The sequence below is a fragment of the Pseudomonas sp. S2_F07 genome, assembly GCF_054668325.1.
Genome location: NZ_CP162758.1, coordinates 5,414,250 through 5,471,920 on the forward strand (window position 1 = coordinate 5,414,250; position 57,671 = coordinate 5,471,920).

The following is a 57,671-nucleotide window of genomic DNA, read 5'->3' on the forward strand; positions in this document are numbered from 1 at the left end:
GGCTAACTCTGTGCCAGCAGCCGCGGTAATACAGAGGGTGCAAGCGTTAATCGGAATTACTGGGCGTAAAGCGCGCGTAGGTGGTTTGTTAAGTTGGATGTGAAAGCCCCGGGCTCAACCTGGGAACTGCATTCAAAACTGACAAGCTAGAGTATGGTAGAGGGTGGTGGAATTTCCTGTGTAGCGGTGAAATGCGTAGATATAGGAAGGAACACCAGTGGCGAAGGCGACCACCTGGACTGATACTGACACTGAGGTGCGAAAGCGTGGGGAGCAAACAGGATTAGATACCCTGGTAGTCCACGCCGTAAACGATGTCAACTAGCCGTTGGGAGCCTTGAGCTCTTAGTGGCGCAGCTAACGCATTAAGTTGACCGCCTGGGGAGTACGGCCGCAAGGTTAAAACTCAAATGAATTGACGGGGGCCCGCACAAGCGGTGGAGCATGTGGTTTAATTCGAAGCAACGCGAAGAACCTTACCAGGCCTTGACATCCAATGAACTTTCCAGAGATGGATTGGTGCCTTCGGGAACATTGAGACAGGTGCTGCATGGCTGTCGTCAGCTCGTGTCGTGAGATGTTGGGTTAAGTCCCGTAACGAGCGCAACCCTTGTCCTTAGTTACCAGCACGTAATGGTGGGCACTCTAAGGAGACTGCCGGTGACAAACCGGAGGAAGGTGGGGATGACGTCAAGTCATCATGGCCCTTACGGCCTGGGCTACACACGTGCTACAATGGTCGGTACAGAGGGTTGCCAAGCCGCGAGGTGGAGCTAATCCCACAAAACCGATCGTAGTCCGGATCGCAGTCTGCAACTCGACTGCGTGAAGTCGGAATCGCTAGTAATCGCGAATCAGAATGTCGCGGTGAATACGTTCCCGGGCCTTGTACACACCGCCCGTCACACCATGGGAGTGGGTTGCACCAGAAGTAGCTAGTCTAACCTTCGGGAGGACGGTTACCACGGTGTGATTCATGACTGGGGTGAAGTCGTAACAAGGTAGCCGTAGGGGAACCTGCGGCTGGATCACCTCCTTAATCGACGACTCAGCTGCTCCATAAGTTCCCACACGAATTGCTTGATTCATTGAAGAAGACGAGAGGCCAGCCTTTAAGGTGGTCTGCTTCGTTAGAGTTTAGAAATGAATATTCCAGTGTGAATGTTGATTTCTAGTCTTTGACTAGTTCGTTCTTTAAAAATTTGGGTATGTGATAGAAAGATAGACTGAACGTTACTTTCACTGGTAACGGATCAGGCTAAGGTAAAATTTGTGAGTTGCTCTTAGGAGCTCAATCGAATTTTCGGCGAATGTCGTCTTCATAGTATAACCAGATTGCTTGGGGTTATATGGTCAAGTGAAGAAGCGCATACGGTGGATGCCTTGGCAGTCAGAGGCGATGAAAGACGTGGTAGCCTGCGAAAAGCTTCGGGGAGTCGGCAAACAGACTTTGATCCGGAGATGTCTGAATGGGGGAACCCAGCCATCATAAGATGGTTATCTTGTACTGAATACATAGGTGCAAGAGGCGAACCAGGGGAACTGAAACATCTAAGTACCCTGAGGAAAAGAAATCAACCGAGATTCCCTTAGTAGTGGCGAGCGAACGGGGACCAGCCCTTAAGTGGCTTTGAGATTAGCGGAACGCTCTGGAAAGTGCGGCCATAGTGGGTGATAGCCCTGTACGCGAAAATCTCTTGGTCATGAAATCGAGTAGGACGGAGCACGAGAAACTTTGTCTGAATATGGGGGGACCATCCTCCAAGGCTAAATACTACTGACTGACCGATAGTGAACTAGTACCGTGAGGGAAAGGCGAAAAGAACCCCGGAGAGGGGAGTGAAATAGATCCTGAAACCGTATGCGTACAAGCAGTGGGAGCCCACTTTGTTGGGTGACTGCGTACCTTTTGTATAATGGGTCAGCGACTTATTTTCAGTGGCGAGCTTAACCGAATAGGGGAGGCGTAGCGAAAGCGAGTCTTAATAGGGCGTCTAGTCGCTGGGAATAGACCCGAAACCGGGCGATCTATCCATGGGCAGGTTGAAGGTTAGGTAACACTGACTGGAGGACCGAACCGACTACCGTTGAAAAGTTAGCGGATGACCTGTGGATCGGAGTGAAAGGCTAATCAAGCTCGGAGATAGCTGGTTCTCCTCGAAAGCTATTTAGGTAGCGCCTCATGTATCACTGTAGGGGGTAGAGCACTGTTTCGGCTAGGGGGTCATCCCGACTTACCAAACCGATGCAAACTCCGAATACCTACAAGTGCCGAGCATGGGAGACACACGGCGGGTGCTAACGTCCGTCGTGAAAAGGGAAACAACCCAGACCGTCAGCTAAGGTCCCAAAGTTATGGTTAAGTGGGAAACGATGTGGGAAGGCTTAGACAGCTAGGAGGTTGGCTTAGAAGCAGCCACCCTTTAAAGAAAGCGTAATAGCTCACTAGTCGAGTCGGCCTGCGCGGAAGATGTAACGGGGCTCAAACCATACACCGAAGCTACGGGTATCACTTAGGTGATGCGGTAGAGGAGCGTTCTGTAAGCCTGTGAAGGTGAGTTGAGAAGCTTGCTGGAGGTATCAGAAGTGCGAATGCTGACATGAGTAACGACAATGGGTGTGAAAAACACCCACGCCGAAAGACCAAGGTTTCCTGCGCAACGTTAATCGACGCAGGGTTAGTCGGTCCCTAAGGCGAGGCTGAAAAGCGTAGTCGATGGAAAACAGGTTAATATTCCTGTACTTCTGGTTATTGCGATGGAGGGACGGAGAAGGCTAGGCCAGCTTGGCGTTGGTTGTCCAAGTTTAAGGTGGTAGGCTGGAATCTTAGGTAAATCCGGGATTCTAAGGCCGAGAGCTGATGACGAGTGTTCTTTTAGAACACGAAGTGGTTGATGCCATGCTTCCAAGAAAAGCTTCTAAGCTTCAGGTAACCAGGAACCGTACCCCAAACCGACACAGGTGGTTGGGTAGAGAATACCAAGGCGCTTGAGAGAACTCGGGTGAAGGAACTAGGCAAAATGGCACCGTAACTTCGGGAGAAGGTGCGCCGGTGAGGGTGAAGGACTTGCTCCGTAAGCCCACGCCGGTCGAAGATACCAGGCCGCTGCGACTGTTTATTAAAAACACAGCACTCTGCAAACACGAAAGTGGACGTATAGGGTGTGACGCCTGCCCGGTGCCGGAAGGTTAATTGATGGGGTTAGCTAACGCGAAGCTCTTGATCGAAGCCCCGGTAAACGGCGGCCGTAACTATAACGGTCCTAAGGTAGCGAAATTCCTTGTCGGGTAAGTTCCGACCTGCACGAATGGCGTAACGATGGCGGCGCTGTCTCCACCCGAGACTCAGTGAAATTGAAATCGCTGTGAAGATGCAGTGTATCCGCGGCTAGACGGAAAGACCCCGTGAACCTTTACTATAGCTTTGCACTGGACTTTGAATTTGCTTGTGTAGGATAGGTGGGAGGCTTTGAAGCGCGGACGCCAGTTCGCGTGGAGCCAACCTTGAAATACCACCCTGGCAACTTTGAGGTTCTAACTCAGGTCCGTTATCCGGATCGAGGACAGTGTATGGTGGGTAGTTTGACTGGGGCGGTCTCCTCCTAAAGAGTAACGGAGGAGTACGAAGGTGCGCTCAGACCGGTCGGAAATCGGTCGTAGAGTATAAAGGCAAAAGCGCGCTTGACTGCGAGACAGACACGTCGAGCAGGTACGAAAGTAGGTCTTAGTGATCCGGTGGTTCTGTATGGAAGGGCCATCGCTCAACGGATAAAAGGTACTCCGGGGATAACAGGCTGATACCGCCCAAGAGTTCATATCGACGGCGGTGTTTGGCACCTCGATGTCGGCTCATCACATCCTGGGGCTGAAGCCGGTCCCAAGGGTATGGCTGTTCGCCATTTAAAGTGGTACGCGAGCTGGGTTTAGAACGTCGTGAGACAGTTCGGTCCCTATCTGCCGTGGACGTTTGAGATTTGAGAGGGGCTGCTCCTAGTACGAGAGGACCGGAGTGGACGAACCTCTGGTGTTCCGGTTGTCACGCCAGTGGCATTGCCGGGTAGCTATGTTCGGAAAAGATAACCGCTGAAAGCATCTAAGCGGGAAACTTGCCTCAAGATGAGATCTCACTGGGACCTTGAGTCCCCTGAAGGGCCGTCGAAGACTACGACGTTGATAGGTTGGGTGTGTAAGCGCTGTGAGGCGTTGAGCTAACCAATACTAATTGCCCGTGAGGCTTGACCATATAACACCCAAGCAATTTGCTGCTCCTAGTTGAAGAAACGAAAGAGGCCAGATTGCGGTGTGTGAAGACGAAACGAACCGAAAGTTCGAGATACTCACAAAACACCAAACTATCGCATACCCAATTTGCTGAAGCGAGGCCAGCCGGCCACGACTCAGTACCCGAATTTCTTGACGACCATAGAGCGTTGGAACCACCTGATCCCATCCCGAACTCAGCAGTGAAACGATGCATCGCCGATGGTAGTGTGGGGTTTCCCCATGTGAGAGTAGGTCATCGTCAAGATTAAATTCCGAAACCCCAATTGCGAAAGCAGTTGGGGTTTTGTTTTTGTCCGCAGGAAAGTTCGCACGCAGCTGTTCAGGGTCACCTGTGCGAAATATCCCCTGACATTGCAAGTAATCGCCCTGGAAGCGCCTCCTTTACTCTGGTGACCGCAGATCACCGATCTGCGGTCACCAGCAATCGCAAGGAGCGAGCAATGTATTTTGAGATTTACAGACAAATCCGCGGCACTGTCCTGACTGGCAAGGGCCAATGGCGTTGGCGGTTGAGGGCAGGGAATCATGAAACGATTGCCAGCGGGGAGGCGTACGTCAACAAGGCCGATTGCCTGCATGCAATCAGTTTGATCAAGGGGACCTGCGAGCAGACCCCGATCAAGGAAATCTAGTTTGAGGAGGATGAAGCTGCTCGTTCAGGGCAGCTTCGTTTTCAATCTGCGTCAGGCTGTTGGACCTGAGTCGGATAGACGGCAGTCGCATCCGCTACCTAAACTGTCTGCAGATTTAGGGATCGGGGGGCAGTGGATGAATCGCAACGAACTTCGCAAGGCGGATATCAACCTGATGGTGGTATTCGAAACGCTGATGCTCGAGCGCAATGTCACTCGGGTGGCGGAGAAGCTGTTTCTCGGTCAGCCGACCATCAGTTCCGCGCTCAACCGCTTGCGTGCGATGTTCAATGACCCGCTGTTCATACGTGTTGGCCATCGCATGGAGCCGACGGCAAGGGCCGAAGAAATCATCAGGCACCTGTCGCCGGCGCTGGATTCGTTGTCCGTGGCCTTGAGCCTGACCCATGATTTTGACCCGGCCAGCAGCACGATGTCGTTCCGCATCGGGTTGTCCGACGATGTCGAGTTCGGCCTGTTGCCGCCATTGCTGCGAGCGCTGCGCCAGGAAGCGCCCAACGTGGTATTTGTGGTGCAGCATGTCGATTACTGGCGGATTCCCGATTTGCTGGCGTCCGGCGATATCACGGTGGGTATCAGCCAGACCCGTGGCTTGCCGGCCAATGCCAAGCGCAAGTTGCTGCGGCACATCCAGCCCAGCATTTTGCGCGCCGATGCCTCCGACACACCGCTGACCCTCGATGAATATTGCGCCCGGCCGCACGTGCTGGTGTCCCATACCGCCAACGTCAGTGGCTACGCCGACGAGTGGCTGGCGGACATCGGCCGAACGCGCCAGGTGGTGCTCTCGGTCCCGCAATACAGTTCTTTGCCGGCCCTGCTTGCCGGGACAGACCTGATTGCCAGCCTGCCGGACTACACCGCCGAGGCGATGGCTGCATCGGGAGTGCTGTTCAAGGAACCCTTTCCCATCCAGACACCCACCCTGGACCTGTCCATGGTCTGGCTCAGTCATGTCGATACCGACCCTGCCGAACGCTGGTTGCGCTCGCGCCTGGAAGCGTTCATGAGTGAGCGTGCCGTTTTGCCGCTGCCCGAATGAACAGGGCGGCGCTGTGCTATATGTACGACCTTTCCACCCACTTACAGGAACTGACTCATGCCTCACCTGCACATGGAATACACCGCCAACCTGACTGATCTGAATGCCGATGTGGCATTGATGCGGTTGAACAATACGTTGGTGGGTTCCGGTCAGTTTGCTACCGAATTCGACATCAAGAGCCGCGCGGTCAAGGTCGAGACGTTCAAGGTCGGCACGGCACTGGCTGAGCGGGCGTTCGTGCATGTGAAACTGGCGCTGTTGAGTGGTCGTTCCTCAGAGATCAAGAAACAGCTGTCTGAAAGCCTGTTGGCGGTAGTGCAGGGCCTGTGTGAGTGGCCGAGCAGCATTGAGGTCCAGTTGTGCGTGGAAATTCTCGACATCGATCGCGACTCCTACAGCAAGACCGCCATCAACAACTGAGTATCAGGCCGTTTCCTGCTCGACGCAGGCCCGGATCATTTGCGCTCGCAGCCAAATGTTGGCGCTGTCCTGATCGACACTTTGGTTCCACTGCATGTCGAGGCTGAAACCCGGCAAGCCTTCGGGCGCTTCACAGTGATTGAAGGTGTCTGCACTGGCCAGCAATCGCTGGATGCGCCGGGGCAGGGTCAGGGCATAGTCGGTGCCGGTAATCAGCTTCAGCGCTGCACTGTAGCTATTGGCGCGTGCGACGATCTGGCGCTGTTGTGCCTGCTGCGCGAGCCAGCCGTCGACCATGTTGGTGGCGGACGTCCAGGGTGTCGGGAACACATGTCGACGTTCGACATAGGTTTGCAGGCTCAGGCGTGGTTCCGTCGGTGTGGCGTGCTTGTCGAAAACACACACCAGATCATCGTCGAGCAGCGTCTGCGATTTGAAGTCAACGTGACTGCGATGAAAGTTCGGGCCGAAGCACATCACCAGGTCGAGGCTGCCTTCGCGCAACGCTTCGGCTGGGATATCGGCCTGGAGTTTGAACACATTGACCATCACCGGAAGATCGGCGAGGTCGAAGGTTTTCAACAGGCGCGGCAGGATCAGTTGCTCGAAGTATTCCGGTGCGCAGATATTGAAGGTCACGGGTTGCAGGCCCGGATCGAATGTGGGTAAGCCTGCGTGACACAGATTGATGCTTTCGAGGATTTTCAGCACGTGAGGGTACATCGCGCTGGCCTTGCCGGTGGGCTGCATGCCATCGGTACGGGTATTGATGAACAGTTCGTCCTCGAAGCCGGTGCGCATTTTTTTCAGGCAGTAGCTTACCGTGGACTGGCTGACGCAAAGCGTCTCGGATACGGCTGTGACGCTGTTCTGCTCATACACGGCGACGAACACCATGAGGTCCTGCATGTCGAGTTTTCTAAGCGAATTACTGTTCAGCATCCATGGCGTCTCGCTACGTCCCTTGCGCTGACCGTGTGCAAGGTGGGTGAATCATCCTAGCGGAATGAGCGAGCAGGGAAAACGCCTTGCAGGACGTTTCGCCCAAGACCCTGTCAGCCCTGGACCATCGCCGACACGGCGCGGCGGCTGGACATCAACAGCGCGAACATGCCGAGACCCACCAGCACCGCGCCGGCCATTTCCAGCGGCAGCGGCATCTGGCGGCCCCATAGCCAGTGAAACAAGGTGATGAACAGCGTACTCACGTAGATGTAGGAAATTACCGAGGACGGTGCGATCACGCCGATGGCCCGGTGCAGTAGCCAGAACGTCGCCAGAGTGGCGAACACCGCCAGGTACATCAGCCAATAGAAATCGTTGAGCGTCAGTAGTGATGCCGAGCGCCAACCGCCACTCAATCCACAGAACACCAGCAGAAACAGCGCACCGAACAGCATGTTCCAGAACGTCAAGGGCACCGGCCCGCGTCCCTTGAGGCTATCGGCTTTCAGGCGCTGGCTGAGGGGGGCATAGAGCGCCATCGCCAGGCAGCCGATGCCGTACACCGTCAATGCATAGGGCGATGGCAACTCGCTGGGGCCGGTGCCTTTCATGATCAACAAAACTGCCCCAGCGGCGGCGAGCAGCATCGGCACAATCCGTCGTTTCAGACGGCTGTCAGGTGCCAACACGGCTTCGAAACCCAGGGTCATCAGTGGTACCAGCGTGAACATCGTCCCGGTATTGACGGCCGAGGTGTAGCGCAGTGCTTCGAACAGCGAACCGAAGTACAGCGCCAGCAGCAGGCCGAGCACCGCGTGACCGAACAGCGCGCGGGCGGTCATGACGGCATCGCTTTTGAGCAGTAACAGTGGCAGAAACACCAAGGCGCAAAACAGCAGGCGCAAACCGGTCAGCAGGATCGGGTCGATGGCCTGGCTGACTTGCGCCGCCGCGGAAAACGATGCGGCGATCAACAAGGCCCAAAGCAGCATGCTGGCATGAGCGCCGGCAAAACCGGTGGTTTTCATGGCAGGCTCCGGATCAATGGATGTGGCGACTGTAGTGCCTTGGGTTGAAGCGCAAAACCATCAGCATCATCAGCGCCATGACCGCCGTCAGCGACCACCAGGCCCATTCAAAACTGCCGAGCCGGTCGCGGATGATCCCCGCCAGCAACGGCGACAGGCCGGCGATCAAGTAGCCGATGCCTTGCACGAATGCCGTCAGGCCACCGGCACGCACGGGATTGTCCAGGTGATCCAGCGATACGATCAGGCTCATCGGGAACAGGCCGCCAATGCCCAGCCCCAGCAGGCATGGCCATATCAGGCTCAAATGCCGTGGGCTCAGAATCAGTCCGCAGAAACCGGCGATGATCAGTGTCAGCAGCACCATCAGCACGACGCGGCGGTCGCGGCTGCGGTTGGCGATGACGGGCGTCAGCAGGCCCGACAGCACTTCCATGGCAGTCAGAAACCCGAGCAGCAATCCGGCATGCTGTTCGCTCCAGCCCTTTTCCACGTAGTACGGCGCCAGCCAGGCCAGAACACAGGTGTAGGACGCAGTGCCCAGGCCGAAGAAAATAGCGAGTAACCACGCGCGGGAATTGGCGAAGTACGAACCTTTACTGCATGCCCTCGAGTCCAGTGTCGGCATCCCCGCGCTTTGGCTACGCCAGAAGAGCAACGCCAGCACGGCGAGAACGGCCCAGATCGCCAGGCCCATACGCCAGCTGCCGGTACGCTCCATCACCAGCGGCGCAAAGGAAGCACCCATGGCGGCACCGCCCATGATCGACGTGACGTAGAGTCCCATGCGCAGGGCAACGTGGTCGCTGAAGCGGGATTTGATCAGCGCCGGCATCAGGGCCTGGATCAAGGCGATCCCGATACCTGCCAGCACTGCGCTGAGGAGCAACTGCGCGGCTGAATCAAGGAACAACCGCGAAAATGCGGCCGCACCGATGATCAGCAACGAGAACACCACCGTGCGCTGCTCGCCGAATCGCTGGCTGACGCGCAGGCCTACAAACATCGCCAGTCCCATGGCCGTCACCGGCAACATGGTCAGCAGTGAAGCCTGGCTGAAGCTCAGCGCAATGTCGTCGCGAATCGCCGACAGCAGAGGCCCGACAGCCGCCATGGAAGGGCGCAGGTTCAGGGCAACCAGGACAATGCTGAACATGAGCCAGAGGGCAGGGCGGGAAGTGGCTCGGGTGTTTTCCATGATCGGACCTAGAACAATAGGGTTCCGATTAGGCGCGCGTGGCCTGGAGGCGGCAAATCAGAAATTCCGGCGAAGTATTTAGAAATTAAATACATGTCGCAGCCAAATGTTTAGCCAGACGATATCCAAGGTTCTTCAAATCCTGATTTAACGACTTAAGCTGTCGTGTGACGCTGCGGGTCATCTGTTTTCTGCGGTTCTCTCTATGGACGGTTGGCCAGTCGCAATCCACCTCAAGGCATCCATCGACGCTCGGGCGTCGAGCCTTGGTCGTCGATTCACGCCCGCCACCGCGCCAAATCTCTCTGCACTTCCGTCTGAACTGGCTTTCTGGGCGCTGTGGCATTGCCGCCATGCGCGCCCGCCGGATTCCTGCTTTTTCCGCTGATTGTTCCTACATATTCCGCTCGATGGCGGGATTAACGTGCGGGTGCTTTTGGGTGCCCGTCTGACACGGAAAAAGAGAGTTCCCATGAGTTGTGCCACGACCTCGTTTGCCACCCGACAAGAAGCCCTGACCTTTCTGGAGCAGAACCCGGACATTGAAATGTTCGAGCTGTTCATCCTCGACAACAACGGTGTGCCACGGGGCAAGTTGCTCCATCGTGACGAGTTGCTGGCGGTGTATGAAAGCGGGCGGCCATTGCCGAGCACCATCCTCGGCTTGACCATCAACGGCGACGACGTGGAAAACTCCGGGCTGGTCTGGGACGTCGGTGATATCGACTGCCGGGCCTACCCGATCAGCGGCAGCCTCACGCGCATGCCGTGGCGTCTGATACCAACCGCAGCCGTGCAGGTCAGCATGCACCCGACGGAGGGAATGCCCGCCACCATTGCCGATCCCCGTCATTTGCTGGCCAAAGTCATCGAGGGTTTGCAGGCCGACGGTTATTACCCGGTCATGGCAGCGGAACTGGAGTTCTACCTGCTCGATCAGCAACGCGACAGCAATGGCCGACCTCAACCGGCACGGGATGTCGATGGCGGGCGTCCGCACGGTACCCAGGTCTATGGGTTGCGCGAGCTTGAACAGATCGAACCATTCCTGGCCGATCTCTACAGCGCCTGCAAGCTCCAGGGGATTCCGGCGCGCACGGCCATTTCCGAATACGCGCCGGGGCAAGTGGAAATCACCCTTGAGCACCGCTCCGACGCGCTACAGGCGATGGATGAGGCGGTGCGCTACAAGCGTCTGGTCAAGGGGGTGGCGCACAAGCACGGCATGACAGCCTGCTTCATGGCCAAGCCTTTCGATGACCTGGCCGGCACCGGGATGCACATGCACGTGAGCCTGGCGGACAAGGACGGTAACAACCTCTTCGCCAGCCAGGCCCCGGATGGAACGCCACTGCTCAAGCAGGCCGTCGCCGGCATGCTCAGTACCTTGCTCGATTCGCTGTTGCTGTTCTGCCCCAACGCCAACTCATACCGTCGATTCCAGGCCAATAGCTATGCGCCCCTGGCGGCCACCTGGGGCGTGGACAATCGCACCGTGAGCCTGCGCGTACCTGGCGGGCCGGCGTATTCCCGGCACATCGAACACCGAATCTGTGGCGCAGATGCCAATCCCTATCTGGCGGCTGCAGCGATTCTGGCCGGTATTCATCGCGGTATCCGCGAACAGCTCGATCCCGGTGCGCCGGTGGAAGGCAATGGCTATGCCCAGGCTGCGAAACTGTTGCCGACAGACTGGCTGACCACCTTGCGATCGCTGGAGGGTTCAAGTTGGGCCAGGGAAGCCTTCGGCGGCGAATTCCTCGGCGTCTACCTTGCGGTGAAGCGCGCTGAATATCGTCAATTCATGGGGGAGGTCGGTGAGCAGGACTGGCGCTGGTATTTGCACCAGGCCTGAGTCGGATCTGAATCAGGGCTGAACCATTCTCAAATGCTCTGTAAGTGTAAGGCGGGATAAATAAGCCAACTAATTGTTGGCTTATTTTTCACAAAAAATTGATGGTTGGCTACCTAAAATCAGGGCTGTCTCGGTAAATGAAATTTTCACATTTGCCGAAGACACCTTTTTTCAGGACCCGCCGAAACTCATGCTTAAGATTAAATCCGTGCGCCCCGAATGGGTGACGCTGATTGCCAGTGCATTTTTGTTAGTTGGCTTCAATTATGTACTCTGGCAACACCTGTTCGAAATCACCGCGTCCGATGGCAAAGGCATCGTCATGCGCGTGGCCTTCGGGGTGATGATCTTTGCGGCTTTCAACATTGTGCTGACCCTGCTGGCATTCCGGCCGCTGCTCAAGCCGGTCCTGACCCTGCTGTTCATGACCAGCGCTGGCGCGGCGTATTTCATGAGCCAGTATGGTGTTCTGATCGACACCGGCATGTTGCGTAACTTCGCTGAAACCAATGCCACGGAAGTGCGTGACTTACTGTCGCTCAAATTATTTGTTTATATTTTTCTGCTCGGCGTTTTACCGTCCTGGCTGTTGTGGAAGATGCCGATTAATTATCGTCGTTGGCACCGTGAACTACTCAGTAAAGTTCTGGTGGCGTTTGCCTCGGCAGCGGTCATTGGTGGTGTTGCACTGGTTAACTATCAAGGCCTGTCTTCGCTGTTTCGCAATCACCACGAGTTGCGCCTGATGGTGGTGCCAAGCAACTACATTGGTGCCTCGGCTGGTTTCTTGCGTGAGCAGGTCGCGTCTGCACATCAACCTTTTGTGAAGCTCGGTGAAGATGCCCGGCGCAATCCGGTCTGGCAAACTCACGGGCGCAAATCCCTGACGGTGCTTGTCGTGGGTGAAAGTGCCCGGGCGGAAAACTTCGGCATCCTTGGCTACAACCGTGACACCACTCCGAAACTGAGTAAGGAAGATGGCCTGATCGCTTTCACCGACGTGCATTCCTGCGGTACTGAAACCGCCGTATCGGTGCCTTGCATGTTCTCCAACATGGGGCGCAAGGACTACAACGCCAGCAAGGCAAAGAACGAAGAAGGTCTGCTGGACGTGCTCAAGCACGCGGGTATCGACGTGATCTGGCGTGACAACCAGTCTGGCTGCAAAGGTACGTGCGATCGCGTCACCCTTCAGGACGTCAGCAGTCTGAAAGATCCGGCGCTGTGCGCCAACAGTGAATGCCGCGACGAAATCCTGCTGCAAGGGCTGCAGCATTTCATCGATACCCTGGACAAGGACACGGTACTGGTATTGCACCAGATGGGCAGCCACGGTCCGGAGTACTTCAAGCGTTACCCGAAAGAGTTCGAGCGCTTCACCCCGGTTTGCGAGAGTAATGCCCTGAACAATTGCAGTCGCGAAAGTATCGTCAACGGCTACGACAACACCCTGGTCTATACCGACCATGTGCTGTCGACCTTGATTGATCTGCTGCGCAACAACCAGGACAAAGTGGATACCGCGATGCTGTATCTGTCGGACCACGGCGAGTCCCTGGGTGAGTACAACTTGTTCCTCCACGGCACGCCTTACATGCTGGCACCGGAGCAGCAAAAGCATGTAGCCATGTTTGCCTGGTTCTCCGACAGCTATAAAAAATCGTTTGCGGTAGATACCCGCTGCTTGCAACAGAGCCGTGAAAAATCCCTGAGCCAGGACAACCTGTTCCATTCGATGCTTGGGCTGCTGGAGGTCAACAGCAAGGTCTACAACCAGGATCTGGACATGTTTGCAGGATGTCGTGGTCCAGTGACCGACGGCGTGTTGGCCAAGGATTGAGCACTCCCATTCTGTTTCTCGCGGCGGCCGCCGACCTGCGGTCAGTAGAACTTTTACCAAGAGCCATTGCACATGTCCGCTCAGCCCCCATCCGCCATCGAGCTTGAGATCGCCCGGCGCTACGACCAGGAGCACGCGCGCGTCTGCCTCCGGCCGCAAGCACCGGATCTGGGCGGCCGTCTGGCGCTCTGGCGTGAGGAGCGCCTGGTGCACAATGCACTCAAGGTCGCTGGCGAGCCTGGCTTGATCCTTGATGTGGCTTGTGGTGTGGGGCGTTTTTGGCCAGTGCTGGCCGAGCACGCGAATCGGGTGATCCTCGCGACGGATCCGTCCCAGGACATCCTCGATCATGCCCGGACACATCATTCGCAGAGCCTGTTGAAGCGGGTCAAGACCTTCCAAAGCTCCGCGTTCTCGATTGGCTTGTCGGAGAACGCGGTTGACTGCATTTTTTGCATGCAACTGTTCCAGCACCTCCATAACCCGCAACATCGTCTGGCGATGCTGGGCGAGTTTTACCGGGTCAGTCGCGATACGGTGATTGTCGCGGTGCGCCTCGACGGTCTTTTCAAGGGCGCGCGTTCGGGTGTGGAAGGGCCGTTACCGAGCAAGACCGAGGTGGAAAGCGAGTTCAGGCAGGCGGGTTTCCGTTTGCTCAGCCATCAGGACTTTTTCCCCGGATGCGCGCGCATGCGGGTCTACGTGCTGGGTAAGACCAGCTAGCTCGGCTTTGTAGGACTATTCTTTATGTCACGCAGTAATTTTCGCTAACGCTCTTGTTCAGTGGATGCGCGGAAATCGCCGGGGGCGATATATACTGCGCGCCATTCTTCAAGGGAGAGCCGTGTGGCCATCGATATTCACTGGATTCGCGACAACGATAGCCTCGGACGGTTGTGCGCCGAGTGGCAGCAGTTGCCATTCGTTGCCCTCGACACCGAATTCATGCGGGTCGACACCTTCTACCCAATCGCCGGCCTGCTGCAGATCGGTGATGGCGTTCGCGCCTATCTGATCGACCCGCTGACCATCGACAACTGGCAGCCATTGGCCGCGTTGCTGGAAAACCCGGCGGTGCTCAAGGTTGTCCACGCGTGCAGCGAAGACCTCGAAGTCCTGCTACGCCTGACCGGCAGCCTGCCGGCGCCGCTGTTCGATACGCAGCTGGCTGCCGCTTACCTGAACCTCGGTTTTTCCATGGGCTATTCGCGATTGGTGCAGGAGGTGCTCGGCATCGACCTGCCCAAGGGTGAAACCCGTTCCGACTGGCTGCAACGTCCGCTTTCCGAAACCCAGATCAGCTATGCCGCCGAAGACGCCGTGCATTTGGCTGAAGTTTTCGTAAAGCTGCGTCCAAAGTTGTCTGACGAGAAATACGCCTGGGTCCTGGAAGACGGCGCCGAACTGGTGGCCAACCTGCGCCGCGAGATCGACCCGTATGAGGTCTATCGCGATGCCAAGCTGGCCTGGAAGCTGTCCCGCGCCCAACTCGCCGTTTTGCGTGAGCTCTGCGCCTGGCGCGAAAAGGAAGCCCGGGTCCGCGATCTGCCGCGCAACCGGATTATCCGCGAGCATTCGTTGTGGCCGCTGGCGCGTACGCAACCGGATAACCTCGGCGCCCTGGCGAAAATCGAAGACATGCACCCGCGTACCGTGCGTCAGGACGGCGAGTTTCTGCTTGATCTGATCAAGCGCTCTGGCAGTGTGTCGCCTGATCAATGGCCGCCAGCCGTGCCGGAGCCGTTGCCGGTGGATGCTGCTGCGTTGCTCAAACAAATGAAGGCCATAGGCCAGGCCGAAGCCGAGCGCCTGAACATCGCGCCGGAACTGATGCTGCGCAAGAAAACCCTGGAAGCGCTGCTTAAAAGTGGCTTCCCCAATGGTCCCTACCAATTGCCTGATTCGCTGCGTGGCTGGCGCCGCGAATTGATGGGCCAGGCGCTGCTCGACAGCCTGGCCACCGCCGGAGAACAGCCTTGAAACGTATTTGTTCCATCTATCGCAGCTCGAAGAGAAACGAAATGTACCTGTATGTGCTCAAGAGCGATGCTCTGGAGCGCGTGCCGGAGTCCCTGATGGCAGCCTTCGGCAAGGCCATCCACGCGTTCGACCTGGTGCTGAGCCCCGAGCGCAAACTGTCGCGCGAGGACATCACGGTCGTGCTGGATAACCTCGAAAAACAGGGCTATCACCTGCAAATGCCACCTGCCGAAGACGAGTATATCGAGCACCTGCCGGAAGAGTTGTTGCGTCGCAACGATCCGATGTGAGCGGCAGACAGACTCTGTTCAGCGTGGTTATGAAACACTGATTGATTTTAGCGATTGGCAGCATCGGCGGAGCACTTGCTCCGTCGGCGGCCGTCTGCACCGTTTTTGAAAGGTTTGAAGCATGCGCGTCCTGATTGCTGAACACGACCACCCCGTGTACGCCCAACTGTTGCGCGAGGCGGCACCGGATCTGGAGGTGCTGACCAGCGGTGATTCCGCCGAACTGGCCAGCCAGGCCGCCGATTGCCCGGTGTGGCTCGGCCAGCCTGATTTGCTGGCGACCCTGTTGCGCCAGGGCCATCAACCGCAATGGCTGCAATCGACCTGGGCCGGCATCACGCCGCTGCTGGCCGATGGTTTGCCGAGGGACTATCGGCTGACCCGTGCGGTCGGAATCTTCGGCCAGGTCATGGCCGAGTACGTGCTCACGTATATGCTTGGTCACGAACGTGAAGTACTGGCGCGACTGGTCAGCCAGGTCGAGCGCAAGTGGGACAGTCGCCAGGTCCAGAGCCTGGCGGGACGCAAGGTGTTGATCGTCGGCACCGGTGATATCGGTCAAAGTGTCGCGCAGTTCCTCGTGCCGTTCGGCGTCGAGTTGTATGGCGTTGCCAGCACGGCGCGGGAGCAGGCACCGTTTATCGAGGTCGGTTCACTGGCGGATCTGCCGCGGCTGGTCGGCGAAGTCGATTACGTGGTCAATTTGCTGCCGAACACCGTGGAAACCCACGATATCTACGACGCGGCGCTGTTCAAGCAATTCAAACCGACCGGGTTGTTCATCAACGCCGGACGCGGTGTGGCGGTGGTCGATGCGGATCTGGTGGAAGCCTTGAAGGAAGGTCATCTGGCGGGCGCAGTGATCGACGTGTGCCGTCAGGAGCCCTTGCCCCAGCGTCATCCGTTCTGGACGGCCTGGGGCCTGTTGCTGACCGGCCACAGCTCGGCACCGACTTCGCCGTCGATGATGGTGAAGCTGTTTGTCGAAAACCTGCGGGCGTATCAGGCGGGAGAGGCATTGCGCGGGGAAGTGGATTTCGATCGCGGGTACTAAGGCGCAACGAAAAAAGATCGCAGCCTGCGGCAGCTCCTACAGGGTTATGTGTACACCTGTAGGAGCTGCCGCAGGCTGCGATCTTTTGCTGTTAGAGGGTGAAGTCACCTTCAGCCGCCAACTCACTCAACGGACGACGCGGGCTTGGCTCTTCACGGGCTTGCAGGTAATCCGCCAGGCTCGCCTTGTCCCCCAGCTTGCCCACCGCGACGGCCGCGTGCAGGGCGTAGCCTTCAGGAATGTTCAGCTCTTTGCGGGTCAGCTCCTGGTCGAAGCCGGCCATGCCGTGGGTGTGCCAGCCGCTCAGGCTCGCTTGCAAGGCCAGGTGGCCCCAGGCGGAACCGGTGTCGAAGGTGTGCCACAGGGCCGGGGTTTCTTCGGTGGCGCCAGGCGCGGTGAAGGTGGTTTTCGAAATCACGATCACCAGGGCCGACGCATGTTGAGCCCAGCTGCGGTTGAATTCGTTCAGCAGGCCCAGGTAACGCTCCCAGTTCGGCGTGTCGCGACGTGCGTAAAGGAAACGCCAGGGTTGCGAGTTGTAGGCCGAGGGTGCCCAGCGGGCGGCTTCGAAGAAGCTCAGCAGGGTTTGCTCTGGAATCGTTTCGCCAGTGAAGGCACGGGGCGACCAGCGCTCGGTGAACTGAGGGTGAATGGCGTAATCGGCAACGCGTGGGTTGGCACTCATCAAGAGATTCCTGGCTACGTTTGAAAGTGGGAGCAACGCAAAACCCTACTTGGCGGCGCAAAAACTGACAAGCCCGTTCTACCGACAGTCGCCAATGCTTGGCCCAAGGGGCTACGGGCACTAGACTGGCGGCCTTTTCACCACCTGATGTCGATACTCGAACCATGGCCGCCAAAGTAGAACCGTTCTGGATACGCAAGACCCTCGATCAACTCGATCAGGAGGAATGGGAGTCGCTGTGCGACGGCTGTGGATTGTGCTGCCTGCAAAAGCTTGAAGACGAAGACGACAACAGCGTCTATTACACGCGCATCGCCTGCAAGTTGCTGGATCTGAAAACCTGTCAGTGCAAGGACTATCCTAACCGTCGTGACTCCGTGCCGGACTGTATCCAGCTCACGCCGGGCAAGGCCGACGAATTCAAATGGCTGCCGCCGACCTGCGGCTATCGCCTGGTCAGTGAAGGCAAGGACCTGCCGTTGTGGCATCACCTTGTGTGTGGTGATCGCGATGCCGTTCATCACGAGCGGATTTCCCAGTCCGGGCGCATGCTCGCCGAAGGCAGCGTGCCGGAGGATGACTGGGAAGATTACCTGATTTTCCGCGCAGGCTGACTGCCTGAGGTTCAACGTTTCACGAAGGAGTGTGTATGGCTGTGGGATGGCGGCAGGCGTGGGTCGTTGGATTACTGGCCGTGAATTCGCCCGTATGGGCTGCGAACAAGGTCAATCTGGATTACCACGTGCACCTGCTGCCCCAGAGCGATCAGGCCGAAGTGCGCCTGACGCTCGCCCAGGGCACGGCGGTACGCAGCCTGGATTTCAACCTCGGCGATGGCAGCCACTACAGCGATTTCAAGGCTGACGGCCAATGGCAGATGACCCCCGGCAAAGCGGCGCGCGGTGTGTGGCATCCGGCTGCCGACAAGGCCAGCCTGACCTACCGCGTGAACATCAGCCACGGGCGCAAGAACGGCAGCTTTGACACGCGCATGACGCCAAACTGGGCGTTGATGCGCGGCGACGATCTGGTGCCGGCTGCCAGACTCGATCAACAGGACGGCATCGAACTGGTTGCACGCCTGGAGTTCGAGCTGCCCGGTGGCTGGAAAAGCATTGAAACTGCGTGGCCACGAATCGGCCCGAATAAATTCCGTATCGACAACCCCTCCCGACTGTTCGACCGGCCCACGGGCTGGATGCTCGCTGGCCAGCTCGGCAGCCGCCGTACCCGTCTGGGCGAGACCGAGGTCACCGTCGCCTCGCCGCTGGGGCAGGGCATGCGCCGTATGGATGTGCTGACGCTGCTGACCTTCGTCTGGCCGCAAGTGCAGGCGCTGTATCCGCGACACCCGGGCAAACTGCTGATCGTCGGGGCCAATGACCCAATGTGGCGCGGCAGCCAGTCGGCGCACGAGTCGATCTACCTCAACAGCCGTCTGCCATTGGTCAGCGAAAGCGGCACCAGTGCCCTGGTCCGCGAATTGGCCCAGATGTTCGGGCGGATCAAAGGCACCCAGCGCAGTGACTGGATCAGCGAAGGCTTTGCCGAGTATTACGCCATCGAACTGATGCGCCGGGCCGGCGGCATGAGCGATGAGCGCTACGAGAGCCTGCACGGCAAACTGGTCGGGAGCAGCCAGAAAGTCACCACGCTGCGTGGAGATCAGATCACTACTGTTCAGGTGACCAGGGCGGTGGTGTTGCTGCAGGAGCTGGATCGTGAGATTCGCCTGAAAACCCACAACAAGCGGTCGCTGGATGATGTGCTGCGCGGGGCGATGCGGCAGGGGGTTATCGATACCCAGGCGTTTGTTCAGCTCAGCGAGAGCGTGATCGGTGGTTCTTCAAAGGTACTGAATACCGAGTTGATTCAGTGAGTCCGTCATCGCGAGCAAGCTCGCTCCCACAGTGATTGGAGGTGAACACAAATGTTGTGAACGCCACATAATCCTGGGGGAGCGAGCTTGCTCCGGGCGGCGTTCCGACGATAGGGCCATCAGCCCGGCCGGACAAGCCTGATCAAACCCCGGCTTTGGGCGACTTCAACGAATCATTGCCGGTAACGGTGGCGGTTTTGGTCGCCGCCTCGGCATTGGCCTTCAACTGGCTCAGTTCTTCCCCCGCCCGCTGGATTTTCGCCCGCACGTTGTTCATGTCCTGGCGGCCCTTTTCCAGCAGGCTTTTCGCCGAGCTGTGGCCGGTAATGCCACGGGCCAGGGCCACGCCGCCGATGGCTACCTGGATCAGGCCGAAGATCCCGCCACGTCGCAGCCCCTTGCCCACCATCACCACGCCACCGGCCAGGGAACCGATGCGCTCCCAGCCCTGCACATTCTGCTCGGAAGGGCTCTGGAACGGGGTGGATTCGATACGCTCGACGCGTTTGAGTTCGCTCATGGTCTGTCTCCAGGCTTCAGGGATCGATAGTCAAGCTGACAGCCGGGGCGGGCAGCTCGTTCAATCGGATGTGCGGCGATTAGCGGAATTTTGGCCCGGAGCGGGTATTGAGCCCCTTGGACATGCGGTCGTAGAGCACGACGTTGACCGTGGCGGCCAGGTTCATGCAACCGGTGGTCGGAATGTAGACCACGTCTTCGCACCAGTCGCGAATCTCTTTATCCAGCGATCCGTCTTCCGGGCCGAAGATGTAGAGCGCGCGATCCGGGTGGGTATATTCCGGCAACGGGCGGGCGCCTTCGACCAGTTCCACGGCGACGGGCACACAGTTGAGGGGCAGGATTTTCTTCAGGTCGTCGATGCCGATCAGCGGGATGTCGTAGTGCACGCGCTTGGTATCGGTGACGAAGTCGGCCGCGCGCTCATAGCGCTTGCCGGTGTAGAACACCGACGCCACGCCATAACAGCCAGCGGCGCGCATCACCGAACCGACGTTCTCCGGTGATTTGGGGTTATACAAACCAATGCAGCTGTACCGTTTGTCTGCCACGAGCGGGGTGCCTTTGGGGAAAAAGCGCGATTATACGGGGATTGGGGCGGGGGTGTTCGGTTTGAGATTGGTGGCGAGTGGACGTCCGTCTTCGCGAGCAAGCCCGCTCCCACAGTTGACCGAGGTGTCCGGACGGACGCGATTCAATGTGGGAGCGGGCTTGCTCGCGAGGAGGCCAGTTCAGGTACCGAAGAACTTCAGTCTTCTTTCTTCATCAACCCCGCCAACGCCGCAAACGGGTTGTGCGTGGCCTTCGCGATTTTCGGCGTGCTCAGCGAGCCTTCGTCGAAATACTGCTGGTCGGTATAACGCGAGTGCTCGTTATCGTGGCAGTACAGGCACAACAGCTCCCAGTTCGAGCCGTCCTGCGGGTTGTTGTCGTGGTTGTGGTCGCGGTGGTGCACGGTCAGTTCGCTCAGGCGCTTGCCGGAGAATTCACGGGCGCAACGGCCACAGACGTGCGGGTACATCTTCAGGGCCTTGTCGCGGTAGCCCATTTCCTTGTCGCGCTGGTTGTCGGCGAGGATGCGATCCAGCTTCGAAGTGTTGGTCGGGGTGGACGAACTCATGGGTTCACCTTTGTAGAAAGACTAATGACGGTTATAGGGTGAAGTTTAGCCTAGCCCTTGAGCTTCTCGGCAATCCAGATGGTGTGGCGGGTGCCCTTGTTGCCGTGGGCGAAGACCTGTACTTCCTCGGCCTTGAAACCCGCTTTTTTCAGTTTGTCGGAAAATTGCCGGTCAGCGCTGGCCGACCACACGGCCAGCACGCCTTTTGGTCTCAGGGCCTTGGCGCAGGCGCTCAGGCCGCCGGCGGAGTACAGCCAGCTGTTGGCTTTCTGGGTCAGGCCTTCGGGGCCGTTGTCGACATCGAGCATAATGGCATCGAAGCCTTGGGGCTCGGCCTGCAGGACTTTGGCCACGTCCTCCATGCGAATAACGGTCCGCGGGTCTTGAAGCGGGTTTCCGGCTTTCTCGCCGAGTGGCCCGCGATTCCATTCCACGACGCCAGGCACTAATTCAGCGACCACCACTTCGGCGGTCTTGCCTAGATGCTTGAGCGCCGAAGCGAGGGTGAAGCCCATGCCCAGGCCGCCGATGAGCACTCGTGAATCTGGTCGGCCGGCGACTTTGCGGCACGGGATCTCGGCCAAGGCATCTTCGGAGCCGTGCATGCGCGTGTTCATCAATTGTCCGCCGTCGCCGCCCTGGATCTTGATGACAAAATCCTCGCCGTATTCGAACAGGCACAGGGCGCCGCCGTTTTCAGGGATGGGGGTGGTGTCCAGCAGAACGAAACGTTTCATGGGGCTCACTTGAAGAAAATTGGCAGAACTCGGGAGGGCAAACAGACGCAGTTGGGAGTAGCCTGTTCATGACGACAAGGCCAACGGAGCCATTGATGAAGCGCACCATTCTAACGGTCATTGCCCTGGCCGCGCTCTCGATAACTGCAGTGCAGGCTCAACAGCTGCAATCGATTCCCGTCAGCCCCGCGCCGATGCCCGGTTCGCCCGGTACCGCGACGCCTACACCGTACCCGCAGATCACCCCGGCGCCTTTGCCTAGAGTCGGCCCCGGCAGTAGCGGTCCGCCGTTGGTGCCGATCGAGATGCCGAGCCCGCCGATCAAGGACCAGCCCGTGCCGGGCCTGGAGACCAATCCGCCGAAAGCCAAGTCACCGGGTGGCTAGACCTGCTGCGAAAGCAGTTGGCCGTCGGCCATGCGCAAGCGTTTGGAGAGGGACACGGCGAGGGCGCGGATGATTTTGGCGGCGATTTTCGGTGCGTCGTTGAGCATCTTTTCCAGCGAGTCCTTACCCAGGTTGAGCAACTGGCAGTTGCTCGCGGCCACGCAACTGGCCGAGCGCCGTTCGCCATCCAGCACGGCCATTTCACCGAATGAGCGGCCGCTGCGTAACGTGGCGATGGTGACTCGCTGCCCGTCAGCGTTGGTTTTTTGCACCGCCACCTGACCGGTGTGGATGATGCACATGAAACTGCCGGCATCACCCTCCTGGAAAATCTCCTCGCCCTGGGCAATGGTGCTGATACTGAAATAGCCCGAAGCCGCGGCGAAGTCCGCCGGCAGCAGTTGATTGAACAGGCCGCAATCCATCAGCCAGTCGCGAATTTCGTTGTTCAGAAAGGTTGGTTCAGACATGTCGTCACGGTCTTTTTTGTAGTGTCTGTTGTTCCGGGGTTGAGCCGTTCTTATGGGGATATGCAGTGTATCGGCCTGTCTTGTGCGGAATTAAGACCGGTTCGTCGGCCCAAGTTCCTCAGGCAATGCCTAGAACCTTGAACAAAAATGCATATTCGAGTGCTACGTCACGCAATCCCTGGTATCGACCGCTCATCCCGCCATGCCCGGCACCCAGTTCAGTCTTGAGCAGCAGGGGATTGCTGTCGGTCTTGGTTGCGCGCAATTTCGCCACCCACTTGGCCGCTTCCCAGTACTGCACGCGGCTGTCGTTGTAGCCATCGATCACCAGGGTCGCCGGATAAGCTTGCGCGGTGACGTTTTCGTACGGGGCGTAGGCCTTGATCCGATCATGGACGTCCGGTTCTTCAGGGTTGCCCCACTCGTCGTACTCCGTCACGGTCAAGGGCAGGTCAGGATCGAGCATGGTGTTGAGTACGTCGACGAACGGCACTTCGGCGATGGCGGCGCCAAACAGCTGCGGCCGTTGGTTGAGCACCGCGCCGATCAGCAAGCCACCGGCGCTGCCTCCACTGATCGCCAACTGCGCTGCAGTGGTGAAGCCTTGGGCGATCAGGTGTTCGGCGCAGGCGATAAAGTCGCTGAAGGTGTTGTGCTTGTGCTCCTGCTTGCCGGCGCGATACCAGGCTTCCCCCAGTTCGCCGCCGCCACGTACGTGGGCAATGGCAAACGCCATGCCGCGATCCAACAGGCTCAGGCGCGCATGGGAAAACCATGGGTCGAGGCTTTCGCCGTAAGCACCATAACCGTAGAGGTACAGCGGCACGGGTTTGCCCAGGTCTGCGCGTTTGATCACCAGGCTGATGGGCACTTGCGTGCCGTCTGGCGCGGTGGCCCACAGGCGCTGGCTGATGTAGGCGTCGGCATCGAACGGGCCGAGCACCGGGGTTTGCTTGAGGACTTTCTGCTCGCCGGTCGCCAGTTCAAGCTGACGGATTTGCGCCGGACGGTTCAACGCTTCGTAGCGCAGGCGAATACGGTCGCTTTCGAACTCCAGGCTGTTTTGCACATGCAGGCTGTAGGCCGCATCCGGCAGTTGCACGCGATATGGCGCCCGGCCTTGTGGGTGAACTTCAATGACCGGCAAGCCGCCAACCCGCAGGCTCAGGGTCATGGCCCCGGTGTTCAGGCTGATCCCGTCGATCATCACCGTGTCGCTGTGGGGGATCAGGTTCTGCCAGTCGGCTTCGGTGGGCGCGGCTCCGGTATCGGCGGCGGTGTACAAGGCGAAATTGATGCCGTCACGGTTGCTGCGAATGAACCAGGTCCATTGGCCGTCTTGTACGCCGTGGTCGACGTCGTACTCATGATCCTCGACCCGTGGCGCGATGCAGGTAAAAGCGTGCTGCGGCTGGTTGGCGTCGAGGACCCAGGCTTCGCTGGTGGTCTTGCTGCCCACGGACAGCAGCAATTGCTGCTCGGAGCTTGAACGATAGCAATGCATGAAGAAGCGCCCGTCCGGCTCATGGAACACTTCTTCGGCCGCCGTGCCGTCCAGGCGATAGCGATACAGCTTGTGCGGACGATGGGTGTCGTCCAGCTCGCCGAAGAACAGCGTCAGGCTGTCGTTGGCCCAGGTCATGCTGCCGTCGCAGTCCTGGAATTCCAGTTCACTGACACGACCATCGGACAATTCCTTCACGAACAGCGTGTAAATCTCATCGCCCGTGGAGTCGATGCTGTAGGCCAGGCGCTGATGGTCCGGGCTGATGCTGAACGCACCCAGGGAAAAGAAGCCGCCCTTGGCCAGTTCGTTGGGGTCCAGCAGCAGTTGTTCGCGGCTTTCGTCGAGGGTCAGGCTGTCATCGGCCGGGCGCGGGCAGCGGTAGTGCCGGGCGTACTCATCGCCCGCCGTGGTGCGGGTGTAGTAAAGATACGGTCCCCACGGCGAGGGCAGGGACAGATCGGTCTCGAGAATCCGCCCCTTGATTTCCTCGAAAAGGGTTTCGCGCAATCCGGCCTGGTCGGCGGTTTGCGCCTCCTGATAGCTGTTTTCGGCTTTCAGATAGTCGAGTACTGCCTCGGTGTCGCGCTCTTGCAGCCAGGCATACGGATCGGAGCCTTCAGCCTTGCGGGCAATCGGAGCGTCGTGAATGGTGGCGGATAGGGGCATGAAGGGCTCTCGAACAGTGTACGGAATAGGGGCTTGGCAACCTGGATAGCACCCGACAGTCAGGCATTGATGCAGCCTGACGGGCGAAAAGCCGTTATCATAAGCGCCTCTTTGCCTGCCTTGCCATGGACACCATGACCGAGAACGACTATCTGATCGCTTGGGGCCTCTACGCCTTCGCCGCTTTGGGCTGCCTGTTGGTGTGGATGCGCTTGACCCGCTGGATGTGGCGTTGGCTGCGCGAGCCGCTGCGGCTGGCGATGGCCGTGCTGCTGTTCAGCCCGACCATCATCGACCCGGTGAAGGACAAAGTCGCACCGGCTGTCGCCATTACCGCACTCGACCTGCTGTTCAAGGTCGGCAACAACGCCTGGCGGGCGATTTCCGATCTGTTCATGTACAGCATGATCGCGTTCGGCCTCTATCTGGTGCTGGTGGCGATCCGTTTCCCTATCGAACGCGCCTCCAGCGCCCGCAAGGAACGTGAGGCCGCCACCAAGGCCGCCGCCCGTGCCGACGAGCCCGAGGACGATCAACCGTTTGGCGGTGCCGGCGATGATCGTTACGGTCGTCCGCCTGTGCCGAGCAGCCCTCAGCGGATGCGAGTCGAACCCCGTCTGTAACCTTGCCCCTGCGATTGAGCGAGAGTCCGAGCATGTGTGAGTTATTGGGCATGAGCGCCAATGTCCCGACCGATATCGTGTTCAGCTTCACCGGGCTGATGCAGCGCGGCGGGCGTACCGGCCCGCACCGCGATGGCTGGGGCATCGCCTTCTATGAAGGCCGTGGGCTGCGGCTGTTCCAGGACCCGGCTGCGAGCAGCGAGTCGGAAGTTGCGAACCTGGTGCAGCGCTATCCGATCAAGAGCGAAGTGGTGATCGGGCACATCCGCCAGGCCAATGTCGGCAAGGTCTGCCTGTCCAACACGCATCCGTTCGTTCGTGAGCTGTGGGGGCGCAATTGGTGTTTCGCCCATAACGGCCAGTTGGCGGACTTCCAGCCAGTGGCCAGTTTCTATCGCCCGGTCGGCGATACCGACAGCGAAGCGGCTTTCTGTGATTTGCTCAACCGTGTGCGTGCGGCGTTTCCCGAGCCGGTCGAGGTCGAAGCCTTGCTGCCTGACTTGGTGGCCGCTTGCGCCGAGTACCGCAGCAAAGGCGTGTTCAACTGCCTGCTCAGCGACGGCGACTGGCTGTTCTGCTATTGCTCGACCAAGCTGGCACAAATCACCCGTCGCGCACCGTTTGGCCCGGCGCGCTTGAAAGATGTCGACGTGATCGTCGATTTTCAGGCCGAAACCACGCCGAACGATGTGGTGACCGTCATCGCCACCGAACCCCTGACCGAAAACGAAACCTGGACCCGTTACGAACCGGGTCAATGGAGCCTGTGGCGACGCGGCGAATGCGTCAGCCAGGGCCAGACCGAATAAGGACTCCTTGCATGTTGCTCAGTTATCTACGGCTGGTGTTGTTCGCGGCGGGCCTGTTGATCGGTGTCCAGGTGCCGGGCTTCATCAGCGATTATGCCAAACGGGTCGAGGCGCACCTGATCGAGGCGCAGACCAGCCTGAGCGGCTTCCAGAACACCGCCAATCAGTTCTTCAAGGGGGACATGCAAGCCTTGGTGGCCCACTACCGCGCGAGCGAAGACCCGATATTTCGCAGTGACGCCGACAGCCTGAGCAACCTGCTGACTCGTCAACTGGCGCTGGACAAGCAATTCCAGGCGATGCAGGGCCCGTGGTACATCCGCTTCCTGCAGGTGATGCTGGCTGCCGATCCGGATATCCGCAAGGAAACCTGGAATGGCTACAGCTACCAGATCCTGTTGACGCCCGAAGCGATGGTCTGGGGTATGAGCGGCGCGTTGCTGCTGTCGTTCGGGATCGAGTGCCTGTTCCGGCTGATTGACTGGGTGGTGTTGGGCGGTAAGCGTCTGCGCCAGAGCCGGCCGATCGAAGAGCGGGATTTGCGCGGCTTGTAACACCCTTGAGCGTCAAGGAGCCGGCAAGCCGGCTCCTTGTTTGATTACCAATCTATCGAATAGGTCATGCTCAAGGTACGCCCTTCGGCGTTGGGGTAGGGCGCTCTGGCGTTGGCCTGGGCGAACAGGTTGACGTATGTGCGGTCGGTCAGGTTGTACACCCCGCCTTCCAGGCGACCGACCGGCAAGTCCACGGAGCCGAGCAGGTCCACCAGCGTATAGCCTTCGATGTCGCGCCCGTTGTTGTCCTTGGCGGCGGCGTCGTAACTGGCCAGGTGCATGCCTTGCAGACGCAGGGAGTAGTCGTCTTCGGTGTAGCCGACGAACAGCGTGGTCTTGGCCGGAGAAATGCGTGTCGCCGGCAGATCGATCCATTTGCCGTTCTGCTGGGTTTCGCCTTTGGCCCAGGCATAGGTGCCACCCACCGACCAGTGATCGGTAGCGCGGTAGGTCAGGCTGTTTTCGATGCCGCGAACCCGCTCCTTCTGGTTGATCAGACGCAAGACACGTTCATTGGCATCGTAGAACTGAGTCACGTCCGAGGTGTTTTCATAGACGGTGACGTCGGCCTGCCACTGGTCCCAGTCACCGCGCCAACCCAGCTCGTAGCTATCGACCTTGATGGCCTGGGCGTTGAGGCTCTGGATGTCGAAGGTGCTGTTCACGTCACGCAAGAAGCGCTGGATGTCCGGCAGCGAAAACCCCTGGCTGTAATTGGCGAAGACGTCCTGATGTTCACTCAGGTGATAGACCGCGCCCAGGTTATAGAGCGTGGCATCGTATTTGAGGGTGTCACCGGGCAGGATGGCGCGTACGCCGGTCTGGACGATCTGACCGTAGGCGATGCTGTCGGAGACATCGCTTTCGATCCATTCGCGGCGCACGCCGCCACGCAAGGTCCAGTCTCCGATGTCCCAGGACATCTGCCCGAACAGCGCCTTGGTGGTGGTTTCGATATCCGGGCCCAACTCGTAAGTGGTGCCGGTCTTGGTGTAGGTCAGCCCATTGAGGGTGTATTGGTCACCGCGCTGGCGGGACCGTTCGTGATCATAGTCGGCGCCCCAGACCAGGTTGCCCGTGGCGCTGCCGATGGCCGGCAACGGCGTGTCGATGGCTGCACGCAGGCCGTACACATCCTGCACGCTGTTGTTGTCGGAGATCCCGGCCTTGCCCCGCGACAGGTCCGGAAAGAACAGCGCGTCGGCCCGGCGCCAGTAGCTTTCCACTTGCAGGCCCTGGCCGTAGAAGTCGTTGTCGGTGTAGTTGAGGTTGGCCGCCTGGTTATGGGTGTAGGGCTGGTCGTCGAGTTTCAGTCCTTTGACCGCCACGGCCTCTTGCCGGTTGTTCGGGTCTTTTGTGTAGCCGGTGTCCTGCTGGTCCTTGTAGTCCTGCAGCGACAGGCTGAGTTTTTTGTCGGCATCCAGTTCGTAACCGAAACGACCTTGCAGGTCATAGGTGTCGGTGTCCATGTTGCTGCCCTGGGACGTGTCCTGAGGGATGCGATTGCCGTTGCCGTCGTACTGATCGTTGCGCTGGGTCAGGTCGGCGGACACATACCAGTCCAGGGCATCCTTGCGCCCGGTCGCACTCTGAAAGGCCTCGTAGGCGAAACCCTTGCTGTTGAGGTTGTTGCCGGTGGTCAGGCCCAGTTTACTGCTGTAGGCGAGGTCCTGACCCTGATTGCGCTTGGTGATGATGTTGATGATACCGCCGGAAGCACCGGCGCCATAAATGCTGCTGGCGCCGGAAACCACCTCGATACGTTCGATACTGGCCGGTGCGATGCTGTTGAGCTGGCGGAAGTTGTCACGCGTGGCGTTCTGCGACACGCCGTCGATCAACACCAGCATGTTGCGCCCGCGCAGGGTCTGGCCGAAGTTGCTCATCCCGCCGCTGGACGGCGCCAGGCCGGGAACCAGTTGCCCCAGGATGTCGGAGACCCGACGCCCGGCGCCACTCTGTTGGCGGATCTGTTGTTCGTCGATCACCTGGACCGAGCCTGGAATCGAGGCAATGGTCGCTTCACTGCGCGTCGCGGAAACGACGGTGGCCTGCATGTTTAAGGTGCCGGGTTGCTGGTCGGTGTCTTCGGCCCAGGCCTGGGCGCCGACGGAGCCGAGCAACGGAATCAACAGGGAAAGTTTGGTTCGGGTCATGAGGTGGTCTTTTTTTAGTCGTGATAAGTGTGGGCAGATACGATTGCGGGGGCAGGTGTGGAGCTGAAAGAGCGCACCCAGCGGATCCCGATGGCGGCCAGTGCGTAGGTCAACGCTACCAACCAGAAACTGTGGGCCAGCCCGACCAGCCCCATGCCGATCCCGCCGAGGACGGCACCGAGCAGAGCGCCAGCCTTGGCCGCGCTGTTGCCCAGGCCGAGGGCAAAACCCTGCTGGCTTGAAGACACGGTGTTGGCGATCAGCGCATAGGCGACGGGGAGCAGTGCGCCTTGCCAGATGCCCCAGACCAACCGGCTGACGAGAAAACCCAGCCATTCGCTGGCCAGTGCCGTGGCCGCGAGCGTCAGGGCGCAGAGCCAGGCAACGCCTTCGATGACGCGCAAGGTGTAAGCCGGCTGCCAGCGGTCGAACAGACGCCCCCACAGCGGTGCGGAGATGGCCAGGGTCGCGGCGCTCGCCGCGTAAGTAGCGCCAATCAGCCAGCCTGGCGCGCGCAGAATGTCGGCGACGTACAGCGCGTAGAAGGGTTGCGGCATCATCTTCGCGGTTTGAATCAACACGATCACCAACAGGATTCCACTGAGCCAGCCTTTAGGCAGGGCCACAGGCGCAACCGGTTTCTTCGTCGAGGCACGCGCCTTGTCGGCCGGCAGGAAAAAGCTCCCCAGTGCACACACCAGGCAAATCGCCGACGCGCCATAACAGAGCAGGGCAAACCCCGAGATGTCCATCAGCCAGCCACCCAGTACCGGGCCGATCAGCGAGCCGACGGCGGTTGCCGACTGCAGGCGGGCCAGGGTGTGACCGCGCCGGGAGCTGTCGCAACAGGTCAGGGCATAGGCTTGCGCGGCGGCGAGAAAACCGGCCAATGCGCCTTGCATCACGCGAATGCCCACCAGCAGCCACGGGTCGAGGGTAATCGCCGCCAGCCCCTGGCACAGCGCAAGTGCCAGCAACGCCCGAACGATCATCGGCTTGTGTCCGGTGCGATCACCCAACCGTCCCCACGCTGGCGTCAGCAGCATGGCCGCCAGCATCGGGCCGGCATACACCAGCGCCGATAGCAGTGCGGTGTAGCCGGCGCCCTCTGGTCCAAGCAGATGCTGGATCTGCAAGGGCCAGAACGGGCCGCTCATTTCCATGGCGCCCATGGAGACAAACTGGATGACGATCAGCAGTCGTAATGCACGACCATCAGCGAGCATTGGCGTTGGTTCGCAGCGGATTACTCAGGCGTCCGACGATGTCGGCGTGGCTGTCGTGCAAGCGCATGCGCATGAACGATTTGGCCGGCCAATCCTGTTCCAGCAGGGCGTGACGCTCGCTTTCCCAGCGCGCCGGTTCGACGTGCTCGCGCACGTTCTCGAAGCACTGTTCAACGTGCATGGCCAAGCGATCCCAAAGGCTGTTTTCCGGCACATTCCAGTGGCGGGCGCAGAGCAACGTCAACTCACCGAGGTGGCACATGAACGTGGTGTGCAGGAGCTTGTCGCGGACAAAACCGGCGTCGTCGAACAGGGTCATTTTCGGATCGTGCAGCTGGATATCCAGACCCTTGGCGTGCAGGGTTTTGCGATCAATGCGAATGTCGCCGAAGTCTCGCAGCAGCAGCCGATTCAACTGCCCGTCAGCACCCATCACCATGAAGCTGTTTTGCTGGTGCGCTTCGAACGCCACGCCATACATCAGGTAGATGCCCAGCAGGCTCGGGACGGCAATCGACAGGTAATCATCGAAGAACGCCAGCATGGCCTCGCTGTCGTCACGGCCCTGAGCCAGTTGCACCCAGTCACGCAGCAACGGTTGTTCGAATTCGTTGACGGCGAACAGGCTGCCGACCGGCACGGCCAGTTCGCCTTCTTGCAGCAGGGTCAGCGGGTTGTCGCGGTACAACACGGCGGCATGCCGGGACCGTTCGTCATTGGCCGGTTGTGGCGCGTAATGAACGCCGATGCGCTCCGGCACGATGTTCAACAGGCGTTGAATCTGCGGTTCATGATCGAGAATCTGCAATATCAGTTGGCTGATGCGCGGTCCCATCCGGGCCGAGCGCGGCGATACGGTGCGCTGTACGCTGGTCAGTCGCAAGGCCACCGGCAGTTTGACCATCGGCGCAACGCGGCTGGCCTCAGGTACGACCGTGCGGAAGGACATGGTCGGGTGGCCGGTGAAGGCAACGATGTCGGTGACGATCAGCAGGTTGTCGGCGATCTCGCCGGCAAACGAATTGGACAGTTCTTGATTGACTTGCCATGGGTGCGACGGCAGCGGGAGATAGTCCGCTGCCTCCAGGCCCCGTTGCTGCAAATGGTGCTGCAATTGTTCAGCGGCCTGCGGGAAGTGGCCCTGCCACCAGTCCCAGTAATCGGCGGTGCCGGCCAGTGACTCGACGTGTGCGTACTGACGGTGCAGGGCGCACAGCAGAATCGGAAAACTCGCTTCGAATTCCGGCGAGAACGCGATGACCTGTGCAGCGCTCAAGCCCAGTTTGGTCTTGTAGTTCGGATGCCAGGGGTGGCCGAGCGTGCCCCACTGTTCGAGCAATGACGTCGGGTTCTGATGGTCGGGGCTGGCTTTGAGCCAAGCGAGTAAGTTGTCGTCGTGCTCGGTGTCGATCTGCTCTCTCAGGCGCTCGGTCCATCCATGGTGGAACGCCAGGCACAGGGTGTCGTTGCTGTAGCTATCGTCCAGTTCGCGGGCCAGACGTTCCAGTACCTGCGGGGAGGCGGGCGGGTTGAGCTGAGTGCCGAGGTGAGCGAGCAGTTCGCTGGGCAACTGGATTTTGTGGGGCAGGCTGTCGGGGGTGTGCAGGACGATGCTGCCGCGAACGTCCCAACTGTTCATTCTTCCGCTCGACAGGTGATCGAAGCAAAGCCGCGCACCGTCGCCAAGCGGCAACCAGCAACGGCTGTTGTCGTCGTATTCGCAGGCGTCAGGGTTGATCAGGCCTTCGCGAAACAGCGCCTGGATCAGGCGTTGGAAGCTGCGCTGCGCGGCGGGCTCCAGGGCATTGCTCAAATGGTCGAGGGTGATGCGTTGGGACTGGAAGGCCGGAGTGCCGAGAGCTTCGCTCCAGTTTGAGAGCAATTGCTGCTGTTTTTGCGTGTAAGCGCGCATCGAGTCCGACTCCTTCTGGACAGTGATTTAGCTAAGTGCGCGCAGAGAATACATTTTCAAAATATTAATGCAAATGATAGCAATTACTACTTATGACATTAGGGGTCGCCTTTTCAGGGGCTGGCCAGGGGTTTGCTCAAGACCATGTAGCGCTCTCCCACCTTTCGCGCATATTCCTCCAGCACTTGCTGACACAACGTCACAATCTCCTCGACCCATTCCACGCCCACTCGCCACGACACCACCACCTGCAGGTCGGGTGGTCGCTGATCGATGTCCAGCAGGGTCAGTTCACCCCGTGCCAGCTCTTCGGCCACCAGCACCGGAGGCAACGCGCCGATGCCAAAGCCGTCGCGCAGCAGCCGGGTAATCGCCGACACCGAGTTCACACAATTCAGCCGTGGCGCCGTCACGCCATTGGCCTGCATCAGGGCGAGCACTTGCTGATGCGGGTGAGAGTTTTTCGAGTAGGTAATGATCCGCTCTTTCGCCAGATCGGCGACGCCTGAATACTCACGGTTGTACAGGGAGTTGCTGGCGGCAATCCAGCCCATCGGGTGGCTCGCCAGTTCCAGGCTGCGCACGCTTTCCTGGCGCAGCAGGTCGGTTTGCAGGATCACATCGAGGAAGCCTTTTTGCAGCTGATCGCAGAGGTTGAGCGAGGTATCGGCCACCAGCTCGATTTCCACCAGTGGGTAGTGATCGGTCATCTGCGCCACCAGCGGGCTGAGCCAGGTGTGGATCACTGTGTCCATCACGCCGATGCGCACCCGTCCGGCCTTGCTCGAGCGGGTCTCGATCGACTGCTTGAGTGCCTGCATGGTGTCCATCATCTGCTCGGCGTAATCGAGCACCTTGAGGCCTTCGGGCGTCAGGCTTACGCCGCGTGAATCCCGCAGAAACAGCTTTACCCCGAGCTCGCCTTCAAGCACTGCGATGCGGCTGGAAATCGAGGCCTGGGTGGTGAAGAGCTTGTCGGCGGTCAGGCGAAAACTCTTGAGTCGGGCGACCCAGACAAAGGTCTCGAGAAACTTCAGGTTCATGGGATAAAGATTTCTTATGTCTAAGGCGGGTTTTTATTAGTTGGACGCAGCAGGGGCACGCGTCCAAAAATCGGCGCATCCGGTTCCCACGATAGGCGTCGTCGGGGCTCAGAACAATACCAATAAAATCAGCGCGGAGATTTGCCATGAGTGCGCCCGACACCCCCTTCATTCCGAAAGCCTCGGCCCGCCCGGGACCTTTCGACTGGTATCGCAACATCAATCAGCAGGAACGCCGCACCTTCTGGAGCTGCAAGATCGGCTATGGCCTGGACGGCATGGACACCCAGATGCTCAGCTTCGTGGTGCCGACCCTGATTGCCATGTGGGGCATCACCACCGGCCAGGCCGGGCTGATTCACACCAGCACGCTGATCGCTTCGGCCATCGGTGGCTGGGTGGCGGGGATTCTGTCCGACCGCATCGGTCGTGTGCGCACCTTGCAACTGACCGTGCTGTGGTTTGCCTTCTTCACCTTCCTCTGCGGCTTTGCCCAGAGCTACGAGCAACTGCTGATTGCCCGCACGTTGATGGGATTCGGTTTCGGCGGCGAGTGGACGGCCGGAGCGGTGCTGATCGGCGAAGTGATTCGTGCCCAGGACCGTGGCAAGGCGGTGGGCATGGTGCAGTCCGGCTGGGCGCTGGGTTGGGGGCTGACCGCGATTCTATATGCGCTACTGTTCTCGGTATTGCCACCGGAAGACGCCTGGCGCGCGCTGTTCATCCTTGGCATCGTGCCGGCGATTTTCGTGATCTTCGTTCGCCGACTGGTGAAAGACCCGGAAATCTACCGTGAGGCCAAGGCTAAACAGGAGCCGAGCAATCCGTCGAAGTTCTACGAGATCTTCGCCCCCGGCATGCTGTTCACCACGATTCGCGCTTCGTTGCTGACCACCGGCGCGCTGGGTGGCTACTACGCGATCACGTCCTGGTTGCCGACTTTCCTGAAAAACGAGCGCGGTTTGAGCGTACTCGGCACAGGCGGTTATCTGGCAATGGTGATCGTCGGGTCCTACGTCGGTTATGTCATCAGCGCCTATTTGACCGACATCCTCGGACGCAAAAAGAACTTCATCCTGTTCGCCGTGGGCTCGTTCACCATTGTCTTGCTGTACACCCAACTGCCGGTCAGCAATGGCGTGATGCTGTGGCTGGGCTTTCCGCTGGGCTTCTTCGCCTCGGGGATTTTCAGCGGCATGGGCGCATTCCTGACCGAGTTGTTCCCTACACGCATTCGCGGTTCGGGCCAGGGTTTCTGCTACAACATCGGCCGGGCGCTGGCGGCGTTGTTTCCGCTGCTGATCGGCCTGCTCAGCCAGACCGTGCCACTGAGTGTAGGCATCGGTGCCTTTGCGGCGGTTTCCTACGGCGTGGTGATCCTCGCGGCCCTGAGCCTGCCAGAAACCCGTGGCAAGCAACTCGACGCCCAGTAACTGATAACCTGCGGGGCTGTCTTATAGATATGTCCCTCAGCTGAAAAGAATAAAGCCTACAGGAGTGTTCAGTGTGAGCCGCCTGCTATTGAACTGCGACATCGGCGAGAGTTTCGGCAGCTGGACCATGGGTCTGGACGCGGAAATCATGCCCTTCATCGATTGCGCCAACATCGCCTGCGGTTTTCACGCCGGCGACCCGAGCATCATGCGCAAGACTGTCAGCCTGGCCCTCGGCCACGGTGTGCAAGTTGGTGCGCATCCGGCCTATCAGGACCTGGTGGGGTTCGGCCGTCGCTCCATGGCCTATGCCACCCAGGAACTTCAAGACATCCTGCATTACCAGATCGGCGCCCTCGACGGTATCTGCCGGGCCCAGGGCGGGCGGGTCAGCTACGTCAAACCCCATGGCGCGATGTACAACGACATGATGGCCAACCCGACACTGCTGCGCGCTGTGCTGCAAGCGGTAGCGTCCTATGACCGCAACCTGCCGTTGATGTTGATGGCCACCCGCGACAACAGCGCCGCCCAACAACTGGGCGATGAATACGGCGTGACCCTGTGGTTCGAGGCCTTTGCCGACCGTGCTTATGACAGCGCCGGCAGGCTGGTGTCACGACAACTGCCGGGAGCGGTGCATCACGACCCGGAAACAATCATCGGGCAGGCACTGACCATCGCCCGTGGCGATCCGCTCACCGCCAGCGACGGCAGTGCCCTGCATTTGCAGGCCAATACCTTGTGCGTGCACGGCGACAACGCCAGTTCGGTCGCTGCCGTGCAACGTATCCGTGAAGCCTTGAACCGGCAGAGCGCGTCATGAAGCTGCGGGTAGAGGTTGTGGCGCTGGATTGCCTGATGGTGCGCCTGTTCGATGAAATTGCCGAAACCAACATGCCGTGGATGCTGGCGGCCAGTGAAAGTCTGCGCGCGGCATTCGCCGGGCATCTGATCGATCTGGTGCCGTCCTACACCACCTTGATGGTGCATTACGACTTGAACGCACTGAGTCCCGCCCAGGCCCGCGAGTTGATTGCCCTGGCACTGATCGATCTGTCGCCCAATGCGCGTACGCGCGGTACCTGCCATGTATTGCCGGTGTGGTACGACTTGAGTGTCGGGCCGGAGCTGAGCCTGTTGTCGCAACGCAGCGGATTGGCGGTGGAGGAGGTGATCCGTCGTCACTGCGAGCGTGAGTACCAGGTGTTTGCCCTGGGCTTTGCGCCGGGCTTCGCCTTCATGGGGTTGGTGGAGGAGGTGCTCGCCGCGCCGCGTCTGAACACGCCACGCAAGAAAGTCGCCGCCGGCAGTGTCGGCATCGCCGAACGACAAACGGCGGCCTACCCGGTGGTGTCGCCGGGGGGCTGGAATTTGATCGGCCGCACGCCGACCAAATTGTTCGATCGCAACCGTGACGGCTACAGCTTGATGCAACCCGGTGACACCGTAAGGTTCGAAGCGGTCGGCCATGCCGAATTCATTAACCTGGGCGGTGACGATACGCCACTGGAGGCCCAGGCATGAGCCGTCTGATGATTGAAGCGAGTACGGCGCTGTGCCTGTTGCAGGATGCCGGCCGATTCGGCGTGCGGCATCTGGGCGTGACCCAGGGCGGAGCGGCCGATTGGCGTTCGATGTCTTGGGCCAACTGGCTGTTGGGCAACGGACTGGATGCGTCGGTGATCGAAATCACCCTCGGCGGGTTCACCGTCGTTGCCGAGGATGATTGCGTACTGGCGCTGGCCGGAGCGGATTTGGGTGCGCAGGTGGATGGCGAGGCGCTGGCGCCTTGGCGCAGTTTCAGGTTGCACAAAGGTCAGCGTTTGCAATTCACCCGGCCGCTACTCGGTGCCCGGGCCTATCTGGCGGCGCCGGGTGGGTTTGATGCACCGAAAGTGCTGGGCAGCAGCGCGACGGTGGTGCGTGAGGAACTCGGCGGCCTGGACGGAATGGGCCATGCGCTGGGTAAAGGCGCGTCCTTGAGCTACTCGGGGAACTCGCTGGTATTGCTCCGGGAGTTGCCGGGCCAATGGGTGCCGGATTTCACCGGTGAGCCATTGCTGGATCTGGTGCTCGGTGCGCAGATTGGCGAGTTTGGCGGGCAGAGCCTGTTCGATGCGTTCAACAGCGTGTGGAGCGTCGACAGCCGAGCCGACCGGATGGGCATTCGCCTGTTGGGCACGGCGCTGCAGTACCAGGGCCAACCGATGATTTCCGAAGGTATTCCGTTGGGGGCAGTCCAGGTGCCGCCCGACGGGCAGCCGATTGTGTTGCTCAACGATCGACAGACCATTGGCGGTTATCCGCGATTGGGAGCGTTGACGCCGTTGGCGCTGGCGAGGCTGGCGCAGTGTTTGCCGGGGGCGAAGGTGCGGTTGCGGCCGGTGGTGCAGGAAATGGCGCATCGCGAACAGGTCGAGTACTTGCAGCGTTTCACTCACCGCTAAAAGCTTCGTCGGATCGCCGCCCGGAGCAAGCCCGCTCCCACATTTTATCTGTGTCGTGCACAAAACCAATGTGGGAGCGGGCTTGCTCGCGAAGAGGCCTTCACAGGCGACGAATTTCTACTTGGACAAAAACCGCATCCCTTCCTCCAACCCACGAAGAGTCAACGGATACATCTGGTCCTCGATCAAATCCCGCACGATATTGGTCGACGAGGTATAGCCCCAGGTGTCCTTCGGATACGGGTTGATCCAGATGAGCTTCTTGTACTTCTCCTTGAACCGCTGCATCCACACGTAACCGGCTTCTTCGTTCCAGTGCTCGACGCTGCCGCCCGCCTGGGTGATTTCATACGGCGCCATGGCGGCGTCACCGATGAAGATCACTTTGTAGTCGGCACCGTACTTGTGCAGCAGGTCCATGGTTGACGTGCGCTCGGAGGTGCGGCGCATGTTGTTCTTCCACACCGATTCATAAATGAAATTGTGGAAGTAGAAGTACTCCAGATGCTTGAACTCGGTCTTGCAGGCCGAGAACAGCTCCTCGCAAATCTTCACATGGGCGTCCATCGAGCCGCCGATGTCGAACAGCAGCAATAGCTTGACGGTATTGCGCCGCTCCGGTCGCATCTGGATGTTCAGCAGGCCGGCATCCTTGGCGGTGTGGTCGATGGTGCCATCGATATCGAGTTCTTCCGCCGCGCCCTGACGGGCGAATTTGCGCAAGCGACGCAGCGCGACCTTGATGTTGCGCGTACCCAGCTCAACCGAGTCGTCGAGGTTCTTGTATTCGCGCTGGTCCCAGACCTTGGCCGCCTTGCCCTGGCGTTTGCCGGCATCACCGACCCGAATGCCTTCCGGGTTGAAACCGCCGGAGCCGAACGGGCTGGTGCCACCGGTGCCAATCCACTTGTTGCCACCGGCGTGGCGTTCCTTCTGTTCTTCGAGGCGTTTCTTGAACTCTTCGATCAGCTTGTCCAGGCCACCGAGGGACTGGATTGCCGCCCGCTCTTCGTCGGTCAGCGAACGCTCGAATTCCTTGCGCAGCCAGTCTTCCGGGATCAGTGCCTGCAGGTGGTCGTCGAGCTTTTCCAGGCCATTGAAGTAGGCGCCGAAGGCCCGGTCGAACTTGTCGAAATGCCGTTCGTCCTTCACCAGGATCGCCCGGGACAGGTAATAGAACTCGTCCATGTCGGCGAAGGTCACGCGCTGTTTCAGCGCGTTGATCAGGTCCAGCAGCTCGCGCACCGAGACCGGCACCTTGGCTGCGCGCATTTCATTGAACAGGTTGAGCAGCATGGCATCAGCCTCTTAGCGGGTGCCGCGACGGCTCATGAACGCCAGACGCTCCAGCAGTTGCACGTCCTGTTCGTTCTTGACCAGCGCACCGGCCAGCGGCGGGATAGCCTTGGTCGGATCGCGCTCGCGCAGCACCGCTTCGCCGATGTTGTCGGCCATCAGCAGCTTGAGCCAGTCCACGAGCTCGGAGGTCGAAGGTTTCTTCTTCAGGCCCGGCACCTTGCGCACGTCGAAGAACACGTCCAGCGCTTCGCTGACCAGGTCTTTCTTGATGTCCGGGTAGTGCACATCGACGATCTTTTGCAGGGTGGTGCGGTCGGGGAAAGCGATGTAGTGGAAGAAGCAGCGGCGCAGGAAGGCGTCGGGCAGCTCTTTTTCGTTGTTGGAGGTAATGATGATGATCGGACGTTTCTTGGCCTTGATGGTTTCGTCGATCTCGTAAACGTAGAACTCCATCTTGTCGAGTTCTTGCAGCAAGTCGTTGGGGAACTCGATGTCGGCCTTGTCGATTTCGTCGATCAGCAGGATCACCCGCTCTTCGGATTCGAAGGCTTCCCAGAGCTTGCCCTTTTTCAGGTAGTTGCGTACGTCGTGGACTTTTTCGTTGCCCAGTTGCGAGTCGCGCAGGCGGCTGACCGCGTCGTACTCGTACAGGCCCTGGTGGGCCTTGGTGGTGGACTTGATATGCCAGGTGATCAGCTTGGCGCCAAAGGATTCGGCCAGTTGCTCGGCGAGCATGGTCTTGCCGGTGCCCGGTTCGCCCTTGACCAGCAATGGCCGCTCCAGGGTGATGGCGGCGTTGACCGCCAGCTTCAGGTCATCGGTGGCGACGTAGGCCTGGGTGCCTTCGAACTTCATCTGCTAATCCTCGAACGGTAACGCCGACCTGAACGAGGCAGGGCGGGGGCGCAATAAAATGGTCAGCCCTGACTATAACGCGCTGCCCGGTCGACTGTGAACGCAGACGGCTTATTCAGTCTCTGAATGGGGCGTCACATCTTGACTCAGTCTCGGTTACTGGCCAGCATAGAGATATCGCCATTTTGGCGATAGCATGCCGGGCATGTCTACAAAATACCGATTTCGAGATACATACCGCATTCAGTTGCGCGAAAAGGATCATCCACCGCCACACGTTCATCTGACGGGTGGCGGGCTGGACGTCATGTTGAGCCTGGAAACTGTCGAAGTGATGGTGGGCAAGGCGCCGCCGCTGATTCTCAGGGAAGCTCTGGAGTGGGTCAGAGCTCACCAGACTCAATTGCTGGAGGATTGGAAACGATGCTACCCATGAAACGACCACGGCTATCGGCAGTGCAAGCGTTGTCGGATTATCGTCTGGCGCTGACATTTATCGATGGCCAGCAGCTGCTGCTCGATTTGAGCCGCGACCTGCATGTCTATCCAGGCCTGCAACCTTTACAGGGCGTTGCTTTTGAGTATGTAGCGTTGGGTGACGATGGCTGGAGTGTCGAATGGCCTGAACTTGATATCCAGATTGGTGCAGATACTCTCTACCTGGATGCCTTGGCGCAAAATGCAGCCGACGAGAACACCCGAATCTTTATCGATTGGCGTGCTCGCACCGGGTTGCCGCTAAATCAAGCGGCTGAAGCGCTGGGGGTCAGTACCCGTAGCATCACCCGATACAGCAGTGGTCGCGAAGCGGTGCCGCGATCGTTGGCCTTGGCCTGCCTGGGGTGGGACTTCCTGCAACAGCAAACGAATTCATCCCGTGCGGCAGAAGACACCGGCCGGTACATCGTCACGCGCAAAAGTTAGCCAGCATCCGGTTGGGGTCGCTCATACCGCGCATTGAATGCCTGGATGAAACCATTGCGTAAAATCTGTAAAAAAGCCTGGAATGCGCTGACATCTTTCTGATGCACGTTGCCCTTGAGTTCAACCCGTGTCGCAAACTGGTTTTTGCCCTGGTTTTTCAGGACGGTCTCGGTACCGCCGACGAGGGCCTCCCAAATCGAGCGGAACAGTCCTTTGTCCTTGTTTTGTACATCCTGCTGCCAGTTGAACACATCAACATCGCGCAGCAGTGGCTTTATATAGCCGGTCAGTCGCCCCTTGCTGGCCGAGGCTTCGATCACCACGTCGCCATGGCCGGCATTGAAGTCGAACTTGCCGTAGGCCGCGGCGAAGTCGTTCAAACGCTTGAGTTCGATATCCGTGGTGCGCAAGCGAAACTCGAAGTCTTCGAAGTCGCTCAAGGGATCGAAAGTGGCCGTGGTTTCCAGTGGCGCGTGCCCCAGCAGCAGGGCTTTACCTTTGAAGCGCGCATCACGCTTGCCTTTGGTGTCGACCACGTTGGTCAGGTTGTAGATGTTGGCATCCACTTTTGTGGCATTCATGTTTACGGGTGGTTTGGAGTTGAAGTTGCGAAAACTGATCTTGCCATCGTTGATCTGCACTTCGTTCAGGGTAATGGGCAGTAGCTTGCCTAGTTGCGCGCGCCAGTCGGTACCCTCGCCGGTCTGGGAGTTTTTCTTGTTGGCCCCGCCGTCGACGAAGTTGATCTCGGGATTGATGAACTGCACTTCGGCCACTACCGCCCGGTCGTACCACAGCGAATGCCAACTGACCGAGAGGTCGATCAACGGCGCGTTGACGAAAGGCACTGGAACCTTGCCATCGATCTTGACGATTTTCAGTCCGTTGATTTTGTAGGCCCCGCGCCACAGGGCCAGGTCCACGTCGGTGATCTGGCCACGGTAGTCGCCCATGTTCGCCAGCCGCTCATTGAGGTAGTCGCGCACCAGATAGGGCAAGGCGATGTGGAGCGTTATCAGCAACACAACGAGGCCGATGAGGGTTAGCAGGGGCCAACTGTATCGACGTTTCATGGCGGCAAATCTCTGGCGATCTAAAGCCATTGACTGCACTGATAAGCGGACGTTCGACCTGACTGGACGCCTGCGGGCAAGAGGGCTTACCTTGATGCCCTATTTCAATGCTGTCGTTAAGGACCCAGCCATGAGCCGCATTTTCGCTGACAACGCCCACTCCATCGGCAACACGCCTCTGGTGCAGATCAATCGCATTGCGCCGCGTGGTGTGACCATCCTGGCCAAGATCGAAGGGCGCAACCCCGGTTACTCGGTAAAGTGCCGGATCGGCGCGAACATGATCTGGGATGCCGAGGGTAGCGGCAAACTCAAACCGGGCATGACCATCGTCGAACCCACCTCCGGCAATACTGGCATAGGCCTTGCCTTCGTGGCCGCCGCCCGGGGCTACAAGCTGATGCTGACCATGCCGGCGTCCATGAGTATCGAACGCCGCAAGGTGCTCAAGGCACTGGGCGCCGAACTGGTGTTGACCGAGCCGGCCAAGGGTATGAAGGGAGCGATCGAGAAAGCCGGTGAAATCGTTGCCGGCGACCCGTCGAAGTACTTCATGCCGGGGCAATTCGACAACCCGGCCAACCCGGCCATCCACGAAAAAACCACCGGCCCGGAAATCTGGAACGATACCGACGGCGCGGTCGACGTGCTGGTGGCAGGCGTCGGAACCGGTGGAACCATCACCGGGGTTTCACGGTATATCAAGAATACCCAGGGCAAACCGATACTCTCGGTGGCGGTGGAACCCGTGGTGTCTCCGGTGATCACCCAAGCCCTGGCCGGTGACGAAATCAAGCCGAGCCCGCACAAGATCCAGGGCATCGGTGCCGGTTTTGTGCCGAAGAACCTCGATTTGTCGATTGTCGATCGGGTGGAGCTGGTCAGTGACGAAGAGTCCAAGGCCATGGCCTTGCGCTTGATGCAGGAAGAAGGAATCTTGTGCGGGATTTCCTGCGGTGCCGCCATGGCAGTGGCCGTTCGGCTGGCCGAGACCCCGGAAATGCAGGGCAAGACCATCGTGGTGATTCTTCCGGATTCCGGTGAACGTTACCTGTCGAGCATGCTGTTCAGTGATCTGTTTACCGAACAGGAGAATCAGCAGTAAGCACTAAACATTGGCCGATTGTGGCTGGCGGTGATGGCTGAGGCGTTATCGCTGGTTGCGATCCATTGAACTGGTCCGGTTGATGATGGATTACATCAGCCAGCGTTCAGGCACCTTATGTTAATAAATGCTTTGTTGCACATTCATTAACATTGAATGTTGAAAAGTGCAGGTTTTCACCGGGTCGGTAGTGTTTATCATACTGGCAGCCATGTCGGGCAATAGACGTGGTGCAGTGCAGTCTATCTTCAAAGGAGTTGTTGATGACCTTATCGGTTGCCGCGAAGGCATCGTTGTTGTTGCTGTTTCTCGGCAGCACCCTCTATGTGCATTTGCGTGGTAAGGCGCGCCTGCCGGTTCTGCGCCAGTTCGTTAACCATTCGGCACTGTTCGCCCCCTATAACGCCTTGATGTACCTGTTTTCCGGTGTGCCTTCGAAACCGTATCTGGATCGCAGCAAGTTCCCGGAACTGGATGTGCTCAAGGACAACTGGGAGGTGATTCGCGATGAAGCGATGCACTTGTTCGACGAGGGGTATATCCGCGCGGCGGCAAAGAACAACGACGCCGGTTTCGGATCGTTCTTCAAGAAGGGCTGGAAACGTTTCTATCTCAAGTGGTATGACAAACCGCTGCCTTCCGCCGAGGTCTTGTGTCCGAAAACCGTGGAACTGGTCAACAGCATTCCCAGCGTCAAAGGTGCAATGTTCGCGCTGCTGCCGGGCGGCAGCCACCTCAACCCGCATCGTGATCCGTTTGGCGGCTCCCTGCGTTATCACCTGGGCCTGTCCACCCCCAATTCCGATGCTTGCCGCATCTTTGTCGATGGGCAGGTTTACGCCTGGCGCGACGGTGAAGACGTGATGTTCGACGAGACCTACGTGCACTGGGTCAAGAATGAAACGGAAAAGACCCGTGTCATTCTGTTCTGCGATATCGAGCGTCCACTGAGCAATCGCTTCATGACCCGAGTCAATCGCGGTGTCAGCACCTGGTTGGGTCGCGCCACAGCCCCTCAGAACCTGGACGACGAGCGTGTGGGGGGGATTAACCGGGTCTATGCCTGGAGCAAGAGTTCCAGTGATAAATTCAGTGGCGTGGTCAAGCAATTGAAGCGGCGCAACCCCAAGGCCTACCGCGTACTACGTCCGGTGCTGGCGGTGGCGGTGGCGACGTTGTTGGGGTATTGGTTGTTCGGCTGAAGCCGTAGACAGAATAAAAAACCGCTCGTTGTGAGCGGTTTTTTATGGATCTTCACGTAATCCCTGAGTGCTCCTCCACCGCACAATGCGGACTCTGTGCCGACTGTCGTTGCCGAGTCGTTGCAATCCATGTCGTACGCTGGTTATAGTCGGCGCACGGTGAGTTTCGGACTCACTTTTTATCCTTCGAGAAAAGATCAGCCCAATGCCTGCATCCCTCATCAACGCGGTAGTCGATTCAGCGGTCAACGCTGGCGTCGTGCCGTGCGGGAATCAGCAGCCCGGGCAGATCAGTCATTACCCCCCACCTGTCAGTAGCACGCCGGTGTGCGCAGTCGTATCACCGCCAGGCGTTGGCATTTCGGGCTGATCAGCTGCTTTGTGCTGTTCCCCTGCCTGCCTGGAAAAACTACTGAATTTCAGCTTCGGCTGAGTTGGCTTTTTGCCTGACTACAGGTGGTCTTCATGTTTGTCCTTTCGAAAAAGTCCGCGCTCGCGGCGGCGTCCACGAGCCTGTTCGTTCTGCTGTGGAGCAGCGGGGCGATTTTCTCCAAATGGGGGCTTGCCCACGCGTCGCCCTTCGCCTTCCTGATGTTTCGTTTCGTCATCGCCCTGGGCGGCCTGGCGTTGCTGGTGCCGTTGCTCAAGCTGAAGTTGCCCGCGGGTGGCAAGCCGATGCTGTATGCGATGGCCACCGGCGTGGTGTTGTTGGGGGCGTATCAGATTTTCTATCTGCTGGCCCTGGACCTTAAAGTCACGCCTGGGGTGATGGCGACCATCATGGGCGTGCAGCCGATCCTCACCGTGGTGCTGATGGAGCGCCAGCGTTCCTGGAGCAGGATGTTCGGCCTGGCCCTGGGGCTGACCGGGTTGGTCATGGTGGTCTATCAGGGCATCGGGCTGGCCGGGATGTCGCTGGTCGGGATGCTTTTCGGTCTGCTGGCGCTGGCGAGCATGACCTTCGGTTCGATCATGCAGAAACGCATCACCGACAATCCCCTCGGCACACTGCCGGTGCAGTATCTGGCCGGACTGCTGTTGTGCGGGATTTTCGTACCCTTCCAGCCGTTTCACTTCGAGCACGGCAGCGGTTTCATCCTGCCGGTGCTATGGATGGGGCTGGTGGTGTCGGTGCTGGCGACACTGTTGCTCTACCGCTTGATCGCCCGGGGCAATCTGGTGAATGTCACCAGCCTGTTTTACCTGGTGCCGGCGGTCACGGCGGTGATGGACTATCTGATCTTCGGCAATCGCCTGGCGCTGTTGAGCCTGTTCGGTATGCTGTTGATCATCGTCGGTCTGGTGTTTGTGTTCCGTAAAACCGCGTAATTGCGGGCAAACCCGGGAAGGCCTGGAGCAATGCTCCAGGCCTTTGTGATTTTTGGCGTCTGATCAGCCGCCTTCGCGGGCAAGCCCGCTCCCACAGTGATTGATGTCGTACACGGATTTTGCGTACAACACGGAACCCTGTGGGAGCGGGCTTGCTCGCGAAGGCGTCATCCACAACACCACAACTCTATCGATTAGCCGCCAAAGCTGGTTTCACCACAGCCGGCTTCAACACCAGCCACAACGCCAGCGCAATCAACAACCCGCCATAGATATGCGCCAACGACAGCGGCTCATCGAGAAACAGCGCCCCCCACAACACGCCGAATAGCGGGATCAAAAAGGTCGTAGTCATCGATTTCACCGGACCAATCGAGCTCAGGAGCCGGAAGTAAATAATGTACGCAAACGCCGTGCATCCCAGACCCAACCCCAGCAACGAGAGCCAGACACTCCAGCCGCCCCAGCTTGCGGGTGGCTGGCTGATCACGCTGTAGCCGAACAGCGGCAGCAGGAACAACGTCGCGCCGAGCATGCTGCCCAGTGCCGACAAACGGCTGTCCAGGCCACCGGCCTGATCGAGCCAGCGGCGGGCCAGAAACCCCGCAAATCCGTAGCAGGTGGTCGCAAGCAGGCAGGCGACGGCACCCATCAGCAGTTCCATATCGAACGCCACCGGCCCGGCACGGGTCAGCACGCCCACGCCGAACAGCCCCAGAAACACGCCGCCAAGTTTGGCGCCAGTGAGCCTTTCATGGAAAAACAGGCCGCCGATCAGCACGCCCATCAAGGGTGTCGTGGCATTGAAGATCGACGAGTAACCGGCCGGCAGCACCTGCGCGGCCACCGAATAGAGCGTCGCCGGAATTCCGGAGTTGATCACCCCGAGCAGCATCACGGTCTTGAGTTTGCCCTTGAAATCCCAACTGATGCGCATCAGCCCAAGAATCACCAGCAGTCCGGCAGCGGCTATCGATACTCGGAAAAAAGCGGTAGGAATGCTGCCAATCACCGGGGCGATGATGCGCATGAACAGAAAACTCGCACCCCAAATGGCCGCCAGGGACAGTAAACGGAAAATATCGACGGGGTTCACAGCGAGGTCCTTCCTTGGGGGAGGGGCGAAAGTGTTGCTGAGTGTGTGATCGATGGCAACCGAAAACCGGGCATTTAATTCGGCTGGAAAATTACGCTTCTCCTGCACCCGGTTCACTGGCTAAGCTCAAGCCTCCCGAATTCCCGAAGAGGTCTCACCATGCCGCAGCAATGGCCAGCCGCCGACATCGCCCGCTTGATACTCGATGGCTTCGACGATTACCGCGAGCATTTTCGCCAGATCACCGACGGCGCCCGGGCCCGCTTCGAACAGGCCAGGTGGCAGGAAACGCAGACGGCGTCGGCGGCACGGATCAATCTGTACGAAGACAAGGTCGGTGAAACGGTGGAGCGACTGCGCACCGCGTTTGACGCCGACACCCTGGACGTCAGCTGCTGGCCGCTGGTCAAAAACGCCTACATCAGCCTGATCGACCTGCGTTTTGACGATGAACTGTCCGAGACCTGGTACAACTCGATCTTCTGCGGGCTGTTCAGCCATGACCTGATCAGCGACGGTTGCATGTTCATCCACACCACCCGGCCGAGCCTTCGCCGTGCCCGGGCCGCGCAAACCCGCACCTACAAGCCGCAAGGCCAATTGTCGGCGATGCTCGCCAGCATCTTCGCCGACTACCGCTTCAGCGAGGACTACGCCGACCTGGCCGGGGACCTGAAGCGCCTCGAAGCGCAACTGCGCGAAAATCTGCCGGACTGGGTGTGCAAAGACCCGGAGCTGAGTGTCGAGCTGTTTTCCTCGGTGCTGTACCGCAATAAAGGCGCGTACCTGGTGGGGCGCATCTACACCGCCGACGAGCAATGGCCGCTGGCAATTCCATTGCTGCACCTGGAGGGTCGCGGCATCCAGATCGATGCGCTGATCACCGATGAGGCGGACGTATCGATCATCTTCTCGTTCACCCGTTCGTATTTCATGGTGGATGTGCCGGTGCCTGCGGAGTTCATCGGCTTCCTGCGGCGTATTCTGCCGGGCAAGCACATTGCCGAGCTGTACACCTCGATTGGCTTCTACAAGCACGGCAAGTCGGAGTTCTATCGGGCGCTGATCAATCACCTGGCCAACACCGACGACCAGTTCATCATGGCCCCAGGCGTGCGCGGCATGGTCATGAGCGTGTTCACCCTGCCGGGTTTCAACACCGTGTTCAAAATCATCAAGGACCGTTTCTCGCCGTCGAAAAACGTCGACCGCGCCACGGTGATCGAAAAGTACCGCCTGGTGAAAAGCGTCGACCGCGTCGGGCGCATGGCCGATACCCAGGAATTCGCCGATTTCCGTTTTCCGCTGAGCAAGTTCGATCCGGCGTGCCTGGAGGAGCTGCTGGAAGTCGCGCCGTCCACGGTGTCGGTGGAAGACGATACGGTGCTGATCCGCCACTGCTGGACCGAGCGCCGCATGACCCCGCTGAACCTCTACCTGGAACACGCCAACGAGGCGCAGGTGCGCGAGGCCCTGGAAGACTACGGGCTGGCGATCAAGCAACTGGCGGCGGCCAACATCTTTCCCGGCGACATGCTGCTAAAGAACTTCGGTGTCACCCGTCACGGTCGGGTGGTGTTCTACGACTACGACGAGATCTGCTTCCTCACCGAGGCCAACTTCCGCCATATCCCGCAACCCCGCACCCCGGAAGATGAAATGGCTTCCGAACCCTGGTATTCGATCGGGCCGCTGGATGTGTTCCCGGAGGAGTTTCCGCCGTTCCTGTTTGCCGATTTCGGGCAACGCAAGTTGTTCGATCAACTGCATGGCGAGCTGTACAACGCCGATTACTGGAAGAGCCTGCAGGAAGCGATTCGGGCGGGGAAGGTGATTGATGTGTTTCCGTATCGGCGTAAAGGCCTCGATAACGAGTAGGAGCTGCCGCAGGCTGCGATCTTTTGATTTTGTTTTTCAGACGCGTCGACAAGATCAAAAGATCGCAGCCTTCGGCAGCTCCTACAGGGGAACCAGCCAATCCATGCCAAATCTGCGACAATCCGCACCCTGCGCCACTAGACGACTGAATTGCGTACCCGATGACCGACGAATCGCCCTCCATCGACAAACTGCTGAAAAACCTCGATCACGCCATGCTCGCCGACCGCCACCGGCTGCGGCGGCAGTTGCTTGAGCTTCGCAAGAAAACCGACGAGGCCAAACTGGGCCAGTGGGTGACGCGGATGCAGGCGTCCTGCGAGCAGGTGTTGGCGCGCAAGGCCAGCCTGCCGGTGATTCGTTACGACGACAGCCTGCCGATCGCCGCCAAGCGCGACGAAATCAAGAAGGCGCTGGAACAACACCAGGTGCTGATCATTGCCGGTGAGACCGGCTCGGGTAAAACCACTCAGTTGCCTAAGATTTGCCTGGAAATCGGTCGCGGCCAGCATGGCCTGATCGGCCACACCCAGCCTCGACGGATCGCTGCGCGCAGCGTCGCCAGCCGTGTCGCCGAAGAACTCGGCACGCCGCTGGGCGCGCTGGTCGGTTATCAGGTGCGCTTCGAGGATCAGAGCGATTCCAGCACCCTGATCAAGCTGATGACCGATGGCATCCTGCTGGCGGAAACCCAGAACGACCGCTATCTGGAACGCTACGACACGATCATCGTCGACGAAGCCCACGAACGCAGCCTCAACATCGACTTCCTGCTCGGTTACCTGAAAACCCTGCTGCCGCGTCGTCCCGACCTGAAGGTCATCATCACTTCGGCGACCATCGACCTGGAGCGTTTCTCCAAGCACTTCGATGACGCGCCGATTGTCGAGGTATCCGGCCGCACCTACCCGGTGGACACCTGGTATCGCCCGCTGACGCTTGAGCAGGACGAAGAGGGCAACCGCGTCGAGGACGACCTGACGGTGGATCAGGCGATCCTCGCCACCCTCGACGAAATCGCCGCTTATGAGCGCAGTGAACGCCGCAGTCCCGGTGACGTGTTGGTGTTCCTGCCCGGCGAGCGCGAGATTCGCGACGCCGCCGACATGCTGCGCAAGGCCCAGCTCAAGCACACCGAAATCCTGCCGTTGTACGCGCGGCTGTCGCCGGCCGAGCAGCAGCGGATTTTCCAGTCGCACCCGGGCCGTCGCGTGGTGCTGGCAACCAACGTCGCGGAAACCTCGCTGACCGTGCCGGGCATACGTTATGTGATCGACAGTGGCACCGCGCGCATCAGCCGCTACAGCTACCGGGCCAAGGTCCAGCGCCTGCCGATCGAAGCCATTTCCCAGGCCAGCGCCAACCAGCGTAAAGGTCGGTGCGGACGGGTCGAGCCGGGCATTTGCGTGCGCCTGTACAGCGAAGAGGACTTCCTCGGTCGCCCGGAATTTACCGATCCTGAGATTCTGCGCACCAACCTTGCGGCGGTTATTTTGCAGATGCTGCACCTGCGCCTCGGCGAGGTCAGCGAGTTCCCGTTCATCGAGCCGCCGGATGGCAAGGCCATCAGCGACGGTTACAACCTGCTGCAAGAACTCTCGGCAGTGGACCGCAACAGCCAGTTGACCCCGCTCGGTCGGCAACTGGCGCGCCTGCCGGTGGACCCGCGCATGGGCCGCATGCTGCTCGAAGCGGCGAAGCTCGGCAGCTTGCAGGAAGTGCTGATCGTCGCCAGCGCCATGTCGATCCAGGACCCGCGCGAGCGTCCGCCGGAGCGTCAGCAAGCAGCGGATCAGGCCCACGCCCAGTGGAAAGACGCCGACTCGGATTTCGCCGGGCTGGTCAATCTGTGGCGCGGTTTCGAAGAGCAGCGCCAGGCGCTGACTGCCAGTCCGCTGCGTAACTGGTGCCGCAAGAATTTCCTCAACTACCTGCGCCTGCGCGAGTGGCGTGACTCCCATCGCCAATTGAGCCTGATCTGCCGCGACATGCAGTTGAGCCTCAATAAAGAGCCGGCGGACTATCCGAAACTGCACAAGGCGGTGCTGGTGGGGTTGCTCAGCCAGATCGGGCAGAAAACCGAAGACGGCGATTACCTTGGCGCCCGTCAGCGGCGCTTCTGGATTCATCCGTCCTCGGGCATCGGCAAGAAGCGCCCGCAGTGGCTGATGACGGCCGAACTGGTGGAAACCACCAAGCTATATGCGCGTATGGTCGCCAAGATCGACGCCGACTGGATCGAGCCGCTGGCCGGTCACCTGATCAAGAAAAACCACTTCGAACCCCACTGGGAGAAGAAGCGCGGTCAGGTCGTAGCGTTCGAGCAGATCACCCTGTTCGGCTTGATCGTGGTCGGGCGCCGGCCGGTGCATTACGGCCCGATCGACCCGGTGGTGTCCCGCGAGTTGTTCATCCGCGAAGCGCTGGTGCGCGGCGAAATCCAGTCCAGGGCCAAGTGCCTGACGGCCAACAAGCAATTGCTGGAACAGCTCGACGAACTGGAAGCCAAGGCCCGTCGTCGCGACATCCTCGCCGACGAAGAAACCCTGTACGCCTTCTACGACGCGCGGCTGCCGGCGGAGATCCACCAGACCGCGACCTTCGACAGCTGGTATCGGATCAACAGCCAGAAAGACCCGCAGCTGCTGATCATGCGTGAAGAAGACGTGCTGGCCCGTGAAGCCAGTGAAGTCACTGCCCAGCACTACCCGGATACGCTGCACATCGGCGATCTGGAATTGGCCCTCAGCTACCACTTCGAACCGAATCACCCGCGCGACGGCGTGACCCTGCGCGTGCCGGCACCGTTGTTGCCGATGCTGCCGCCGGAACGCCTGGAATGGCTGGTGCCGGGTGTCATCGAGGCCAAGTGCATTGCCCTGGTGCGCAACCTGCCGAAGGCACTGCGCAAGAATTTCGTGCCAGTGCCAGACTTCGTCAAGGCGGCCTTGCAGCGCATGACCTTTGCCGAGGGTTCTCTGCCCCAGGCCCTGGGTCGCGAACTGCTGCGCATGACCGGTGCCCGCGTCAGCGATGAAGCCTGGGCCGAGGCGGCACAGCAGGTCGAAAGCCATCTGCGGATGAACCTGGAAATCGTCGATGCCCAGGGCAAGTTCCTCGGTGAAGGTCGCGATCTGGCTGAACTGACTGCGCGTTTCGCCGAGGCCAGCCAGGCAGCATTGGCCGTGCCGCAAACCGCGAAGAGCCAGCAGCCGGTGGAGCCGAAAGTGTTCGCCGCGGTGGCCGAGAAAACCCAGCAGAAGATCGCCGGGCTGTCGATGACGGTCTACCCGGCGCTGGTGGAAGAGGGCGGGACGGTCAAGGAAGGGCGTTTTTCGACCCCGGCCGAGGCCGAGTTCCAGCATCGCCGTGCCTTGCAACGCTTGCTGATGCAGCAACTGGCCGAACCTGCCAGGTTCCTGCGTGGCAAGTTGCCTGGCCTGACCGAACTTGGCCTGCTGTACCGCGACATGGGCCGCGTCGATGCGCTGGTGGAAGACATTCTGCTGGCCAGTCTCGACAGCTGCATTCTTGAGGGCGAAGACCCGCTGCCCCGTGATGGCGCCGGTCTGGCGTCCCTGGCTGAGCGCAAGCGTGGCGCCTGGACCGAGCACGCCGAGCGTGTGGCGAAGCTGACCCTGGAAATCCTCAAGCTCTGGCATGGCCTGCAAAAACGCTTCAAGGGCAAGATCGACCTGGCGCAAGCCGTGGCCCTGAACGACATCAAGCAGCAACTCAGCCACCTGGTGTATCCGGGGTTTGTCCGGGAAACGCCGATGCAGTGGCTCAAGGAATTGCCGCGTTACCTCAAGGCGATCGAGCAGCGCTTTGAAAAAATCGCTGCCCAGGTGCAGCGCGATCGGGTGTGGAGCGGTGAGTTGAGCGGGCTGTGGACGCAATACCAGACCCGCGCCAACAAACACGCCCAGGAAGGCAAGCGCGACCCGCAGTTGGAGTTGTATCGCTGGTGGCTGGAGGAATATCGGGTTTCGTTGTTCGCCCAGCAATTGGGGACCAAGGTGCCGATCTCCGACAAGCGATTGAACAAGCAGTGGAGCCAGGTCGAGCCCTGAACCCGAGGTTGGCGCAATACCTGTGGGAGCGAGCTTGCTCGCGATAGGGCCATTACATTCAACATCTATGTTGCATGTCAGGCCGCCATCGCGAGCAAGCTCGCTCCCACAGGTTTTTGTATGGCCTGCAAGTGGGAGTTATCCAGCAAAAAGGGGCCAAAACCCACGGTTTATGGCAAACTTCGCGCCTATAAACGCCGGCCCCGCGGTTTTGAGCCTTCACGGTCTCGGGCAGGTCGGAATAAAGCGATGCCAGGTTTTCGTCCCACGGATGGGAATAGACCCTTTGTGTGTTGGTACGAAGGTACCAATGCTTTCTGCCTGAACAGATTAGAGACACGACCATGCATAACGTCGTCATCAGCGGCACCGGCCTGTACACCCCGGCCAACAGCATCTCCAACGAAGAGCTGGTGCAGTCTTTCAATACTTACGTCGCGCAATTCAACGCCGACAACGCCGACGCTATCGCGCGCGGCGAAGTGGAAGCATTGACCGAGTCCAGCGCCGCGTTCATCGAAAAAGCTTCCGGCATCAAGAGCCGCTTTGTCATGGACAAGGAAGGCATCCTCGACCCGCAACGCATGGCCCCGCGCCTGCCGGAGCGTTCCAACGACGAGTGGTCGGTGCTTTGCCAAATGGCTATCGGCGCTGCCGAACAAGCCTTGCAGCGTGCCGGCAAGACCGCCGCGGACATCGACGGCGTGATCGTCGCCTGTTCCAACCTGCAACGTGCCTACCCGGCCATTGCCATCGAAGTCCAGGAAGCGCTGGGCATCCAGGGTTTCGGTTTCGACATGAACGTGGCGTGCTCGTCCGCAACCTTCGGTATCCAGACTGCCGCCAACAGCGTTCAACTGGGCCAGGCCCGGGCAGTCCTGATGGTCAACCCGGAAGTCTGCACCGGCCACTTGAACTTCCGTGACCGCGACAGCCACTTCATCTTCGGTGACGCTGCCACTGCGGTGATCATCGAGTGTGCCGACCTGGCGACGTCCAGGTACCAGTTCGACATCGTCAGCACCAAGCTGCTGACCAAGTTCTCCAACAACATCCGCAACAACTTCGGCTTCCTCAACCGCGCGGCGGAAGAGGGCATCGGCGCCAAGGACAAACTGTTCGTGCAGGAAGGCCGTAAGGTGTTCAAGGAAGTCTGCCCGCTGGTTGCCGAGCTGATCAGTGAGCATCTGCAAGAGAACCAGCTCAACGTCAGCGACGTGAAGCGTTTCTGGCTGCACCAGGCCAACCTCAGCATGAACCACCTGATCGTCAAGAAACTGCTGGGTCGCGACGCCACCGAACAGGAAGCGCCGGTGATTCTCGACACCTACGCCAACACCAGTTCCGCCGGTTCCGTGATTGCGTTCCACAAGAATCAGGACGATCTGGCCGCCGGTTCGCTGGCCGTGCTCAGTTCGTTCGGTGCCGGTTATTCGATTGGTAGCGTGTTGCTGCGCAAGCGCTGAGTCTGCGGCTTAAAAAGATCGCAGCCTGCGGCAGCTCCTACGGGACTGGATTTCAACGTGATATCGCGGTGAATCCGCTCTGTGTAGGAGCTGCCGAAGGCTGCGATTTTTTTGCGGGAGAGAAAACAGTCTCGCGTTGATGCATCGGAGGATGATGGGGACCGACACATCAACAGCCAGGCTGTAAAAGGGGCCCGGGCTTCCTTGCCCGAGTCGTGTAGCGGGGGGGGAATCAGAACTTGGCTTCGGCATCCAGTTGCAGGGTGTTGATGTCCGAATCCTTCTTGTTGATGTTGGCGTTGGTCTGGTCCGAGGTCGCCATGAAGTAGGTCGCGCCCAGGGCAAAGTTCTTGTCCAGGTCGTAGCTCACTTTCAGCTTGCTGCCGCGCGAACCGGTGTAGCCGTTGGCGAAGTCGGAGTCGGTGAAGGCACCCACCACAGCGTTACGCTGCACGTCGCGGTAGTTGTAGTCCACGTTGAAGCCGTAGAGCTTTGACTTCACGCCGGCCAGCCAGCCGGTGTCCTGGTCGTTGCTGGCATCGGTGTTGTTGACGTACTGACCGTAGATCGACAGCGGTACTGGCAGGTTGCTGAAGTCCAGCTGACCAAAGCCTTCGTACAGTTTGAACTGCTCGCCCGGGCTGTTGCCGTTGACGGCCAGTGCGCATGGCGCGGTGACGGTACCCGAGGTAGGGCAAGCGCTGCTGTCGTCGTTGTCGTAGGCGTAGAGACTGCCGCCCAACGTCATTTTCATGCTGTCGGTGATGGCGAAGCGCGCACCCAACTGGCCGGCGTACAGACGCAGGTCGTGCTTGAACTGCACGCCTTCGCCGTCGACGTTGTCCTTGAGGGTGTAGTGACCGGCGCTACCGAACAGCTCGGTGCTGCCGCTCAGTGGGTATTTGTAGGTGACGGCCAGACCTTCCGGGTTGATGTCGCTATCCCAGATGATGTCGCCCATGCTCACCCATTGTTGCGGCATCTTGCCGCCAACCAGGTGCAGGTTCTTGATCGCGTCCGGGTGGTAGTCGATGTAACCCTGGTCCAGCCAGATCTGCTTCTTGTCGAAGTAGTTGTTCAGGTCCTGGTTGGTCGAGCGAGCGTCGTCGTTGCTGCCGGTGGCGATACGGATACCGGTGTCGACCTGCGGGTTGATTTCGCTGTAGGCACCCAGGCGGGCACGAATGCGCTGACGGTCCTGGTCCTTGTTGTTTGGCACGCCATCGTTGTGCACGGTTTCCTGACGGAAGCGTACGTCACCCTTGAACTGGGTCTTTGCCGCCCATGCAAGCTTCTGGTCGAAAGCGCTCAGTGTGTCGGTTTTCTTCGCGGTGGCCGCGATTTGCTCGTTGGTCTCTTGCTGAGCCTGACGGGCGATCTGCTGGTCTTTCTGATCCCTGGCCAGCTCGGCTTGCAGTTCGCTGTACTGCGCGTTGGTGATCGAGCCGTTAGCCTTGAGCATGTCGAGCAGTTTGGCGTCGACTGCGGCACTGGCCGGAACACTCATGGCCAGCAACAGGCCACCGCACAAGGCCGCCGCAGTTTTCATGGAAGCAAGACGCATATCAATCTCCGAAGATGAGAGGGGATGACAGAGCCATCCGGGACACAACCGACCGTAAGGGGCGGAAAACAGTGGCCGGGTATAACCCGACGCTCTAAAAACAGGCGCCAGTATCGCGATGGTTTATTACAGACCGGTGGCAATGTGATGTCATGTCGGTGACGATACAAAGTCGCCGTGAACTATTGAGTTAGAACACTGCCGTCGTTTTGCCCGTGTGCATTGCAAAGCGATAGGCGATACTCGCGGGGCTTTCACGCCATGAAGAGTGAGGATGGTGATGCCGTTGCAACGCCTGCAAAAACTGTCAGAAATCGCCCCGCAGACGTGGGACGCACTGGTGCCCGAGACTCAGCCTTTTCTGCGTCACGCTTTTTTGAGTGCACTGGAAGACAGCGGCAGCGTCGGACCCCATACAGGCTGGCAGCCCGAGCATTTATTGCACGTCGAAGGAGATCGACTGATCGCCGCGCTGCCTGGTTACCGCAAGTGGCATTCCTACGGCGAGTACGTGTTCGATCACGCCTGGGCCGATGCCTGTGAACGTGCCGGCATCGACTACTACCCCAAACTGTTGAGCGCGGTGCCGTTCAGTCCCGTCACGGGACCACGGCTGTTGGCGGCCACGGTCGAAGACGGTTTCGAGTTGTTGAAAAGCCTGCCGGGCTACCTTGAGCTTGAAGGGCTCTCCAGCGCCCACATCAACTTCACCGATCTGTTCACCGACGCGGCACTGAGCGAGCAACCGGGCTGGCTGCAGCGCGTTGGCTGTCAATACCACTGGCAGAATCGCGGCTACCGGGATTTCCAGGACTTCCTCGACGTGCTCAGTTCGCGCAAGCGCAAACAGATGCGCAAGGAGCGCGAACAGGTGGCGGGGCAGGGCTTCGATTTCGAATGGCTCGAAGGTCGGGAACTGAGCCAGGCGCAATGGGATTTCGTTTATGCCTGCTACGCCAATACTTACGCAGTGCGCCGGCAAGCGCCGTATCTGACCCGGGAGTTTTTCAGCCTGTTGGCCGAACGCATGCCGGAGTCGATTCGCGTTGTATTGGCCAGGCAAGGTTCACGGCCGGTGGCGATGGCGTTCAGTCTGGTGGGGGGCGACAGCTTTTATGGGCGTTACTGGGGATGCCTGGCGGAGTTCGATCGCCTGCATTTCGAGACCTGTTTCTACCAAGGCATGGACTATGCCATTGCCAACGGTTTCCAGCGTTTTGATGCCGGTGCCCAGGGCGAGCACAAGTTGATTCGCGGATTCGAGCCAGTCATTACCCATTCCTGGCACTACTTGCGACATCCGGGATTGAAAGCGGCGGTGAAAGACTTTCTGGAGCAGGAACGCCTGGGAGTGCTGGCTTATGCAGAGGATGCGAAGTCAGCCTTGCCTTATCGACAAGGCTGATCTTCAGCGTTTCAGCTTTCTTCCTTGCCCAGCCAGCGATACAGCACGCCGCCGGCCACTGCGCCGAGTAGCGGTGCGACCCAGAACATCCACAGTTGTTGAATCGCCCAGCCGCCGACGATCAATGCCGGGCCGGTGCTGCGCGCCGGGTTGACCGAGGTGTTGGTGACCGGGATCGAGATCAGGTGGATCAGCGTCAGCCCCAGGCCAATGGCAATCGGCGCCAGTCCTGCCGGTGCACGCTTGTCGGTGGCGCCGAGGATGATCAGGATGAACATCGCGGTCATCACCAGTTCACAGACAAACCCTGCCGCCATCGAGTAGCCGCCAGGGGAGTGTTCGCCGTAGCCGTTGGACGCCAGGCCTCCCGCCAGTTCGAAACCGGGTTTGCCGCTGGCAATGAAGTACAGCAGGGCGGCGGCAATCACGCCGCCGATGACCTGGGCAATGATGTAGGCCGGCAATTCCCTGGCCGGAAATCGCCCACCCACCACCAGGCCGAGAGATACCGCGGGATTGAGATGACAGCCGGAAATATGGCCGATGGCGAAAGCCATGGTCAGCACGGTCAGGCCAAACGCGAAGGACACCCCGAGCAGGCCGATCCCCACCTCCGGAAAAGCCGCGGCCAACACCGCGCTGCCGCAACCACCCAACACCAGCCAGAACGTACCTACCAACTCAGTCGCCGAACGTTTTAACAGAGACATAAGAGAGTGCCCTTTCGAGATTATGCTGCCTTGAGCATCCAGCCGATGGACTGCAGAACCATCTCCAGAACGTTGGAGTGAGTACAGCACGGTTTTTTCATAATTCCAGCAGGCATAAAAAACCGCCAGGCCCCGTTGTTGACGGGGCCTGGCGGATATCTGTGATCGATCTGCTTCACTGGGGGACCCTGTGGGAGCGAGCTTGCTCGCGATAGCGGTGGACCAGGCAACATTGCTGTCGACTGACACTCCGTCTTCGCGAGCAAGCCCGCTCCCACAGGTTTTGTGGCCGCCGCAATACTCAATCGATCCCGACAAAACCACCGGTCTGGTGTTGCCACAACCGCGCATACAAACCGCCATGGGCGAGCAGTTCGGCGTGGGTTCCGGTTTCGGCGATCTTGCCGTTTTCCAGCACCACCAGCCGGTCCATCCGGGCGATGGTCGAGAGCCGGTGAGCGATGGCTATCACGGTTTTGCCCTGCATCAGGGTTTCGAGGCTTTCCTGGATCGCTGCTTCGACTTCCGAGTCCAGTGCCGAGGTGGCCTCGTCCATGATCAGGATCGGCGCGTCCTTGAGCAGTACCCGGGCGATGGCGATGCGCTGGCGCTGGCCGCCGGAGAGTTTCACCCCGCGCTCACCGACGTGGGCATCGAAACCGGTGCGGCCTTCACCGTCCGACAGTGATGGAATGAAACCGTCGGCCCGGGCCTTGTGCACCGCTTCCCAGAGTTGCGCGTCAGTGGCGTCGGGTTTGCCGTACAGCAGGTTGTCGCGGATCGAGCGGTGCAGCAGCGAGGTGTCCTGGGTGATCATGCCGATGCGTTCGCGCAGGCTTTCCTGGCTGACGTCGGCGATGTTCTGGCCGTCGATCAGGATGCGTCCACCTTCAACGTCGTACAGGCGCAGCAGCAGGTTCACCAG

General features: G+C 59.5%; 49 protein-coding genes and 3 rRNA genes (2 of these 52 cut by a window edge). 31 read left to right on the forward strand and 21 right to left on the reverse strand.

Annotation, left to right across the window (positions count from 1 at the left end; all coding sequences use genetic code 11):
* From AB4O40_RS24545 to AB4O40_RS24570, 6 genes are all read left to right on the forward strand, one after another.
* A 16S ribosomal RNA gene (locus AB4O40_RS24545) occupies positions 1–1,039 on the forward strand (it extends 498 nt beyond the left edge of the window).
* 312 nt (positions 1,040–1,351) lie between these two features.
* Positions 1,352–4,243, forward strand: a 23S ribosomal RNA gene (locus tag AB4O40_RS24550).
* Positions 4,244–4,412: 169 nt separating this feature from the next.
* Positions 4,413–4,528 (forward strand): 5S ribosomal RNA (gene rrf, locus AB4O40_RS24555).
* Together the 16S, 23S and 5S rRNA genes form the textbook arrangement of a ribosomal RNA operon.
* 196 nt (positions 4,529–4,724) lie before the next feature.
* Positions 4,725–4,916 (forward strand): YegP family protein, encoded by a 192-nt coding sequence (locus AB4O40_RS24560; protein WP_056721298.1) that lies wholly within the window; start codon positions 4,725–4,727, stop codon positions 4,914–4,916.
* Between the two features lie 136 nt (positions 4,917–5,052).
* Entirely contained in the window at positions 5,053–5,979 is a 927-nt protein-coding gene (locus AB4O40_RS24565) for a LysR substrate-binding domain-containing protein (RefSeq protein ID WP_056721301.1), read from the forward strand.
* A gap of 57 nt (positions 5,980–6,036) precedes the next feature.
* Positions 6,037–6,402 (forward strand): 5-carboxymethyl-2-hydroxymuconate Delta-isomerase, encoded by a 366-nt coding sequence (locus tag AB4O40_RS24570; protein WP_460057626.1) that lies wholly within the window; start codon positions 6,037–6,039, stop codon positions 6,400–6,402.
* Positions 6,403–6,405: 3 nt separating this feature from the next.
* On the opposite strand, the gene AB4O40_RS24575 is transcribed toward AB4O40_RS24570, so the two are convergent.
* From AB4O40_RS24575 to AB4O40_RS24585, 3 genes are all read right to left on the reverse strand, one after another.
* Positions 6,406–7,344, reverse strand: a complete 939-nt coding sequence (locus tag AB4O40_RS24575) for a LysR family transcriptional regulator (protein WP_056721305.1) — start codon at positions 7,342–7,344, stop codon at positions 6,406–6,408.
* Positions 7,345–7,457: 113 nt separating this feature from the next.
* Positions 7,458–8,375, reverse strand: coding sequence for a DMT family transporter (locus AB4O40_RS24580; protein WP_056721307.1), 918 nt, complete (start codon positions 8,373–8,375; stop codon positions 7,458–7,460).
* A 13-nt stretch (positions 8,376–8,388) separates the two neighbouring features.
* Positions 8,389–9,573 (reverse strand): cyanate transporter, encoded by a 1,185-nt coding sequence (locus AB4O40_RS24585; protein WP_460057621.1) that lies wholly within the window; start codon positions 9,571–9,573, stop codon positions 8,389–8,391.
* A 472-nt stretch (positions 9,574–10,045) separates the two neighbouring features.
* Between AB4O40_RS24585 and AB4O40_RS24590 the strand changes: the two genes are divergently transcribed.
* The 6 genes from AB4O40_RS24590 (at position 10,046) to AB4O40_RS24615 (ending at position 16,592) form a co-directional block, all read left to right on the forward strand.
* Positions 10,046–11,428: a glutamine synthetase family protein gene (locus AB4O40_RS24590; RefSeq protein ID WP_056721310.1), complete on the forward strand. Its 1,383-nt coding sequence runs from the start codon at positions 10,046–10,048 to the stop codon at positions 11,426–11,428.
* Between the two features lie 190 nt (positions 11,429–11,618).
* Complete coding sequence (locus AB4O40_RS24595) at positions 11,619–13,268, forward strand: phosphoethanolamine transferase (protein ID WP_056721312.1); 1,650 nt, start codon at positions 11,619–11,621, stop codon at positions 13,266–13,268.
* A 72-nt stretch (positions 13,269–13,340) separates the two neighbouring features.
* Positions 13,341–13,991, forward strand: coding sequence for a class I SAM-dependent methyltransferase (locus AB4O40_RS24600; protein WP_056721314.1), 651 nt, complete (start codon positions 13,341–13,343; stop codon positions 13,989–13,991).
* A 123-nt stretch (positions 13,992–14,114) separates the two neighbouring features.
* Positions 14,115–15,248 (forward strand): ribonuclease D, encoded by a 1,134-nt coding sequence (rnd, locus tag AB4O40_RS24605; protein ID WP_056721316.1) that lies wholly within the window; start codon positions 14,115–14,117, stop codon positions 15,246–15,248.
* Complete coding sequence (locus AB4O40_RS24610) at positions 15,245–15,538, forward strand: YcgL domain-containing protein (RefSeq protein WP_056721318.1); 294 nt, start codon at positions 15,245–15,247, stop codon at positions 15,536–15,538. Before rnd ends, AB4O40_RS24610 begins: the two co-directional genes overlap by 4 nt.
* Before the next feature lie 121 nt (positions 15,539–15,659).
* A complete protein-coding gene (locus tag AB4O40_RS24615; protein WP_056721321.1) occupies positions 15,660–16,592 on the forward strand; it encodes a D-2-hydroxyacid dehydrogenase in 933 nt (310 codons plus the stop codon).
* Positions 16,593–16,683: 91 nt separating this feature from the next.
* Here the strand turns inward: AB4O40_RS24615 and AB4O40_RS24620 are convergent, their stop codons facing one another.
* On the reverse strand, positions 16,684–17,277 hold the full coding sequence (locus AB4O40_RS24620; protein WP_056721323.1) for a nitroreductase family protein: 594 nt from the start codon (positions 17,275–17,277) through the stop codon (positions 16,684–16,686).
* 164 nt (positions 17,278–17,441) lie between these two features.
* Here AB4O40_RS24620 and AB4O40_RS24625 point away from each other — a divergent pair, with 164 nt between their 5' ends.
* Both AB4O40_RS24625 and AB4O40_RS24630 read left to right on the forward strand, forming a co-directional pair.
* Complete coding sequence (locus AB4O40_RS24625) at positions 17,442–17,891, forward strand: YcgN family cysteine cluster protein (protein ID WP_056721325.1); 450 nt, start codon at positions 17,442–17,444, stop codon at positions 17,889–17,891.
* 35 nt (positions 17,892–17,926) lie between these two features.
* Positions 17,927–19,156 (forward strand): hypothetical protein, encoded by a 1,230-nt coding sequence (locus tag AB4O40_RS24630; RefSeq protein ID WP_056721327.1) that lies wholly within the window; start codon positions 17,927–17,929, stop codon positions 19,154–19,156.
* A gap of 142 nt (positions 19,157–19,298) precedes the next feature.
* Here the strand turns inward: AB4O40_RS24630 and AB4O40_RS24635 are convergent, their stop codons facing one another.
* From AB4O40_RS24635 to AB4O40_RS24650, 4 genes are all read right to left on the reverse strand, one after another.
* Positions 19,299–19,676, reverse strand: coding sequence for a YgaP family membrane protein (locus AB4O40_RS24635; protein WP_056721330.1), 378 nt, complete (start codon positions 19,674–19,676; stop codon positions 19,299–19,301).
* 79 nt (positions 19,677–19,755) lie between these two features.
* Positions 19,756–20,226, reverse strand: a complete 471-nt coding sequence (locus AB4O40_RS24640) for an RNA methyltransferase (protein WP_007993783.1) — start codon at positions 20,224–20,226, stop codon at positions 19,756–19,758.
* 197 nt (positions 20,227–20,423) lie between these two features.
* Positions 20,424–20,795 (reverse strand): YajD family HNH nuclease, encoded by a 372-nt coding sequence (locus AB4O40_RS24645; protein WP_007898702.1) that lies wholly within the window; start codon positions 20,793–20,795, stop codon positions 20,424–20,426.
* A gap of 50 nt (positions 20,796–20,845) precedes the next feature.
* On the reverse strand, positions 20,846–21,532 hold the full coding sequence (locus AB4O40_RS24650) for a spermidine synthase (protein WP_056721332.1): 687 nt from the start codon (positions 21,530–21,532) through the stop codon (positions 20,846–20,848).
* Positions 21,533–21,627: 95 nt separating this feature from the next.
* Here AB4O40_RS24650 and AB4O40_RS24655 point away from each other — a divergent pair, with 95 nt between their 5' ends.
* Entirely contained in the window at positions 21,628–21,918 is a 291-nt protein-coding gene (locus AB4O40_RS24655; protein ID WP_056721335.1) for a hypothetical protein, read from the forward strand.
* Here the strand turns inward: AB4O40_RS24655 and AB4O40_RS24660 are convergent.
* The gene (locus AB4O40_RS24660) at positions 21,915–22,388 is read right to left on the reverse strand and encodes a cyclic nucleotide-binding domain-containing protein (protein WP_056721336.1); all 474 of its coding nucleotides are present in this window, start codon (positions 22,386–22,388) and stop codon (positions 21,915–21,917) included. The genes AB4O40_RS24655 and AB4O40_RS24660 overlap by 4 nt on opposite strands.
* Positions 22,389–22,506: 118 nt before the next feature.
* Positions 22,507–24,561 carry a S9 family peptidase gene (locus tag AB4O40_RS24665; protein ID WP_460057610.1) on the reverse strand — a complete coding sequence of 685 codons (2,055 nt, stop codon included), beginning with the start codon at positions 24,559–24,561 and terminating at the stop codon, positions 22,507–22,509.
* Between the two features lie 125 nt (positions 24,562–24,686).
* Here AB4O40_RS24665 and AB4O40_RS24670 point away from each other — a divergent pair, with 125 nt between their 5' ends.
* Genes AB4O40_RS24670 through AB4O40_RS24680 form a run of 3 tightly spaced genes read left to right on the forward strand, consistent with a single transcriptional unit; the run spans position 24,687 to position 26,547 of the window.
* Positions 24,687–25,184, forward strand: coding sequence for an MFS transporter (locus AB4O40_RS24670; protein ID WP_460057607.1), 498 nt, complete (start codon positions 24,687–24,689; stop codon positions 25,182–25,184).
* A gap of 32 nt (positions 25,185–25,216) precedes the next feature.
* Positions 25,217–25,993, forward strand: a complete 777-nt coding sequence (locus AB4O40_RS24675) for a class II glutamine amidotransferase (RefSeq protein WP_056721341.1) — start codon at positions 25,217–25,219, stop codon at positions 25,991–25,993.
* Positions 25,994–26,004: 11 nt separating this feature from the next.
* Positions 26,005–26,547, forward strand: a complete 543-nt coding sequence (locus AB4O40_RS24680; RefSeq protein WP_056721343.1) for a DUF2937 family protein — start codon at positions 26,005–26,007, stop codon at positions 26,545–26,547.
* Between the two features lie 44 nt (positions 26,548–26,591).
* Here the strand turns inward: AB4O40_RS24680 and AB4O40_RS24685 are convergent, their stop codons facing one another.
* From AB4O40_RS24685 to AB4O40_RS24700, 4 genes are all read right to left on the reverse strand, one after another.
* Positions 26,592–28,703 (reverse strand): TonB-dependent receptor, encoded by a 2,112-nt coding sequence (locus AB4O40_RS24685; RefSeq protein WP_056721345.1) that lies wholly within the window; start codon positions 28,701–28,703, stop codon positions 26,592–26,594.
* Positions 28,704–28,717: 14 nt separating this feature from the next.
* Positions 28,718–29,929: an MFS transporter gene (locus AB4O40_RS24690; RefSeq protein WP_056721347.1), complete on the reverse strand. Its 1,212-nt coding sequence runs from the start codon at positions 29,927–29,929 to the stop codon at positions 28,718–28,720.
* Positions 29,919–31,841: an IucA/IucC family protein gene (locus AB4O40_RS24695; protein WP_460057602.1), complete on the reverse strand. Its 1,923-nt coding sequence runs from the start codon at positions 31,839–31,841 to the stop codon at positions 29,919–29,921. The genes AB4O40_RS24690 and AB4O40_RS24695 overlap by 11 nt, the downstream gene beginning before the upstream one ends.
* Before the next feature lie 113 nt (positions 31,842–31,954).
* The gene (locus tag AB4O40_RS24700) at positions 31,955–32,884 is read right to left on the reverse strand and encodes a LysR family transcriptional regulator (protein WP_056721351.1); all 930 of its coding nucleotides are present in this window, start codon (positions 32,882–32,884) and stop codon (positions 31,955–31,957) included.
* Positions 32,885–33,030: 146 nt separating this feature from the next.
* Between AB4O40_RS24700 and AB4O40_RS24705 the strand changes: the two genes are divergently transcribed.
* From AB4O40_RS24705 to AB4O40_RS24720, 4 genes are all read left to right on the forward strand, one after another.
* The gene (locus AB4O40_RS24705; protein ID WP_056721353.1) at positions 33,031–34,317 is read left to right on the forward strand and encodes an MFS transporter; all 1,287 of its coding nucleotides are present in this window, start codon (positions 33,031–33,033) and stop codon (positions 34,315–34,317) included.
* Between the two features lie 73 nt (positions 34,318–34,390).
* Positions 34,391–35,143, forward strand: a complete 753-nt coding sequence (locus tag AB4O40_RS24710; RefSeq protein ID WP_056721355.1) for a 5-oxoprolinase subunit PxpA — start codon at positions 34,391–34,393, stop codon at positions 35,141–35,143.
* On the forward strand, positions 35,140–35,844 hold the full coding sequence (locus tag AB4O40_RS24715) for a 5-oxoprolinase subunit B family protein (RefSeq protein WP_056721357.1): 705 nt from the start codon (positions 35,140–35,142) through the stop codon (positions 35,842–35,844). Before AB4O40_RS24710 ends, AB4O40_RS24715 begins: the two co-directional genes overlap by 4 nt.
* Positions 35,841–36,767, forward strand: coding sequence for a 5-oxoprolinase subunit C family protein (locus AB4O40_RS24720; protein WP_223541611.1), 927 nt, complete (start codon positions 35,841–35,843; stop codon positions 36,765–36,767). Before AB4O40_RS24715 ends, AB4O40_RS24720 begins: the two co-directional genes overlap by 4 nt.
* A gap of 117 nt (positions 36,768–36,884) precedes the next feature.
* Here the strand turns inward: AB4O40_RS24720 and AB4O40_RS24725 are convergent, their stop codons facing one another.
* On the reverse strand, positions 36,885–38,063 hold the full coding sequence (locus tag AB4O40_RS24725; RefSeq protein WP_056721361.1) for a vWA domain-containing protein: 1,179 nt from the start codon (positions 38,061–38,063) through the stop codon (positions 36,885–36,887).
* A gap of 12 nt (positions 38,064–38,075) precedes the next feature.
* Entirely contained in the window at positions 38,076–38,921 is an 846-nt protein-coding gene (locus AB4O40_RS24730) for an AAA family ATPase (RefSeq protein WP_007911294.1), read from the reverse strand.
* Between the two features lie 205 nt (positions 38,922–39,126).
* On the opposite strand from AB4O40_RS24730, the gene AB4O40_RS24735 reads away from it, so the two are divergent.
* Complete coding sequence (locus tag AB4O40_RS24735; RefSeq protein ID WP_056721363.1) at positions 39,127–39,357, forward strand: DUF4160 domain-containing protein; 231 nt, start codon at positions 39,127–39,129, stop codon at positions 39,355–39,357.
* Complete coding sequence (locus AB4O40_RS24740; protein ID WP_460057595.1) at positions 39,345–39,845, forward strand: DUF2442 domain-containing protein; 501 nt, start codon at positions 39,345–39,347, stop codon at positions 39,843–39,845. Before AB4O40_RS24735 ends, AB4O40_RS24740 begins: the two co-directional genes overlap by 13 nt.
* On the opposite strand, the gene AB4O40_RS24745 is transcribed toward AB4O40_RS24740, so the two are convergent.
* Positions 39,842–40,918, reverse strand: a complete 1,077-nt coding sequence (locus AB4O40_RS24745) for an AsmA family protein (protein ID WP_056721367.1) — start codon at positions 40,916–40,918, stop codon at positions 39,842–39,844. The two genes, AB4O40_RS24740 and AB4O40_RS24745, sit on opposite strands and share 4 nt — an antisense overlap.
* 130 nt (positions 40,919–41,048) lie before the next feature.
* Here AB4O40_RS24745 and cysK point away from each other — a divergent pair, with 130 nt between their 5' ends.
* The 3 genes from cysK to AB4O40_RS24760 all read left to right on the forward strand — a co-directional run bounded on the left by cysK (position 41,049) and on the right by AB4O40_RS24760 (position 44,554).
* Positions 41,049–42,023: a cysteine synthase A gene (cysK, locus tag AB4O40_RS24750; RefSeq protein ID WP_056721369.1), complete on the forward strand. Its 975-nt coding sequence runs from the start codon at positions 41,049–41,051 to the stop codon at positions 42,021–42,023.
* Between the two features lie 263 nt (positions 42,024–42,286).
* Complete coding sequence (locus AB4O40_RS24755) at positions 42,287–43,225, forward strand: aspartyl/asparaginyl beta-hydroxylase domain-containing protein (RefSeq protein WP_056721371.1); 939 nt, start codon at positions 42,287–42,289, stop codon at positions 43,223–43,225.
* Between the two features lie 465 nt (positions 43,226–43,690).
* Positions 43,691–44,554 carry a DMT family transporter gene (locus tag AB4O40_RS24760; protein ID WP_056721373.1) on the forward strand — a complete coding sequence of 288 codons (864 nt, stop codon included), beginning with the start codon at positions 43,691–43,693 and terminating at the stop codon, positions 44,552–44,554.
* 187 nt (positions 44,555–44,741) lie between these two features.
* Here the strand turns inward: AB4O40_RS24760 and AB4O40_RS24765 are convergent, their stop codons facing one another.
* Positions 44,742–45,650 (reverse strand): DMT family transporter, encoded by a 909-nt coding sequence (locus AB4O40_RS24765; RefSeq protein WP_056721375.1) that lies wholly within the window; start codon positions 45,648–45,650, stop codon positions 44,742–44,744.
* A 159-nt stretch (positions 45,651–45,809) separates the two neighbouring features.
* Between AB4O40_RS24765 and aceK the strand changes: the two genes are divergently transcribed.
* The 3 genes from aceK (at position 45,810) to AB4O40_RS24780 (ending at position 53,067) form a co-directional block, all read left to right on the forward strand.
* Entirely contained in the window at positions 45,810–47,528 is a 1,719-nt protein-coding gene (gene aceK / locus AB4O40_RS24770; protein ID WP_056721377.1) for a bifunctional isocitrate dehydrogenase kinase/phosphatase, read from the forward strand.
* Positions 47,529–47,689: 161 nt separating this feature from the next.
* A complete protein-coding gene (hrpA, locus tag AB4O40_RS24775) occupies positions 47,690–51,601 on the forward strand; it encodes an ATP-dependent RNA helicase HrpA (RefSeq protein WP_056721379.1) in 3,912 nt (1,303 codons plus the stop codon).
* Between the two features lie 344 nt (positions 51,602–51,945).
* Positions 51,946–53,067, forward strand: coding sequence for a beta-ketoacyl-ACP synthase III (locus AB4O40_RS24780; protein ID WP_460057587.1), 1,122 nt, complete (start codon positions 51,946–51,948; stop codon positions 53,065–53,067).
* Between the two features lie 232 nt (positions 53,068–53,299).
* Here the strand turns inward: AB4O40_RS24780 and AB4O40_RS24785 are convergent, their stop codons facing one another.
* Positions 53,300–54,631 (reverse strand): putative porin, encoded by a 1,332-nt coding sequence (locus tag AB4O40_RS24785; RefSeq protein ID WP_056721383.1) that lies wholly within the window; start codon positions 54,629–54,631, stop codon positions 53,300–53,302.
* A 280-nt stretch (positions 54,632–54,911) separates the two neighbouring features.
* Between AB4O40_RS24785 and AB4O40_RS24790 the strand changes: the two genes are divergently transcribed.
* Positions 54,912–56,036 carry a GNAT family N-acetyltransferase gene (locus tag AB4O40_RS24790; RefSeq protein ID WP_056722284.1) on the forward strand — a complete coding sequence of 375 codons (1,125 nt, stop codon included), beginning with the start codon at positions 54,912–54,914 and terminating at the stop codon, positions 56,034–56,036.
* 11 nt (positions 56,037–56,047) lie between these two features.
* On the opposite strand, the gene aqpZ is transcribed toward AB4O40_RS24790, so the two are convergent.
* Both aqpZ and AB4O40_RS24800 read right to left on the reverse strand, forming a co-directional pair.
* The gene (gene aqpZ, locus AB4O40_RS24795) at positions 56,048–56,746 is read right to left on the reverse strand and encodes an aquaporin Z (RefSeq protein ID WP_056721385.1); all 699 of its coding nucleotides are present in this window, start codon (positions 56,744–56,746) and stop codon (positions 56,048–56,050) included.
* Positions 56,747–57,047: 301 nt separating this feature from the next.
* A protein-coding gene (locus tag AB4O40_RS24800; RefSeq protein WP_409079343.1) for an ABC transporter ATP-binding protein crosses the window boundary here: on the reverse strand, positions 57,048–57,671 show its final stretch. It continues 1,209 nt past the right edge of the window; the window shows 624 of its 1,833 coding nt (coding positions 1,210–1,833); the start codon falls outside the window, past its right edge; its stop codon occupies positions 57,048–57,050.

Coding starts and splice junctions, on each gene's coding strand:
- AB4O40_RS24630 (WP_056721327.1), top strand. CDS start 17,927: ATGGCTGTGGGATGGCGGCAGGCGTGGGTCGTTGGATTACTGGCCGTG.
- AB4O40_RS24595 (WP_056721312.1), top strand. CDS start 11,619: ATGCTTAAGATTAAATCCGTGCGCCCCGAATGGGTGACGCTGATTGCC.
- AB4O40_RS24560 (WP_056721298.1), top strand. CDS start 4,725: ATGTATTTTGAGATTTACAGACAAATCCGCGGCACTGTCCTGACTGGC.
- AB4O40_RS24735 (WP_056721363.1), top strand. CDS start 39,127: ATGTCTACAAAATACCGATTTCGAGATACATACCGCATTCAGTTGCGC.
- AB4O40_RS24670 (WP_460057607.1), top strand. CDS start 24,687: ATGGACACCATGACCGAGAACGACTATCTGATCGCTTGGGGCCTCTAC.
- hrpA (WP_056721379.1), top strand. CDS start 47,690: ATGACCGACGAATCGCCCTCCATCGACAAACTGCTGAAAAACCTCGAT.
- AB4O40_RS24790 (WP_056722284.1), top strand. CDS start 54,912: ATGCCGTTGCAACGCCTGCAAAAACTGTCAGAAATCGCCCCGCAGACG.
- AB4O40_RS24760 (WP_056721373.1), top strand. CDS start 43,691: ATGTTTGTCCTTTCGAAAAAGTCCGCGCTCGCGGCGGCGTCCACGAGC.
- AB4O40_RS24720 (WP_223541611.1), top strand. CDS start 35,841: ATGAGCCGTCTGATGATTGAAGCGAGTACGGCGCTGTGCCTGTTGCAG.
- AB4O40_RS24685 (WP_056721345.1), bottom strand. CDS start 28,703: ATGACCCGAACCAAACTTTCCCTGTTGATTCCGTTGCTCGGCTCCGTC.
- AB4O40_RS24600 (WP_056721314.1), top strand. CDS start 13,341: ATGTCCGCTCAGCCCCCATCCGCCATCGAGCTTGAGATCGCCCGGCGC.
- aceK (WP_056721377.1), top strand. CDS start 45,810: ATGCCGCAGCAATGGCCAGCCGCCGACATCGCCCGCTTGATACTCGAT.
- aqpZ (WP_056721385.1), bottom strand. CDS start 56,746: ATGTCTCTGTTAAAACGTTCGGCGACTGAGTTGGTAGGTACGTTCTGG.
- AB4O40_RS24645 (WP_007898702.1), bottom strand. CDS start 20,795: ATGAGTTCGTCCACCCCGACCAACACTTCGAAGCTGGATCGCATCCTC.
- AB4O40_RS24730 (WP_007911294.1), bottom strand. CDS start 38,921: ATGAAGTTCGAAGGCACCCAGGCCTACGTCGCCACCGATGACCTGAAG.
- AB4O40_RS24660 (WP_056721336.1), bottom strand. CDS start 22,388: ATGTCTGAACCAACCTTTCTGAACAACGAAATTCGCGACTGGCTGATG.
- AB4O40_RS24695 (WP_460057602.1), bottom strand. CDS start 31,841: ATGCGCGCTTACACGCAAAAACAGCAGCAATTGCTCTCAAACTGGAGC.
- AB4O40_RS24565 (WP_056721301.1), top strand. CDS start 5,053: ATGAATCGCAACGAACTTCGCAAGGCGGATATCAACCTGATGGTGGTA.
- AB4O40_RS24700 (WP_056721351.1), bottom strand. CDS start 32,884: ATGAACCTGAAGTTTCTCGAGACCTTTGTCTGGGTCGCCCGACTCAAG.
- AB4O40_RS24635 (WP_056721330.1), bottom strand. CDS start 19,676: ATGAGCGAACTCAAACGCGTCGAGCGTATCGAATCCACCCCGTTCCAG.
- AB4O40_RS24590 (WP_056721310.1), top strand. CDS start 10,046: ATGAGTTGTGCCACGACCTCGTTTGCCACCCGACAAGAAGCCCTGACC.
- AB4O40_RS24655 (WP_056721335.1), top strand. CDS start 21,628: ATGAAGCGCACCATTCTAACGGTCATTGCCCTGGCCGCGCTCTCGATA.
- AB4O40_RS24755 (WP_056721371.1), top strand. CDS start 42,287: ATGACCTTATCGGTTGCCGCGAAGGCATCGTTGTTGTTGCTGTTTCTC.
- AB4O40_RS24785 (WP_056721383.1), bottom strand. CDS start 54,631: ATGCGTCTTGCTTCCATGAAAACTGCGGCGGCCTTGTGCGGTGGCCTG.
- AB4O40_RS24620 (WP_056721323.1), bottom strand. CDS start 17,277: ATGAGTGCCAACCCACGCGTTGCCGATTACGCCATTCACCCTCAGTTC.
- AB4O40_RS24715 (WP_056721357.1), top strand. CDS start 35,140: ATGAAGCTGCGGGTAGAGGTTGTGGCGCTGGATTGCCTGATGGTGCGC.
- AB4O40_RS24780 (WP_460057587.1), top strand. CDS start 51,946: ATGCATAACGTCGTCATCAGCGGCACCGGCCTGTACACCCCGGCCAAC.
- AB4O40_RS24625 (WP_056721325.1), top strand. CDS start 17,442: ATGGCCGCCAAAGTAGAACCGTTCTGGATACGCAAGACCCTCGATCAA.
- AB4O40_RS24650 (WP_056721332.1), bottom strand. CDS start 21,532: ATGAAACGTTTCGTTCTGCTGGACACCACCCCCATCCCTGAAAACGGC.
- AB4O40_RS24745 (WP_056721367.1), bottom strand. CDS start 40,918: ATGAAACGTCGATACAGTTGGCCCCTGCTAACCCTCATCGGCCTCGTT.
- AB4O40_RS24740 (WP_460057595.1), top strand. CDS start 39,345: ATGCTACCCATGAAACGACCACGGCTATCGGCAGTGCAAGCGTTGTCG.
- AB4O40_RS24570 (WP_460057626.1), top strand. CDS start 6,037: ATGCCTCACCTGCACATGGAATACACCGCCAACCTGACTGATCTGAAT.
- AB4O40_RS24680 (WP_056721343.1), top strand. CDS start 26,005: ATGTTGCTCAGTTATCTACGGCTGGTGTTGTTCGCGGCGGGCCTGTTG.
- cysK (WP_056721369.1), top strand. CDS start 41,049: ATGAGCCGCATTTTCGCTGACAACGCCCACTCCATCGGCAACACGCCT.
- AB4O40_RS24705 (WP_056721353.1), top strand. CDS start 33,031: ATGAGTGCGCCCGACACCCCCTTCATTCCGAAAGCCTCGGCCCGCCCG.
- AB4O40_RS24690 (WP_056721347.1), bottom strand. CDS start 29,929: ATGCTCGCTGATGGTCGTGCATTACGACTGCTGATCGTCATCCAGTTT.
- AB4O40_RS24665 (WP_460057610.1), bottom strand. CDS start 24,561: ATGCCCCTATCCGCCACCATTCACGACGCTCCGATTGCCCGCAAGGCT.
- AB4O40_RS24615 (WP_056721321.1), top strand. CDS start 15,660: ATGCGCGTCCTGATTGCTGAACACGACCACCCCGTGTACGCCCAACTG.
- AB4O40_RS24580 (WP_056721307.1), bottom strand. CDS start 8,375: ATGAAAACCACCGGTTTTGCCGGCGCTCATGCCAGCATGCTGCTTTGG.
- AB4O40_RS24725 (WP_056721361.1), bottom strand. CDS start 38,063: ATGCTGCTCAACCTGTTCAATGAAATGCGCGCAGCCAAGGTGCCGGTC.
- AB4O40_RS24675 (WP_056721341.1), top strand. CDS start 25,217: ATGTGTGAGTTATTGGGCATGAGCGCCAATGTCCCGACCGATATCGTG.
- AB4O40_RS24585 (WP_460057621.1), bottom strand. CDS start 9,573: ATGGAAAACACCCGAGCCACTTCCCGCCCTGCCCTCTGGCTCATGTTC.
- AB4O40_RS24575 (WP_056721305.1), bottom strand. CDS start 7,344: ATGCTGAACAGTAATTCGCTTAGAAAACTCGACATGCAGGACCTCATG.